This window comes from Cohnella xylanilytica, from assembly GCF_014212175.1.
In the GTDB taxonomy this organism is placed as follows: Bacteria; Bacillota; Bacilli; order Paenibacillales; family Paenibacillaceae; genus Cohnella; species Cohnella xylanilytica.
The window spans coordinates 1-56,842 of sequence record NZ_JACJVR010000029.1 but is presented as its reverse complement, the minus strand read 5'-3'; the positions used below and the strand labels follow the sequence as shown (position 1 = coordinate 56,842).

Sequence of the window (56,842 nt, the reverse complement as noted above, 5' to 3'; positions counted from 1 at the left end):
GTTGTTACCATACGGAGAGCTTCGTCCGGAAGTCGTTGTCGTCGGTGATCCATTGGACCCTGTCGTACCCCCGCTCTTGGGCGTTGCCGTACAGCCGTTCGAGCAGCTCTTGGTCCTTCGCGTAGATCGCCGTATACGCGCAGTCGACGACAAGAAGAACAAGCTGGCAGCCGCTGGCGAGGAACTCTTCGTAAGCGGCGACGTTCTTGGTCTCTCGGCCCTTCGGATAGGCCTTCAGATCGGCGAAGATCACGTAGGCCGCGGTGTCGGCCAACAGGTTCCGAAGCCGCCGGCCGTCGATCGCATTCGCCGTCCAACCTTCCGGCCAGAGGGGTTCGAGCTTGCCGTCCGCGAGGCGATATTCTTCCCCGTCTCCGATGAGCCAATCGTATGCGGCCATGTCCACGGGGCTTAGAACGTCGCCGAGCAGCGTTCCGTCCCGATTGGGAATTTCGAATTGGATGCCTCTTCGCAAGCTTTCTCGGCCTCCTGTCTATGCCGTCGTTATCGCCTTCCCCACAAGAAAATGACGCTCCGAACCGGCTCGCGGTTGGGCGTCATTTTTGCGTACTCTCATGCGGCTTAGAAGAACTTCAGGATCTCCGCCTTCACTTCGTCGTTGGAGCCGCCGACGAGCGTCTGATGCTGCGGCTTCTCGAACAGCGCTTCGATCTGAGGCGGGAACGTCTGCTCGATCTGGATCAGCTCGATCGCCTCGTTGAATTTGGCCGGGTGCGCGGTCGACAGCGCGACCGTTACTTCATCCGCGGCGGTATTCTTCTCCGAGGCGGCGACGCCGCAAGCGGTGTGCGGATCGAGCAGGTAGCTGTACTCGTCGTGGTACTGCCCGATCGTCGCGAGGCACTCGTCGTTCTGCACGCCGTACGCGACGAAGTCCGCCTGCACTTGCTTCAGCTTGTCGGCCGGGATGGCGATTTTGCCTTCCTTCTTGAAGCCGTCCATCAGCGTCGCCGTCGTCGCGGCATCTTCCCCGTACAAGTAGTACAGGTAACGCTCGAAGTTGCTCGCGACCTGGATGTCCATCGACGGACTGTACGTCATATGGAATTCGCCCGGCTGGTAGACGCCTTCGTTCACGAAGCGCTCCAGGATGTTGTTCTCGTTCGTCGCCAGGATGAGCTTGTTCACCGGCAAGCCCATTTTCTTAGCCAAATACCCCGCGAAGATGTCCCCGAAGTTCCCCGTCGGAACGCTGAAGTTCACCTTGCCGGCCTGCCCTTGCTTGGCGAGCTGGAAGTAAGCGTAGAAGTAATACACCGTCTGCGCCAGGACGCGGGCGATGTTGATGGAGTTGATCGCGCGCAGGTGGTACTGCTGCTTGAACGCCACGTCGGCGAACAGCTCCTTGATGATGCGCTGGCAGTCGTCGAAGTTGCCTTCGACCGACAGGTTGAGCACGTTGGCGTCGTCCACCGTCGTCATCTGCAGCTCCTGCACCTTGCTGACCTTGCCGTTCGGATGCAGGATGCAGATCTTGATGCCTTCCTTGCCGCGGACGCCTTCGATCGCCGATGCGCCCGTGTCGCCCGACGTCGCGCCGAGAATATGGATGATGGAGTTCGTCCGGCGGGAGATGTACGAGTACAGGTTCCCGAGGAATTGCAGCGCGATGTCCTTGAAGGCGAACGTCGGCCCGTGGAACAGCTCCAGGATGTGCAGGTTGTTGTTCACCCGGCGGACGGGCGTCACTTCCTCGTGGCGGAACGTCGCGTAGCTGTCGTCCACGAGCTTCTTCAGGTCTTCGCGCGGGATCTCCCCGTCCACGTAGAGCGAGAACAGCTCGAGCGCCAGCTCCGGATAGGAGAGCTTCTGCCACTGGGCGAGCGTGTCGGCCGATAGTTGCGGGATATGCTTCGGAACGAGGAGGCCTCCGTCGTCGGCCAGTCCCATCAGGACGGCATCGACGAAGCCGATGGCTCCTACTTTCCCCCGAGTGCTGATGTATTCCATAACGATCCCCTTGCGTGTGAGAGATTTTCAATCATTGTATCAAAAAAAACGGAACCGTGCTTAACTTTGCGCTGATTTTGTGCGGCGGAATCTTGGCCCAGGGGGGCGTCACAGCAGGGCCTTCGCAAGGACGTGAATCGCTTCCTCGACGTCCACCGTTCGCTCCGTCCGGTCGGCCATGTCCTTGAGGACGACCTGGCCGAGCTCCTTCTCCGTCTCGCCGATCAGAATCGCGAAGCGGGCTCCGCTCTCCGACGCGGCCGCCAGCGCCTTCTTCAGCTTCCGTCCGCCCGTCTCGACGGTCGCGCGAATGCCTTCCGCCCGCAGCAGGGCGGCCGTCCGGAGCGTCTCGGCGACGGCGTCCCCGATCGCGATGACCGGCACCGGCGGCGCGGCGGGCGGCATCGCGGCCGGACGATCGCGCAGGATCGCGAGGATGGACTCCATCCCGAACGAGAGGCCTGCGGCGGGGAACGGCAGATCGTCTCTCCCCAGCAGCTTGCCGATCATCGCGTCGTAGCGCCCGCCGCTGGCCAGGCTCGAGGCGAAGTCCCCGCTCGCGCCGAAAATCTCGTACACCGTCCCGGTGTAGAAGCTGAGCCCGCGCGAGAGGAACGGGTCGAAGACGCAATCTTCGCCCAGCCCGACCCGCTCGAGCAGGGCTTGAAGGGCGGCGACCTCTTGGGCTCCGGGGCTTGTGAGGAGATCGAGTCGGTCGGCGATCCGTTCGAACCGGCCGGGGCTCCGCTCCATCAGGCCGGGGCGATTCTCGGCGCGGAGAAGCTCGCGGATTCGGCCGATTGTCCGGGGCTCGATTCCTTTGTCGGCCAGCTCGGCCAGTACGCCTTCCGCGCCGATTTTCTCCAGCTTGTCGAGCGTTAGCATGACCGATGCCGTCTCGTCGGCGGGTACGCCGACCGCGGCGAGCGTCTCGCCGAGGAACCGCCGGTTGTTCCACCGGATCCGGACCGGGACGTCCAGCCGGCGGAACGCTTCGGCCGCCAGCAGCAGCAGCTCGGCCTCCGCCTCGGGGCCGGCGATGCCGACGACGTCCGCGTCGCATTGGACGAATTCGCGAAGCCGCCCTCGCTTGACCGGTCCGTCCCGGAACGCCTTGCCCATCTCGTAGCGCCGGAAGGGGAACTGGAGGCCGGGGTTCAGCGCGACGACCTTGGCGAACGGGATCGTCAGATCGTAGCGAAGGCCGAGCCGCCTCTCGCCTTGGTCGCTCAGCTTGTACATCTCCTTCAGGATCTCGTCCCCGCCCGCGTACTTCGAGGTCAGCAGCGTAAGCTCGTTTAAGATCGCCGTCTCCATCCCGGTGAAGGCGTAGAGCTCGAACACCTCCCGCAAGACGGCTTGAACCCGGCCTCGCAGCGCTTGCTCTTCGCCGAAGAAGTCGAACGTTCCTTTGACATTCTGCATGTTCCCCATTCCTCTCTCCTGAGAATAAATAAAAAAACGCGCAGGACCTCTTGGTCCTGCGCGTCGGATGCCGCAGGGAGGCCAACGCGAATGGCGTTAGCCCTCCCTGAATGTTCCTCAGGAGTGCTAACGCTGCCTGTAATGGTAATGAAGTTGTCCAAGTACGATCGGGTTCATGGAACCGATCCCCTTCCCTTCATCGTTGGAGCCATTATAGCGGATAGCGAAGCGATGTTCAAGAACTAGGCTAACGAAGGGAGGCCGGGAATAGGATAGCTACAGCGATAAATACGTATCGGAGGGGATGATTCCGAATGAAAATGAAAGCATTATTGCTGGCCGTCGTAACGGTCTGCCTGCTGTCGATCAGTTCAGGCGCCCTATCCGCAGCCGCACCCGAACCCGACAACCCGCCCGCAAGCAGCCGATATAACATCTACCTGAAGCTGGACGGCATCTGCGGCGAGTCAACGTCCGACAAGTATGCCGATTGGATCGAGCTCGCCGGGGTCGAGTTCGGGGTCTCGAATGCCGCGGCTGCCGCGGCTCCCGTCAAAGGCTCGGGAGCGGGGGCGGGGAAGCCTTCGCTGGATAGCTTCGAGGTCGCCAAGCAGGTCGACTGCTCGTCGGTTCCCCTGCTGGAGTATTCCCTCTCCGGCAAGCACGTGAAGAATGGTCAGATCGCGTTCGTCCCGAAGACGGGCGAAGGGGCGGACCCCATTCTGACGATCAACCTGAAGGACGTCGTCGTCGCCGGTTACCGATTCGACGACCTGAACGAGACGATCAAGCTGTCGTTCGCGGCCGTCGAATTCAGCTACGTCGGGCAGGACGCCGCGGGCGCGAAGAAGCCCCCGGTCAAGGGCGGCTGGAACTTCGCCAAGAACGCGAAGACGTAATCGGGCCGGAGCGGCCGAGCCGCCGTGCTGGAGATGGCGCATAAGGCGCCGGCTGACAAAAAACGGGCTGTCCCTAAGGGACAGCCCGTTCGGCATGCGTGGCACGGTAAGCAACTCGTGCGCGGTATGAGATCTGTAACCGCCAAAATGGAGGTTACAGCGTCGACAGCACGTGGTTTGGGGTCTGTAACATCCAAAATGGAGGTTACAGCGTCGACAGCACGTGGTTTGGGGTCTGTAACATCCAAAATGGAGGTTACAGCATCATCAACGCGCGGCATTGGCTCTGCAACCGCCAAAATGGAGATTGCAGCACCGGCAGCGAGCGGTTCGCGCCTGCTCTATCTTCTCGCGGGCGCCTTCCGGTTCGGTCTCGGCGGCGCGGACGGCGCCGGCGGCTTCTCCGGAGGAGACGTGATCACCATCGGGTACGGGTGGTCCTCGACGACGGGGATTTTTTTCTTAATCAGCTTCTCGATATCCTTCAGGTACGGCAGCTCCTCGTATTCGCAGAAGGAGATCGCGATGCCGCTGTGGCCCGCCCGGCCGGTGCGGCCGATCCGGTGCACATACGTCTCCGGAATGTTCGGGAGATTGTAGTTGATGACGTGCGACAGCTCCTCGATGTCGATGCCCCGGGCCGCGATGTCGGTCGCCACCAGCACGCGGGTCGTCCCGTTCTTGAAGTTGTTCAGCGCCGCCTGGCGGGCGTTCTGCGACTTGTCGCCGTGAATCGCCTGCGCCGTGATCTTCGCCTTCGTCAGGCCGCGGACGACGCGGTCGGCCCCGTGCTTCGTGCGGGTGAAGACGAGCGCCGACTCGATGGACTTGTCCTGCAGCAGCAGAGTCAGCAGGGCCAGCTTGTTCGGCTTGTCCACGAAGTAGACGGACTGCTCGATCCGCTCCGCCGTCGACGAGACCGGAGTGATCTCCACCTTGACCGGGCTGGTGAGCAGGGAGTCGACCAGCTTCGTGATCTCGGGCGGCAGGGTGGCCGAGAAGAAGAGCGTCTGCCGCTTGGCGGGCAGCTTGGCGATGATCCGCTTCATATCGTGGATGAAGCCCATGTCGAGCATGCGATCGGCCTCGTCGAGGACGAGAATCTGCACGTGCCGCAGGTCGACGAACCCCTGGTTCATCAGGTCGATGAGGCGGCCCGGCGTGGCGATCAGGATGTCCGTGCCTTGCTCGAGCTGCTGCTCCTGCGCCCTCTGAGACACGCCGCCGACGATGACGACGCTCCGAAGCCGCGTGAAGCGGCTGTACGCCCTGATGTTGTCGTAGATCTGAATGGCGAGCTCGCGCGTCGGCGTCAGGATCAGGGAGCGGATCGGGCGCGGCACGTTCGGCCGGGGCTGCTGCTCGCTCAGCAGCTGGATGATCGGCAGCGAGAAGGCCGCCGTCTTGCCGGTGCCCGTCTGCGCGCAGCCGAACAGGTCGCGGCCGGCCAGCACGGGCGGGATCGCCTGCTCCTGGATCGGAGTGGGCTTCGTGTAGTTTTCCTGCGCGAGCGCCTTGAGAATAGGCGGAATGAGGTTCAATTGTTCGAAATTCATAAGGTCTCCTTTATGTTCGGTTCGATCGGATAGTTGGGTCGGTTTAGAAGGCGTTCCCTCCACTTTACCACAATTGGCCGGGCTCTGCCGGAATTCGCTGCGGTCTGCCTCATATTGTGCGCGAAAAAGGCGGTTAAATCAACGGAGGAGGCCTTAAGGCTTGAAAAATGGGGGAGGAAGGGCGAAGCAACCCAAAAAGTCGCCCGAAACGGGCGACATTTTGCTTGCCTCATATTGCGGTTAGTCAGAAAGTGAAGGGAGGGGTAGCGCCATCTGCGATGACTCTTCGACAGGTACGCTTTATGAATCCGGGGAAAAGCGCCTTACTTTTTGTAGCACCCGTTTTCGATTTCTTCAAACAGCGCAGTCCCTCTCGGGTTCCAGCCAAGCATTTTCCGCGCTTTTGCCGAGCGAACGCGGCTATTGGAACCGAAAGCAAAGTGCGCGGCTTCAGGGCCCCATTTCTTAATCGCCTCATCCAGACTCATCCTCTTCGTTATCGGCCCCAATTCGAATGCCCGGTTGATCGATTCGCAAATCTCTCTCATCGAGGCTTCGCCGTTCTCGGCAAAATAGAAGGAACCCGCCGGCGCTTGCTCCACCGCTAATAGATAAAGCTCGACAAGGTCATCGATATGAACGTGAGACCAGATATTCTCGCCTTTTCCGATATGGCAAGCCGCACCGCGCTCCAATGCGAGATCGATCAACCAAGGAACTTGTATGCTGTCCTTGTGAATGCCGTAACCGGCGCCGTAGATCAATGTCGGGCAAATGACTATCGAGCGTATGCCGCGATGGGCGGCGGCGAGCACCGTCCGATCGATCGCGACGCGGGCTGCTTTTTCAGGGAGCGGGTCGATGATTTCTTCCTGATACACCTTGCTGCCGTAATCCCCCGCCGCCTTGTCCCCGACAATGCTGGAACCGCTCGTATGCACGAACGTCTTGCCGCTTCCTTCCAACGCCGTAAGCAACGTCGTCACCGCGAAGATGTGATCCGAATCCGCAGCGTTGACCACGATGTCGGCTTCCTTCGCCGCTTGTATGAGCGGCTCGTAATCGTTTAACGAACCGATAATTGGCGAGATGCCCGACTCTCTAAGTTTGGCGGCTCCCTCGGCTGTTCGAGTCAGGCCCGTTACTTGATAGCCCGCCTGAAGCAATCGGAGCGCGACCGACCCGCCGATATAGCCCGTCGCCCCCGTTACGAACGCTTGCTTGTTCATTTGAGAAGCCTCCCTTTATAATGGAAAAAAATAGAATGCACATTCATTACGATAAGGGGAACCCGCAAGCTTGTTAAGTAGGCACTTTTTATCGCGGTAGTTTCCAAAAAGTAAGTTTTTAGAGAGGAGGCGCAAGCCGTGAAAAACAGAGACCACGATTATGCCGCTTACGTAACGCTGAACATGATCGGCGGCAAATGGAGTCTGCTGATTTTGTGTCATCTGAGAAAAAGGACGATCCGTTTTTGCGAATTTCCGAAGCTTATCCCCGGACTTACACAAAAAATGCTGACCAAGCATTTGCGCGAATTGGAGAATCACGAACTCATCCAACGAACCGTATATCCGGAAATTCCGCCCAAGGTCGAGTACAAGCTTACAGAGCATGGCAAAAGTCTTGGTCCTGTTCTGGATTGTCTCGAACGATGGGGGAAAAACCATTTAAATCGAGTGCGATCTTGAACCGTCTGTGTCGATAACCATGCAACCGGATCCTGCTTGAAGGCATACCGCCCGGCGAGCTCCGCATACAAATAGGGGAAGAGATGGGCTCGCGATTCTATGGGAGGTAGGGTGATGAACGACAAGAACGCCCGCGACCGCGCGTGGAACGGCCATTCCCAGCCAGGCTCCGCTTCCGCTCCGCATCCGGGAGGCCGGCCGCCGGCTTCGCACTCGCAGACGGTCGGGCCGAGAGGCCCCGTCCTGGAACAAGACAGCCTTCTGCACGAGACGCTGGAGACGTTCGTCCACGAGAAGCTTCGGGAGAGGCCCGTACACGTGAAGGGCTTCGGGGCTTTCGGTTATTTTCAGACGGTGTACTCGATGGCGCCCTACACGAAGCTCAGCTTCCTCCAGACCCCCGGCCAGCAGGTTCCCGTCGCCGTTCGATTCTCTCTCGCCGTCAGCAACAAGGGGACGCCGGATACCTCCCGCAACGTGCGGGGATTCGCCGCCAAATTCTACACGGAGCAGGGCGTCTTCGACCTGGTGTTCAACCACATCCCCGTGTTCCTCGTGCGAGACCCGATCCGGTTCCCGGAAGCGATCCGCTCGCTGCTGCCTTCGCCGGTCAACAACCTGATCGATCCCGAGCGGTTCTGGAGCTTCGCGGCGCGGGCGCCGGAGGCCACGCACTTCGTCGTCCGGCTGTACTCCGACGCGGGCACGGTCAAGAGCTTTCGCCACCTTCCGGGGCATAGCGTGAACACCTATGTGTGGCGGAACGCGCAGGGCGTCCGGACGTACGTGAAGTACCGGTGGGTGCCGCTCGCCGGGGAGCAGGTCATCGACAGCCGGGAAGCGGCCCGATTGGCCGGCGAGAATCCGGATTACGCGGGGAAGGACTTGTACGATACGCTGGCGAGGGGCACGAACGTGGAGTACGGGCTGTACGTGCAGCTGATGAACCCGCAGGACGAAGCGGCGCTGCCCTTCGACCCGCTGGACGATACGAAGGTGTGGGACGAACGGCAATATCCTCCGCTGCCGGTCGGCCGACTGGTGCTGAACCGCAACCCGGACAACTACAAGGAACAGGTGGAAAAGCTGGCTTTCTCGCCGTCCAACCTGCTGGACGGGGTCGAATTGTCGGACGACAAGATGCTTCAAGGCCGCGCCAACATCTATTGGGATTCGCAGCGTCATCGGCTCGGGCCCGAGTTCCGCGGCATTCCGATCAACGGCGAGGCGGGTTGGACGCCCGCTTCGGTCGCCACCAGCGGCGAAGGCCGGCACGTGGAGGGCCGCCTCGTGCGGTCGGACCTGCCCAAGACCGACGACTTCACGCAGGCCGGCCAGTATTACCGCTCGCTGACGCCGGTGCATCAGGAGCGCCTGGTCGACAATCTTGCCGCCGATCTGGCGGGGATCTCCCCGGAGACGCAGAGAGTCGTCTTGGGCTATCTGTACCAGGCTTCGCCGGAGCTGGGGGAGCGGGTGACCCGGCAGATCGGCGTCTATGCCGAAGGGTCGTCTTGATTCGAACAGCGGCATGAGCGAGGCCGGCTCTCCGGATGGAGGGCCGGTTTTCGCTTGCTAGTCGATCAAACGCGCTAACGCGGACTCGCGGAATAGCAGCGGCGAAGCAGCCGGAACAGGACAAGATTCGCTGCGTACACCAACGCGTATGTCGGGATGGAGTAGAGGTGCCGCCAACCCGTGAATTTATAAACGTGGAAGAACATGGAGAACCACTCCAGGCCGGTCGTGAGCAGCGCCCATCCGACTATGTACAATGCGAGCTTGAAGCCCGTCGGCTTCCATCGGTCGTACGAATAGATAACCAGATAAGCCGTCGGAGAGTACAGCAGCACATAGATCAGCAGATCGAAGAGCTGATAATCCGGCCCGTCGTTGATATTGTACAGATTCAGCGGCTTGGTCGCGATCATGAAATCGACGAAATTGGCGACGTACAGGTTGAACAGCCAAATAACGATGCTCAGCGAGACGGGGAAGCGTAGGGGCAGAGAGAAGATCAACGAGTAGACGAGAACGCTCGCGACGAGGATGAACCACTCGTTGGCGTCGAATCGTGTCGGCAGATTCATCGTACATTCCCTTCCCGTCTCAGCAGGTAACGATACAAGTGAGCGAAGGCGAGCGTCGCGGCCAACCTCGAAGTTCGATCCGCCAGCATCATTCCCTGGTTCCACCGGACGTAAGTCGTCAGCCCCAGCGCATGGAGGGCATACTCCGTCCCTAATGCCAGCAGGAGCCACCAGGCCGCGGCCATCGCTTTCTGATAGAGGTTAAGGCGGCCGTGGAACCAGCCGAACAACATCCACACGGTCAGGCTGGGGAGCAGGACGACCTCCGTAAGAATAAGAGCGGACATGACGGTCAGGTTCTTGTCGAAGGAGATCCGCTTCCAGACCAGCGCAATCACATAGAACCAATGCTCGGATACGGCTCCGAACATCAGCCAGCCGGCGACAATCTCGACGGGATGCAGGACGGTCCTGGCGTACCGCAGCGAGAACAGCAGCAACGCGCAGATGAAGATGACGAGAATCAGGATGGCGATCGGCGCCAATGAGCTTCAGTCCATTCGGTCCTAAGTTAGGATGGGATTCATATTCTGCTCCATAATCCCCCAACTCATGTCCGATTGGCGCTTCAAGGCTTGGAAGAGCCGCCGCTCTTGACGAGGCCGGTGGAGGCGAGCGGGCCGTAATTGATAAGGCGGGTCATGATCAGCGCGACTTCCCGCGGCGTCTGCCGGCAGCCGGATGCGAACCAGTGCTGCAGGACGCCGACATTGGCCGAGGACACGAAGGCGATCAAGTATTCGCGCGGCACCTGCAGCTTGTCCTGCTGCTCCGGCGGAATCATGTCGGACAGCTTGTCGAACAGCTTGGCTTGCATCAATCCCTTGACGCGAAGCACGAACGAGGGGTCTCCGCGCGGTCCCAGCATCAAGCCGCAGAAGTCGGCGTTCCGCTGCCAGAGCTCCAGAATCCTGACGATCGCCTGATAAGGTTCGTCCCGTTCGGCGGCCCGCATCAGATCGCGAACGTCGATCTCGTCCCCGAGCTCGGACAGCTTCCCCAGCACCTCCTCCTGAATCTGCTGGAGCAGGTCGATGACGTCCTTATAGTGAAGGTAGAACGTTCCGCGGTTGACGTCGGCGCGCTCCGTCAGCTGGCTCACCGTAATCCTCTCCAAGCCGTGCTCCTCCATCAGCTCCACCAGCGCCTGGCGCAGCAGCTTCTTCGTTCGAAGCGTCCGGCGATCGACGGGCTTCTCCTTCATGCGAACCCTCCTTCTCTTCCCGCAAAAAGAATTTTTATGGATAATCGACAGACCCGATCCGGCGTGTTCAGTAATGAGCATTCCGGCCTTGTTCTGCTTATTGATCTTCCTCACCCCCTCATTATAATTAACAGTGCGATCGATAATCAACAACATGTTCAATAAAATGATGAGGCGGTGCGAACGATGTCCATCCTTAGACAGAAATTCGTGTGGATCGGTACGGCAGTCGTGTTAGCGGTGCTCATGATTTTCGGGCTGGCGATGATGGGGTCCGTGCTGGGCGCGAAGGCCAAGTCGCTTCCGGTCGCCTTGGTCGTGCTCGACCGGCCGGTCGACGTGCCGGGGGGCGGGCAGCTGGCGCTCGGAGAGACGGTGAAGGAGAAAATTACGGGGATCGCGCAGCTTCCGGTGAAGTGGCGGGCGATGCCGACGGAAGAAGACGCGAAGGCGGCGCTGGACCGGCAGGACGTGTACGGGGCTCTCGTCATTCCGGCCGACTTCAGCGCCGGGGTGGCGTCGATCCAATCGGCGGAGCCGAAGCCGGCCGTCGTGAAGCTGTACGTGAACGAAGGCATGAACTCGCAGGCGGCTGCGGCCGTGAAGACGATGCTGGGCCAAGTGGCCAAGAACATGGGAGGCGAGCTGTCCCGCATGGTCCTGGAGCAGCTGGGGCAGCGGACGCAGCAGGTGCCGATCGGCACGGCGCAGGCGCTGCTCGCTCCGTTCCAGACGGAGGAGATCGTCGTTCATCCGGTAGGCGCGAACAACGGCAACGGCGGCGCTCCGAACATGCTCACTCAAATTACGTGGATGGGGAGCCTGGTGGGCAGCATCTTCCTCTTCCTGGCGGCATCGGCCGCCCGCCGCGCCGGAAGGCCATGGAGCGTCGCCAGCGCGCAAGTGCTGCTCGGTCTCGCGCTGGGCGCGGTCGTCTCGGGCTTCACGGTATGGATGGCGAATTCGTGGTACGGCATGGAGCTGCGGGATAGCGGAGCGGTATGGCTCTTCCTGTGGCTGGCCGCCTCGGCGTTCTTCCTGATGCAGACGGCGCTCTTGAACTGGCTCGGCTTCCCGGCCATGGGCTTGCTCGTGCTGCTGCTGTTCTTCTCGATGCCGCTGCTCAACCTGCCGCCGGAATTCATGCCGCAGGCGACGCAGGATTGGCTGTACTCGTGGACGCCGTTCCGCTACGCGGCTTCGGGCCTGCGCAGCCTGATGTACTTCGGCGGCGAGGAAGGGATGTCGCTGCCGTACGGCGTTCTGTGGTGGATCGCCGGCATCGGCGCGGCGGTCGCCCTGGCTTCGGCCGCGCGCAAGCCGCGCGGCGGCGGCTCGAAGGCCGCGACGGATACGAAGGTCGCGGGCGCGGATGCGCATTGACAGCGACGAGAATACGTGTTATTTTCGCGATAGGATAATAAAGGCAATGTAACCTTAGGGTTCAACCTCGCTGAGAAGGGGGTTGGACCCTTTTTGCATGCCTGACCAAGGGAGGATTCGTCATGCGGAGAACGGAACTGCTGCTGCAGAGGCTCGACGAGATCGGCAAGTCGCTCGAACGCAAGGAAGGGGCTCTTTTATTGCTAGGCGTCGGTTCGGTCGGGATCGAGACAGAACGGCTGGACGACTATTCGGATCTGGACTTCTTCGTAATCGTGAAGCCCGGGTACAAAGACAGGTTCATCGATCGGTTGGATTGGCTCGAAGAAGTACGCCCTCTTGCCTATGCGTTCAAGAATTCGGAGCTCGGGTACAAGATTCTGTTCGAGGACGGAATCTTCGGGGAATACGCCGTATTCGAGGAAGAGGAGCTGGCGGACGCGTCCTATACGGAAGGCCGGGTCGTCTGGAAGGATCCCCTGTACGGCAATACGGGAATCGCCAAACCCTCCAACCCGATCCCCAGCTTAAAGAAGGACTCCTTGGAGCACCCTCTGAACGAAGCCTTAACGAATCTATATGTAGGGCTCGGCCGCTATGCAAGGGGCGAGCGACTGTCCGCGATGAGGTTCGTTCAAGGGTACGCTATCGACAGGATTCTGTCCGTGCTTCATCTGCTGGAGCCGGAGGCGGATTATGATCCCGACCCCTTCGGCAACGAGAGGCGGCTGGAAAAGAGATTCCCTCGTTTCGCGGATATAGTAGGAGACATGCTGCAGGGATACGATCGCGTTCCCGAATCGGCGCTTCGCATTTTGGAGTTCATCGAAGGGGTTTATCCCGTCAATCGAAGGTTAAGCGATGAAATCCGCCGATTGGCTGAACCAGCTTGTCGTTAGAACAGCGTGTAAGAAAGCGAACCGACCGGATCGTTCCGGGGGTTCGCTTTTTTATTTTTACATGCGAATGACATTCGCCTGACTTCGCCGAAATAAACGGTCTCTATAATCACAAACAAACGGAAATGAGCAAGAGTGAGCAATAGTGTGCAGAAAAGGGCAATCGAATGTTCAAGAGAAGGAATGGATGCGATGTTCGAAGGCTTCATTATCGATCTCGACGGCACGGTCTATCGCGGAAGGCGGGCGATCGAAGGGGCGGCCGAGGCGATCGCGCGATTGAAGAGAATGGGGAAGCGGGTCGTCTTCCTGAGCAATAGAGGGAATTATTCGCGCGAGATGTGCGCGGCGAAGCTTCGCGGGATGGGCGTGGAGGCTCGGGAGGAGGAGATTGTGCTCAGCTCGACGGTGGCCGCTCTATATTTGAAAAGGAATCATCCCCGCGACGCCGTGTGGACGCTGGGCGACGAGGGGCTGAGGGACGAGCTGCGGGTCCACGGCGTCTCTCTCGCGGCCAAGCCGGAGGAGGCCGAATGGCTGCTTATCACGCTGCACGAGACTCTGACCTACCGCGATCTGAACGAGGCGTTCCGGGCCGTGCGGCACGGCGCGCGGATCCTGGCGACCAACGCGGACCGCTCGTTCCCGGGCGACGACGGCGAAGCGATCGACGTCGCCGGCATGATCGGCGCGATCGAGGCGGCGACCGGGCGCAAGGCCGAGGTCGTCATCGGCAAGCCGTCCCGGCTTATGGCCGAGGCCGCCCTCGAAGCGCTGGGGCTGCCCGCCGAGCGGTGCCTCGTCGTCGGCGACAGCCTCGCTTCGGATATCGCGATGGGCCGCCAAGCCGGCATCGCGGCCGCGCTCATGCTGACGGGCTCCGTCTCGCGCGAGGAAGCCGAAGCGGCGGGCCCTGCCCTGCGGCCCGACTGGATCTGGAGCTCCCTGGCCGAGCTGCCGCTTTGGCTGGAGCAAGGCATAGAAGCCGCCGGCGGCCAATCCGCCAACGATTCCGTCAGCGATTCCGCCAACGGCAATCCCATCACCGGCAAGGACATCAACGGCGCAAGCCTGGAGGAAGGAATCGCGAAGATATGAACCAAGCGGAAATGAACCAAGCAGATAGCAACAATCTTGAACACGGCGCGGGAGATCCGAGCTATGGCGGGGCCGGCTTCTCGGAACGGGAGCCGGGGGCGGAGGATCGGGCGGTTCCCCGCATCCTCATTCAAGCGGGGGCGCTTCAAGCGGTCGCGCCCTATCTGGAGGAGCGCGGCATCCGCCAAGCCGTCATCGCCGCCGACGCCGCGACGTACGAGGCGGCCGGCGACAGGCTGGCCCGCCGGCTCGAAGCGGCGGGCGTAGGCGTCCAGGCGACGCGGATCAGCCCGAACGCGCAGGGAGACGTGATCGCGGACGAGGTCGCTCTCCTGCAGCTGCTCGTCGACCTGAAGCGCAGCGGCGCTCCGGCCGTCATCGCGGTAGGGGGCGGCACCCTGCATGACATCGCCCGATTCTGCGCTTATGCCGCAGGCGCCGCCTTCCTCTCCGTTCCGACGGCGCCCTCCGTCGACGGCTTCAACTCGCTCGGCGCCCCGGTCATTCTGCGCGGCGAGAAAATCACGATCCCGGCCGTCGGACCGGACGCGGTGTTCGCCGACCTCGACGTGCTGACGCGGGCCCCCGCGAGGCTGGCGGCCGCCGGCTTCGGCGACATGCTCGGCAAGATCACCTCGCTGTTCGATTGGAGGTTCGGCGCCGAGGTCGCGGACGAGCCGTACCTGGCAGAAGCGGCGGACCGGACCCGGCTCGCGCTCGAGACGTGCGTCGCGAACGTCGACCGGATCGCGGCCCGAACCGAAGAAGGCATCCATTCGCTGATCGGAGCGCTGATCGAATCCGGGCTCGCGATGCTGCTGTTCGGCCGGTCGCATCCCGCCTCCGGGTCGGAGCACCACTTGTCCCACTACTGGGAGATGGAATACATCCGGCTCGGCAAGCGCCAGCTGCTGCACGGAGCGAAGGTCGGCGTCGCGAGCGTCGAGATCAGCCGGCTGTATCGCCGGCTCGCGGACCTCGGTCCGGACAGGTGGCTCCCCGCGGCCCGGACGGACGGGGGCCCTATGAACCGCGACGCCTTGGCCGCGCGCATGGCCGACCGCATCGTTGGCCGCTGGAGCGCGCTCGAGCGTGAGCTGCGGCGAATCCCGCAGCCGGAGGCGCTCGCGGAGCTGCTGGCCCGGGCCGGCGGGCCGACGACGCCGGAGGAGCTGGCGATCGAGCCCGAGCTGCTGCGGCGCAGCCTGCGCGAAGCCCATCGCGTCCGGGCGGAACGCTTCACCCTGCTGCGCGCCTATAACGAGCTTGGGGCGTTCCCGTCCCAGCCCCGCTAACGCGAACCGCGAGAACCGCAAGCCCCAAAAAAGAATAACAAAGCGTTTAAACCCGGTTAACACGTCCTTGATCCTTCGTTCCTATAATCGAACCGAACGCAAATAAACACGAATGAGTGCAAATGCGAGCATATGAACAATTTCGAGCGAAGGGGCGGAAGCCGGTTTGTTGCCTGCGGAGAGAAAAATGAGGGTGCTGGAATACGTCAAGCTGCATAACACGGCGACGATCAGCAAGCTGTCCAAGGAGTTCAACGTCCACGACGCGACGATCCGGCGCGATCTGGCGGAGCTGGAGCAGGAAGGGCTGCTGAAGCGGACGCACGGCGGGGCGATCGCGGAGCAGTGGACGAACGACGAGCCTTCCTTCAACGAGAGATCGACGGTGAATCTCGATCAGAAGGCGCGAATCGGCAAGATGGCCGCGAGCCTCGTCAACGAAGGCGACCACATCATTATCGATTCGGGGACGACGACGCTGCACATCGCGAAGAACCTGGCGGGCCGCTCCAACATCACGGTGGTCACGAACGACATGAACGTGGCGGCGGAGCTGCGGGACTCGCCCAAGATCAAGGTCATTCTGACCGGCGGCGAGCTGTATCCCCACAGCTACATGCTCAACGGCATGTTCACCGACCACGTGCTCCGCTCGCTTCATGCGGTCAAGGCGTTCATCGGAACGCCCGCTTTTCACCCGCAGCACGGTCTGATGCATCCCGAGGCGCAGCTCGTGCCGGCCAAGCAGGAGATGATCCGGGCCGCCAGCGAGATCATCGTCGTGACGGACGCGAGCAAGATCGGCAAGGTGTCGCTGCATTCGGTCGCCCCGATCCGCTCGATCCATACGGTCATCACGGGCAAGGAAGCGGCGGAGGCGGACGTGAAGGCGCTGCAGGACCACGGCATTACGGTGTATACGGTGTGACAACGCCGACGGATAGGAGGGATGGAGTTTGGCTTCGATCGTGTTCGAGCAAGTGACCAAGTCGTTCGACCGCACCGCGATTATTCGAGACCTCGATCTGACGATAGAAGACGGCAAGTTCACGGTGCTCGTCGGACCGTCCGGCTGCGGCAAGACGACGCTGCTGCGGATGATCGCCGGCATCGGTCCCCAGACGTCGGGGCGCGTGCTGATCGACGGGAAGGACGTCAGCCGCGTTGCTCCCGGGCAGCGGGGCGTGGCGATGGTGTTCCAGAACTACGCGATCTATCCGACGATGTCGGTGCGGGAAAATATCGAGTTCGGCCTCAAAAACAACAAGGTGCCGAAGGAGGAGCGCAAGCGGCTCGTCGAGAGCATCGGCGAGACGGTCGGGCTGTCCGGGCTGCTGGATCGCAAGCCGTCGGCCCTGTCCGGAGGCCAGAGGCAGCGGGTCGCGCTCGCCCGGGCGATGGTGAAGAAGCCGTCCGTCTTCCTGATGGACGAGCCTCTCTCCAACCTGGACGCGAAGCTGCGCGTACAGATGCGGGTCGAGCTGATCGAGCTGCACAAGAAGCTGGGGACGACGTTCGTCTACGTCACCCACGACCAGACGGAAGCGATGTCGATGGCCGACACGATCGTGCTCATGAACGAAGGGGTCATCCAGCAGATGTCGTCGCCGGCGGAGATGTACCATCGGCCCGCCAATCGATTCGCCGCCGAGTTCATCGGCCTTCCGCCGATGAATATCGCCGAGCTCGGGCCGGACGGCGTCCAGCTCGGGTTCCGGCCGGAGAGCGCGGCGCTGTCCGAGGAGCCGCTGGATCATCACCTCTGCATACGCGGGGTCATCGCGACCCGGGAGATGCTCGGCTCCGAGACGATCTACCAGGTGCGGACGGACAAGCAGGCGTATATGGTCAGAAGCGCGGAGGACCGCTTCGAGGTCGACCGGCCCGTCTACGTCGGCGTTCCGGCCGAGAAGCTGCACTTCTTCGGCGCGGACGGGCGGAGGATCGACGAGCGAAGCTCCGACGTCCGCTGGTATCTGGAAGCGGCGAGAGGGCTCGTCTATGCGTAACCATGCCCTCTGGGAGAAGCTGCGTCCCTACGTCATGATCGCTCCCGCCATGGCCGGCATTGTGCTGTTCGTCGTGTATCCGGTTCTCTACCTGGTCCGGCTCAGCTTCTACAAGTACAACCTGATGAACAAGGCGAAGAGCAAGTTTATCGGCTGGGACAACTACAGGAAGCTCTTCGGCAACGACGACTTCTACAAGTCTCTCGTCAACACGGTCTGGTACACGGTCGGCGTCGTGGCGCTCACGATGATCCTGTCTCTGCTGATCGCGCTGTGGCTTCGGAGGAGCAGCCGCTGGAACGCCCTCGTTCAGGCCGGAATCTTCACGCCGCATATCGTGTCCATCGTCTCGATCGCGCTGCTCTGGCTCTGGATGATGGAGCCCTCACACGGCCTGCTGAATTACGTCCTGCAGTCGCTGGGATTGCCGACCTCGACGTGGCTGCAGAGCTCCAAGACGGCCTTGGTCTCGGTCATCATCGTCTCCGTGTGGCACGGCATCGGCTATTACGCGCTCATTCTCGTCGCGGCGCTGCAGAGCATCCCGCCGAGCATCTACGAAGCGGCGGCTCTCGATAACGCCGGGCGGTTCAAGCTGTTTTTCCGAATCACGCTGCCCCTGATCTCTCCCCAGCTGTTCTTCGTGCTCGTCATCATGACGATCGGGTCGTTCAAGGTGTTCGATACCGTGCAGGTCATGACCGACGGCGGTCCCAATCAAGCGACGTCCACGATCGTGTATTACATCTTCCGGTACCGGTCGACGAACATCGGCTATTCGTCCGCCACGGGCGTCGTGCTGATGCTGGTCGTCGGGGCGCTGACGTTCCTCTACTTCCGGCTGCTGTCCCGGAAGCTGCATTATCAATAAGCGGCGCCTCCGGTCCGGGCCAGGCAAAGGAGCAGGTTTATTCGTGAAAACCATGGATTTGCGGTACGCCAAGCTGACGCTCAGCGCGGTTCTCAAAGCCGTCGTGCTGATGATCTTCGTTTTCCCGTTCCTGTGGATGGTCTCGACCTCGCTGCAGACGCTGCAGGAGACGACGACGGTTCCGCCGACGTTCGTTCCCGCCGTGCCGCAGTGGAACAACTTCGTCCACGCGATGCAAGCGGGGCCGTTCCTGACGTATGCCCGCAACTCCGTCGTCGTGACGGCCGCCATCCTCGTCATTCAGTTCGTCGTGATGATCCCGGCCGCCTACGCGTTCGCCAAGTATCGGTTCGCGGGCCATCGGCTGCTGTTCGGGCTGGTGCTGCTGGCGTTCATGATCCCCGGCCAGGTGACGTTCATCCCCGTCTATCTGATGCTCGCCGATTGGGGATGGATCGATACGCTGCTGCCGCAGATCGTCCCGTTCCTGGCCAACGCGTTCGGCATCTTCCTGCTGCGTCAGTACTTCATGCAGATTCCCGAGGAGCTCGTCGAGTCGGCCCGGCTGGACAACGCGAGCGAGTTCAAGATCATCTGGAAGCTCATGACGCCCATGTCCCGGCCGGCGCTGGCGACGATCGCGCTGTTCAGCTTCGTCAGCCATTGGAACGAATACTTCTGGCCGCTCATTATGACGAATTCCAACTCGGTGCGGCCGCTCACCTTGGGCATCGCGATGCTGCGGGAGACCGAGGGGATCACGAATTGGCACATCGTCATGGCGGGCAACGTCGTGCTGGTCATTCCGATTCTGATCGCGTACGCGTTCTGCTCGAAGTGGATCGTGAAGGCCTTCGTCTATTCGGGGATTAAATAATCTTTAATTCCCTTGCAATAGAAGCGTGCGAGGCGGAAAGAGATGACCCCTATAGTCCCCCGGAAAATGCGGTGATTGGGGGGCGCCTGGGAGCGAATCGTTCTTCCAATCGCTGTTGCCGCCGGATTTCTATGAATGGTAACCCCCAGAAAAGGTAGAAATCCGGCGGCAAAGGCGACCACTTCGTTTTTCCAGAACGATTTCGCTTTTTGCGCTGCTATTCACCGAAAATTTCAGGGGGACAAGGCGGCCAACTCCTCACGCTCTTCACGCCGCGCGAAAAAAAGATTATTTAAAAAGACTCATGTGGAGGGAAAAACGGTGAAAAAGATGGCTATGGGTGGCAAGCTGGGCATGATGATGAGCGCGACGATGCTGCTCGGGGTACTGGCCGGCTGCGGAGGCGGCGGCAACGCCAATAATCAGGCGGGCGGGAGCGCGACTCCTTCGCAGAGTCCGTCGGCGACGGCGAGCGAGTCGGCTAGCCCGGAGGCGTCGGGTTCCGGTTCCGGGTCTGGCTCCAAGACGACCGTTCAATTCTGGCATTCGCTATCCGGCAAGAACGGCGAGTACATGGACCAGCTGATCAAGCGGTTCAACGATTCGCATCCGAACGTCGAGGTCGTCGGCACGTTCCAAGGCGGCTACGACGAGACGGTGACGAAGCTGCAGCAAGGGCTGGCGTCGAACACCGCTCCGGACGTGAGCATGCTCGAGCGCGCCTACGTGCAGATGTTCGCCGATTCCGACGTGCTCGAAGATCTGACTCCGTACCTCGCGTCCTCCGGGCTGAGCGCCGACGATTTTACGGCCGCTCTGATGGGTCACTCCATTTTCGACGATAAACTGGTTGCCCTTCCCTTGAACCGCTCCACGCCGATCCTGCACATCAACAAGACGCTGCTGGACGAGAAGGGGCTGTCCGTTCCGACGACCTGGGAAGAGCTCAAGAAGACGGCGAACGCGCTGGTCGTCAAGGAGAACGGCCAAGTGTCGCGCTACGGCCTGACGATGCCTTACGACACGTGGTATCCGCTCGCGATGATCACGCAGGCCGGCGGCAAGTTCTTCAACGACGAAGGCACGTCGGTCGGCTACGGCGACGAAGGCGTGAAGACGTTCCAGTACCTCAAGGATCTGCAGAACACGGGCGCCCTGTACTATCCGCCGGCCAAGGACTCGGGCAATATCGTCAACAATATGTTCATCGACGGCAAGGTCGCGATGATGTTCCAATCGACGGGCTCGATCGGCGGCCTCGCGGGCTCCGTGACGTTCGATTACGCGACGGCGTTCCTGCCGAAGGACGTCCGGAACGCGACGCCGACCGGCGGCGGCAACGTGGTGATGCTGTCGACCTCCAAGAACAAGGATGCCGCGTGGGAGTTCCTGAACTGGCTCGAGACCGACCCGCAAGGCGCGCAGGCGTTCATCGTCCAGTCGGGCTACCTTCCTTTCACCAAGGCCATGACCGAATCGAAGGAGATCCAGGATCTGTGGGCGAAGGAGCCGAACCGCAAGGTCGCCTACGATCAGCTGCAATACGCGGTCGATACGAACAAGAGCGTGCATTGGCCCGAGGTGATGAAGGAGTTCTTCTCCGCGATCGAAGCGATCATGTACGACAACAAGGACATCCCGTCCACGCTCGACGGCTTCAAGAAGTCGGCCGAACAGATTCTCGCGCAATAACGCCGCGGGCCAGAAGGGTGGAGGAACGATGACAGCGACGGTTGGAATGGAACGGCTGGAAGGCTTCGCGGGCATCACGGTAGCCGGGCATCGGGGGTACAAAAGCCGCTATCCGGAGAACACGCTGCTGGCATTTCGCGCGGCGCTGGATTACGGGGCGGACATGCTGGAATTCGATCTTCACCTGTCCAAGGACGGGGAAGTCGTGGTCATCCACGACGACTCCGTCGACCGGACGACGAACGGCTCGGGGCTCGTGCGGGACTTTACGCTGGAGGAGCTGAAGGCGCTGGACGCGGGAGGCTGGTTCAGCGACGCGTTCCGGGGGCTCGAGATTCCGACGCTGCGGGAGCTGTGCGGGCTGATCGGCGGCTATCCGGGCGTGCTGCTCAACGTGGAGATCAAGAAGGGCCCGGACGCGATGCGGACGGCCGACCTCGCGATCGGCCAGCTGAAGGAATTCGGCCTGCTGCCGCGCTGCGCCTTCACTTGCTTCGACGCCGAGGTTCTCGCCTACATCCATGACAAGTATGGGTTCCGGACGCAAGGATTTCCCGGGCAGCTGATGACGAACTTCGTTCCCGGCGAGCAGGGCACGTACTCCAAGATGTGGGCGGTCGGCATCCCGATGGAGCTGCTGAACGCGGACATCGTGAGGGAATTCGAGGGAATGGGCATTCAGGCGTGGTGCTACTGCCCGGATCGGATCGAGCAGGTCCGGTATGCGCTCGAGTGCGGCGCGAGGCTCCTGACCGTCAACGAGCTCGAGCCGGCGATGCGGCTGCGGAAGGAATCGGAAATGGCGGGCAGCATTCATAAGGACGCGTAGCGCTTGGCTGCCGCAGGTGAACGTTGTTCATCTGCGGTTTTTTCTTTTTTTCTACGAACGACCATTTCGCTGCAAACTTCTTAGAATGCGGAGGCATGGAAGCCTCGTTCATGGCTGCAATCGGAAACACAGGGTTCTCGGTCCATATGCACCTTTCTGTCTAACGAACCATTTAGCGTTAAAAGCCCATTTTGAAAATCTAACGAACTCCAGCGATCTTATTTAGGGCCAATCGAGGGAAAAACGGGCTTCCGGCACGAAATAGCGTTTATACGATTCGTTAGCCGCCTCCCCCAATCGCAACGGGAGCCAGGAAAGATGTGGAGGCTCGACTCGACACGATCTCCGCAAAGATAAGCGACTCTGAGCCCGGATAACAAACGGTATGCGAATTGGGCAGTTGCAGTTTTTTTTGCGTCGATGGCGGGGATGGGATAAGCTGTAAGGAACAGAGCAACCTGGAGCGGAGGCAGCGGTTCTATGCAGATTCAAGTGGTGTGCGTCGGCAAGCTGAAGGAGAAGTATTGGTCGGACGGAGTGGCGGAATATGCGAAAAGGTTGGGGGCTTACGCCCGGCTGGACATTCGCGAGCTGCCGGACGAGAAGACGCCGGACTCGATGAGCCCGGCGGAGGAGGAGCAGGTGCGCGTGCGCGAGGGCGAGCGCATCCTGGCGGCGCTGAAGCCGGACGCGCACGTCGTGGCGCTCGCCATCGACGGCGAGGCGTGGTCGAGCGAGCAGCTCGCCGCGCACTTGGAGCGCCAGGCCGTCTACGGCGGCGGCTCCGTCAGCTTCGTCATCGGCGGCTCGCTCGGCCTGTCGCCGGCCGTCCTGTCCCGCGCCGACAAGAAGCTGTCGTTCGGGCGCATGACCTACCCGCATCAGCTCATGCGGGTGCTGCTTCTGGAGCAGGTTTACCGGGCGTTTAAGATTAATCGGGGTGAACCGTACCATAAGTGACGGCAAATTTTTGGATTTAATTGTAATCTATCTACTATCCTCGCTGATACTTCTTATCCATTGGGGGATGTCGAACCCACAGCGGTTGCGCTCTGCTCGCGTCGTCGTCGGCTAGCCTGGAATGCGGCCGTGACGACGAGGACTCCTGCGATAAGAGTGACGACGCTTGCCACCTGCAGCGCGGATTCGGCTCCGGTGGTGAAGGAGTCGATGATAGCGATTTGCTGAGCGGGAGCCGCAGCGACGGCTTCGGCTACCGTACGCGGAATCGGGTCGTCGCGTTGAAGGCTTGCCGGAAGATGCCGGGTGAAGCTCTCGGTCAACACGGTGCCGACAATCGCGACGCCGAGGGCGCTGCCAAGTTCCCGGGTTGCGGATTGAAGTCCCCCTGCGACCCCGGCTTGTTCGGCGGGCAGCGCCGCCGTGAGTTCGGCTGTCAGGCATGGGAGAGCGAGAGCGAAGCCGATTCCGATGAGGACGAGCCAGGCTGCGTAGGCGAGATAAGGTTGGTGCAAGGCGGAGGTTAGGCCGAACAGTCCGACGCCGATGGCGAGGAAGGCAGCGGACAGCGTTGCGGGAATACCGACGCGCCTCACCAGGTCGGGAACGTATCGAGCGACGAGCAGCATAGGCACCGTCATAGGAACAATCGCGAGCCCGGCTTGCAGGACGGAGTACCCGCGGCCGTACTGCAGGAGCGAAGCGTTGAGGTAGAACAAGCCAAAGCTGCCGAAGAACATCACGAGCATACCCAGGCTGACGGTGCTGAGCAGGGGGATGCGGAACAGGCGAGGGTCGAGCAAGGGGTGACGAACGCGCAGTTCGACCACGACCCATGCGGAGCCGAGCACGACACTGGCCCCGAACGCGGCGATGACGACGGCGCTGCTCCAACCGCTCCCCGGCCCCTCGATGATGCCGATTAAGAGAGCAATGGTTGCTGCGACAAGCAAGGCGGTGCCGGCAGGGTCAAGACTGCGTGGGCTGCGGCTGCTGCGCCGTACGGCAAGAGCCGACCAGATCGCGCAGAGAAGCGCAACAGGCACGATGGCCATGAACAGGGTTCGCCATGATCCTGTAGTCAGCAAAGCCGCGCCGGCGATGTTGCCGACGAGCCCGCCTATGCCGGTGGTCGCGCCCCAGATGGCGAGGGCTCGGCCGCGCCGTTCGGGTGATGTCGCGTGAACCAGCACTCCCACGCAGTTCGGAAGCACCAGCGCCGCTCCGACGCCGGTGATCGCGCGGCCGAGGATTAGGATGGTCACGTTCGCCGAGACGGCCGAGATCGCCGCCCCGGCCGCGAACGTGACGAGCCCGGCGATCAGCACGCCCTTGCGTCCGAATCGGTCGCCGGCCGCGCCCCCCGGGATGACCAGGCAGGCGAACACGACGACATAAGCGTCAACGATCCACAGCAGCTCTGAGGAGCTCGGGTGCAGCCCGCTGGCCGCGAGCATCGGAACAGCCAGATTGATGGCGGCGACGAGGCCCACGACCAGGATGGTGCACGCGCACACGCATGCCAGAACCCGCCCCTGATGCCGAGAAGGTATCGCGGCACCAGGGGACCTTGTCTGTGGGGTACTCATTTGTGTCCTGCCTCTGTGTACGCGCCAGCCATGATGTCATTCACCAGTGTCGGCCCGGAAGGCTCCCAAGCGAGTAGTTGGCGGGTGCTCTCACTGGAGCCGGTCATGGAAAGCTTGAAGAAGCTGCCGACAAATCCAAAGTGAGCAGTGGCATTCTCGTGTGCGACCGATATTACTGGGATGCCGAGGATGCGACCGATGGCTTCGGCAATCGTCCGGGTGGAGACAGCCTCCTCCGCGACCGCATGCAGGCGCGATCCGGCGGGCGCCTTCTCGAGTCCGAGTCGGATGAGCTTGGCGGCATCGGAACGGTGTACCGCGGACCAAGCGTTGGAGCCGTCCCCGATGTACCCGGACACACCCTGCTTACGCGCGGCGTTCACCAGGAAGTTGATGAAGCCCCAGTCTCCGGCCCCGTGAACCGTCGGCGCGAACCGGGCGATGATGGTTCGCACTCCGCGACCGACATAGTCGAGAGCGAGATTCTCTGCGCCGCCCCGGGCAGAGTTCGGACCCACAGCTGGCGACGGGTCCGTCTCCAATACCGATCGCCCCTGAACCAGACCGGACATGCCATTGGCGACCACGAACGGCCGGTCGGTACCGACGAGGGCTTCGGCGAGAGTCTCGACTGCGGCCCTTTCGGCGCGATCCGACTCCGACGGATTCGCCCAGTCGTGCTTGTTCGCCAGGTGGACGACAGCCTCGGCCTCGGCCGCTCCGCGGCGAAGAGAGTCGAGGTCGTCGAGATCCCCGCGCAGAGCCGTCGCGCCCTTCGCCTCGAGAGACGCTGCAGAACCGTCCGACCGAGCCAGTCCGACGACCTTGTGACCCGCTCTCAGCAGCTCATCGACGGTGGCCGATCCGATCCACCCTGTTGCTCCAGTGACAAATACTTTCATCTGAATATCCTCCTTGCAGCCCTTCTGCAGGCTGCACCTATTATTTTTGCGGTTCCTCGTATCGTCAGGATGAAAGACGACGTCTGCCTCTTCACAATAACGAGACACCGTGTAAATCAATATACTAGAATCGATACATTGTGTCTAGTAATTATTTTTGAAGCAGGAAAAACGGTGCCAGGTTTGGATTAAGGGGCGATTCCGCCATAGTCCGTAATCTTGTCGCGCCACACGGCGTGCGGATGAGGATCGGAGAAGATGATGCCGCTGCGCATCGAGAACTCGATCCACACGGACGGGCCGTCGATGCGGATGTAGTCCCTCGGACGGCTCAAGGAGGTGGAGCCTGAATATCCGACGTACGTGGAATCGAGCTCTCTCTCATAGCCGGCGAGAATTCGAGCGGCGTTATTGTCGTCGATGCTACCGACGTACGTCCCGATCGCCGCAAGCAGCAGGGTCCGCTGGTCCTCGCGCAACGCGGAGCCCCGAACGCCGACGGGAGTGAGCGGGAATGATCCGTCTTTGCCCGGCCCCAGCAAGATATCGCGGTACTTGCCGCGAAGCCTGGCTGCGGCTAACTGGTCGTCGCCGAAGGAACCGAGCAGCGCCGCGAAGGCTCTGTGGGCCAACTGCTGAGGCTGATTGCTAACGCCGTTGTACTCGAAGGCCGTGAAGGGCTCTATGCCGCGGAACGAGGGCGTCGCGCCGGCGAGAACACCTCCCGCGTAGGTATTGGCGACGGCAAGATGATGTCCGCCGAATTGCAGCTCCCACGTCCCCGAATCCGATGGCGTACCAAGGAAGGCGACGTAAAAGTTCTCCCGCCCGTAGTCTTGTCCCCCGCCGTGATCGCGGAGATAGTCGTCGGCGTTAAGGATCTGCTGGATCTCATCATAGCCGTTGTTCTTGGAGGAACCGGTGGCTGCCGCGAGAAGAGCGTTAAGCGCCGCCCATTGCACTGTCGTGAGCGTGCCGAGCCGCAGGCCGCGACGCCCGCGACGACCTAGCGATGCCTGGGGGAAATTCGACCAGTTCACGGCGTTCCTCCGCGAGTATTTCTGGTTCAAATCACGGAGTTGGTCCTTAGAGAGCGTAGCCGCGAACGCTTTCGCGAGTTCGACGATCTTGCCGCACGGGGTTGAAGGGCAATTGGACGCGCTAGACACATAAGTCGTAAATAGGCTCATGTTGATTGTAATCTCCTTCCTGGCCCTCATAGGGCATCGATTGAAATAGCAGGCGACCAAACGGGCACGAAGACGACCGATGCGGCCTTGCCTGGATTTCGAGTCACCGTGTGCCGAAAGTGTAACACATACGAGACACAGTGTCCACATATCTGGCTAAAATAGACAAGGAGCACGATCTCCATGTATAGTAGAGGCATGAATATGGACAAAGCACACTATCATGGCGGTCGGCCCCGAAGCGAGCAAGCGAGGGCGGCTATTCTGAATGCGGCTGACGATCTCTTGGTCGAGGTCGGTTATGCGGCAATGACGATGAAGGGCATCTCCGAGAAGGCTGGAGTATCCCGGCAGACCGTGTATCGTTGGTGGTCCCATAAAGCGGAGATTCTGTTCGAGGCCAGCGCGGCCGATGCGGAGGAGGAACTAGCGACTAGCCTGACAGGGGATCCCTTGGACGACCTCGCGGCCTACCTGGAAGCTCTTGTGCGCTTTCTAGCGCACTCACCGGCAGGCGCTGCCTATCGGGCGCTCCTCGGCGAAGCGCAGCACGATTCCGCCGTGGCGGAGCTGCTCTCCGCGAAGGATCCGCTCGGTGACAGCGCACGGGTCGTGATCGAGCGTGCGCTCGGGAAGGACACGCTGCCAGTCCCTCTCGATCAGGCCACCGCCTTGCTGATCGGCCCGAGCTTCTTCTGGATTCTGAGCGGACGCGATCCCGTTCAGCTTGTCCCGCGGCAACTGGCCGAGGACTTCATACGCGATCTCCAGTCGCGACAGTCGCGGTGAGGGGCTTTTCTCGGAGCCCGCCAAAATTTCATTACAAAAGTTGAATTGCAAAAGACGTCTGATAGGGCGTCTTTCGTTTTTTTTGATGATACAGTGAACCTAACCCAAGTGATCTCACCTTGCGTATGATACGCCGTGCAAATATTACAAAAGGCGAAATGTAAAGCGCCGCGGCGCAGAATTTCGCCTAAGTGATGATATGCTGAACCGTATCACAAGTGATTGCGCAACTTAAACCACTCCAAGCATCTCGAGTCAATCGTAAACATATGCGCGGCGGCGATTTGTGAACAGGTATGCGGAGTGCTGAGAACCCTGGTCTTCATCGCCCGGTCGGAGCGAGCGGAACTTCATGAAGCGGAGCAAGCCGCGCAAGACGGTGATTAATCTGACAATTGCTGTCGAAAGGGAGCTTAAATGAAACGAAGCCCGGCGGCTAGCCTTTGCCGCTGGGCTTCGTTCAAATATATCCACTGCTAGGACAAGCGACGTTAACGCCTAAAAAATTCGGCCCGTCTCATAAATATTTCCTCTATCTTCTCTATGATCGGGCCGCTTTCCTCGGACTTGCGCTTCACCTCGACCCATTCCGGATCTTGCACAAACGTGCCCCACTTCAACTGCCGATCTTCCATATTCTTGTATTCAATCACGTAGTACAGCTTGGGATGCCCCGTCTGATCGATCCACAAATCGGCCACTTTTATACCCAGCCGTTCGAAAATACCGAGCGTGTGGCGCTCGAATCGCTGCTGAATCGCATCCATTCTCCCTTCAAGAATCGTATAAATGCGCAGCTCGTATAACATGTACATTCCCTCGCTTCCGTAATAATCGTATGGTTTGATCGTTGAAACCGGTAAGTTCAGGCCGTTACGCCCAGTCAGTGACTGCAACGACCTCAATCAGCTGCTCCATCGACTCCGCCCCGCCGCGGCTCAAACCTGCGGCGTATCCGTTCGCGGTTCGGCTCCAGCCGCTTGAATGCTCTCCTCCAACTGTCCCTCGTGCGTTAACCGAAAGACGATGTGGCATATCCAGCGGTCGTCGTCACGCTTCGGGTAATCGATCCGATAATGTGAGCCGCGGCTCTCTTCGCGTCGCAGAGCGGCTCTCGTAGTTAGCAACGCGCAAGTAAGCAAATTGGCAAATTCATATTCTTCCTGCTTCGTTAATGCCCCGTCAAAGAACGCGACTTGCCGCTTCAGCTCGTCCAATCCGCGTTGAAGCCCCTTCGCATCGCGCCTTATACCGGCTTCGCGCAGCATGATTTTTTGCAGCTTCAGCCGCTTTTCCGCAATCGACTGCCGCGGAGGCTCTTGCCGGTGCGTCGTCGCGCAGAGCTGCTGCATCCTCTGGTCCAGCGGCGGCAGCGCGGCGATCCGCTCGATAATGCGGCGGCCGAACACAATCGCCTCCGACAGCGAATTGCTGCCCAGCCGATTCCCCCCGTGCACGCCAGTCGACGACACTTCGCCGCAGGCGAACAACCGTTTCACCGCTGTCTCCCCATGCAGATCCGTCTTGACGCCGCCCATCATGTAGTGCGCCGCCGGTGCAACCGGGATCCAGTCCGTGGACAGATCGAGCCCATATGTCAGACAGAAGTCGTAGATGGTTGGAAAGCGGCGCTTGACGAATTCTTCCGATTCATGCGTAATGTCCATGTAGACAAACGTCGACTTCGTTGCTTCCATCTCGTCGAGAATAGCTCTCGCTACAACATCGCGCGGAGCCAGTTCAAGCTGCTCGTGATATCGGGCCATGAAGCGCTCGCCCTTCGTGTTGCGCAGGATCGCACCCTCGCCGCGCACCGCCTCGGATATCAGAAACCGCGGCGCGCCCGGATAGCACAAGGCGGTCGGGTGGAACTGGACAAATTCGACGTCGCGAATTTCCGCACCGGCCCGGAGCGCGATCGCAATGCCGTCGCCCGTAGCAATGTCCGGATTCGTCGTATAGCGGAACAGTTGTCCAGCCCCTCCGGAGCAGAGAATCGTGGCGTCCGCCTCCACCACGACTCGTGTCCCATCCGGCTTCTGCACAAGCGCGCCGCGGCATTCGCCGTTGTCGGTCAACAGATCGATCGCATAATGGTCATCCCACAGCTCGATGTTCGGGTCCTGCTTCGTTCGTTCCGACAGCGAGCGCACGATTTCCGCCCCCGTCGCATCCCCATGGGCATGCAGGATACGTCGATGGCTGTGTGCCCCTTCTTTCGCCAAGGCCAATTCGCCGTTCTCCTCGTCAAATACGGTCCCCATCCGAATCAGGTCGCGGACGCCGTCCGGCCCTTCGTGCACAAGCACGCTAACCGCTGCTTCGTCGCACAAACCCGCCCCGGCAACCAAAGTGTCCTGCCTATGAAACTCCGGCGAGTCTTCATCGGAGATGACCGCCGCGATGCCGCCTTGAGAGTATCGGGTATTGCTGTCGAGCAGCGATTTTTTCGTAATCATTACCACCGACTTCGTCTCGCTCGCTTTAATCGCCGTAAACAAGCCGGCAATCCCCGCCCCAATGACGATCACATCCGTCCGGACGCGAGGGAGCTTCTGCACATCGAAATCAACCAAATAGCGTGGGAACATCATTCTTTTGATACTCCTCCGATTTGCCCTTCATCCATGCGATGCGTACGAATGGCATGCCGCATTCCTCCTTCTCGGTTTCCTTTAGTCTTTTCCTCACGCTTCCTCGGCGTGTTCGGTATGATTGAATCTTAGCACGATGATGTCTATGCTATGAATACAGGCGAGTTCGTACGAAGAGTTCGTGTAAGTTCGTGTAGGTTCGTGTTACCGGGAGGAGAATAAATGGCAGGTAATCAAACGGAACGGATATGGCCGGAAGAGATGATTCGCAAACTGCGGCAGAGACCGGGCCCGGCCGGAAGGGCGAAGCTGCGGCAGATCGATCTGTCCAAGCGGATCGGGGTGGAGATAAGGACGATTCAGCAGTGGGAAAATGGCGAACGGCTGCCGAGCGCTCATAATCTGCAATTGCTGATTCAACTTTTTGTCGTTGAACAAAAGTTTCTTCGCGGATCCGAGCGCGAGGAGGCTCAATTGCTTTGGGAGACGGTCCGTCGATTCCATGACGACAGGTCAGGAAACAACCGGAGGTATCCCCTTTTTGACGAACAATGGTTCGAGGCGATTCTCGCAGCTGCTTCTGCCGGTAGAGAGGCGGACGTTCACTCCGGAATCCGATCGGCAGGTTCGCCGGCGCACAGGACCGATGAATCGCCGCGAAGTGCTGCCGCACCATATGGAGCAACGAATCTACCAAGCAGAATGTCCTCATTTATCGGCCGCCTCGAACAGGTCTCGGAGATTCGGCAACATCTTGCCGAATCCCCCCTCGTCACGCTCGCAGGTCCCGGGGGAAGCGGCAAGACGCGCCTGGCGTATAAGGTCGCATCGGACGCCTGCCTTTCTTATCCCGACGGCGTGTGGCTGTTCGAGCTCGCTTCGGCGATGGATACGCTCTCGGCGCTGAGAATCATCACGTCGGTATTGGGCGTCAAGGAACAGAAGGAAAGGCCGCTTATCGAGTCCTTGCTCAACCATATCCGGAACAAATGCATGCTTCTCGTGTTCGACAACTGCGAGCACTTGATCGAGTTCTGCTCTTCTCTCATCGAGCGGTTGTTGTCGGCCTCCCCTAGGGTCGTTATTTTGGCCACCAGCCAGGAGCCGTTGAACATCGGCATGGAGCGCGTATGGAGGATTCCGCCGCTCACGTTCCCCACGGAGAATGAGCTGCGGGATCATGCGTCAGATGACGCCATTCTGTCCCGCGAGTCCGTTCAGCTGTTTATCGAGCGCGCGGCCGCCGCATCTCCCTCCTTCCGCGTATCGGAAGCGGACGTGAAGATCGTCGGGCGAATCTGCAAACGTCTGGAGGGCATCCCGCTGTCCATCGAGCTGGCAGCCGCCCGGACGAACGTGCTCAGCATCGAGCAACTCGACGAACGGCTGTCCGATCTGTTCGCCGTCCTTACAGCCGGGAAGCGGACGGCCGCACCCCGTCATCAATCGCTTCGAGCCACCCTGGAATGGAGCTTCGCCCTGCTCACGGAGCAAGAGCGGCAGCTGCTGCGGAAGCTGAGTGCTTTTACCGGAGGATTCGAGCTGGAAGCGGTCGAACAGATCTGCGCGGATGAGGAATCGAACCCCTCGCTCGGACGGTTCGATCGTCAGGAGGCTTTAAGCTTGGTTGCTAGCCTATTCGATAAATCGTTCCTATCTGTTGATTTGGCGAGTAGCGGACCTAGGCGTAGATATGCGATGCTCGAGACGATTAAACAATTTGGAAGCGAACAATGGGAGAGGCACTGCACCGGCGAGGAACGCGAACGGATGATCCGCCGCTTCGTCGAGTACTACTGTCGATTCGTAGAAAGAGCGGAACCGGGGTTCCGCAGTCGAGACCGGGATGCCGCATTCGTGGCGATTCGGCGGGAATACGCCAACATTCGCTCCGCGCTGAAATTAGCCTGCGATCATCCGCGGGCGGAAGCTGCACTACGAATGGCGTCCTGCCTCTATTATTACTGGCTGCATGAAGGGACCTTGCAGGAAGGATCCGCGCAGCTGCGTGCGGCTCTGGCGACGCACAGTCAAACTTCCGTTCAAGAACACGCGGTAAAAGCGAAGCATGGTCTTAGCGTGCTGCTGCGGGTCATGGGAGAAGTCCAGGAAGCCGAAGACCTGGCTAGACAAAGCGCGGATGAAGCTCGCAAGCTCGGTCATCCGGCGCTCTTGGCATCTCAGCTTCGCATGCTTGCTCAGCTGGCATCGCATTCGGGCTTGACGGACGAAGCGATTCGGCTAGCAGAAGAGAGCGTGCTGCATGCCAGGAGTTCAGGCGACGATTGGAGCCTTGCGTCATCCTTAGGTTCTCTGAGTTACATCCTGGTGGCGCAGCAGCAGTGGGAACGGGCGGAACCCTTGCTCGTCGAAAGTGCCGCGCTATTCGAGAAAGCAAAAGACGACTTGGAGTTGTCGGGACCTCTTCGGGCCTTGGGATATATTGCGTTAAACCGGCAGAAACCCGGAGAAGCGTTGGCATTTTTCAAGAGAGGCATCGCCATCTGCCAAACGTATCCGGGAACGTGGTTCCTCGCGCGAGGAGTCGAGGGGCTTGCAAGCGCGTTGTGCGGGCTGGGAGAATACCGGGCGGCCGCTACGCTGATTGGAGTCTCCGAGAAATTACGAGCCAATCTCGGCTCCGCGGCTCAGCCCCAGTTTCAATGGATTTACGAGCAGGCGAAACGAACCTGCAGGCTAGAATGCGGCGATGCGCCGTTTAACGAGGCCATTGCGATTGGAAGAGGAATGACGAGAGAGCAGGCCGTTTCTTTTGCGTTAGAGGTGTAGGGGCATTCCTTGTTGCGCCGTTTGTCGGGCAACGCCTGGTATTTTCTTCTTCGGCGGCAGCGAGTTGCTGTCCGATTTTAATTAAATGGACCCAAAGCAGTTACTCCCGTTAATAGTATAGACATGCTGTGGCTAACCCCTCCTACCGATAGTACGATTAAGATAATTTACATCAGAGCAGTGCTATCGATAGGAGGCTTTGGATCTTGAACAAGTATGCATATAGAAACAAGCTGGCTGTAGTCACCGGTGCTTCATCCGGAATCGGGAAAGCGTATGCCAAAGAACTGGCGGCACGAGGCTGTCATGTCGTTCTGGCAGCGCGCTCCAAGGACAAACTGGATACAATGGCAAAGGAAATCAACCGCCAGTACGGCGTACAGGCTTATGCGCTCGCCTGCGATTTGTCCAAAGCGAATGCCCCGCGTCAACTGGCCGAGCAAATATCCGAACGGGGCTTGTCGGTCGATATTCTTATCAACAACGCAGGCGTTGGCACATATGGCCGTTTCGAGGAAATAGACCCGGAGCGCGAGCAAGAAGAGATTATGCTGAACACGGCTGCGTTAGTCGATCTTACGCATCGGTTGCTGCCCGATATGCTGAGGCGAGAGGACGGAGTCATCGTTAACGTGGCTTCGATGGCCGCGTTTATGCCTTGTGCTTATTCTACCGTTTACGGGGCTACCAAAGCATTTGTATTGTCCTTCTCTGAGGCGCTATGGGCGGAAACGCGCGGGCGAGGCGTTCGCGTGCTCGCACTGTGCCCGGGTGCAACCGAGACGGGGTTTTTCGATGCGGTCGGCAGCGAGGAAATGGGGGCGGGCCAAAAGCTCTCGACCCCGGAGAAGGTTGTACGAGCCGGATTTCGAGGGATTGACCAGGGACGCAGCTATATCATCGATGGCCGTAACAATTACCTTATGGCTCAAATGATCCGATTTTTGAGCAGGCGCAGGGTAGCCTTGATCATGGAACGCATGTCAAAGCCAAAAAGACACGGATAGCGGGAAGCGGGATCGGGTTCTTTTGAGGATCTGTAGCTTGTAATCAGCCAGAGTATGACATTGTCATAGTGCAGGGTGACAGAATGCTCAAAGAGTCGGTGGATTATAAGTAAGGTAAGACCTATCAGGATAAAGGAATAGCCCCTACGCCATTGGTTCAGCGGAAGGGGCTAAGCTTAAAAAATGCTTTTTGGGATACCCTTAAATTCACTTTAAGCCATTGGCCGGATGCCTGTTCAAATCATCTTGGGATTTATCTGCTCGTGTTGCGAGTATTAGAAAAATACCGATAACTGACATAACGATGACAATGATAAAGGAGATTGTAAAGTTAGTATTGAAGGATAAAAATCGACTTAAAATAGAAGGACCAAATGCACCTCCTAAAATACTTAAAAGAGTGAAGAGTCCCATCCCGATACCAATCTCCGTTTTTTTCAAGGTCGATGGCACAACATTGGCAGCGGATGATACTAATGCGGTATAGCCGAGGGCAAAGATGAACATGACTATCCCAATGCCGATGGGCATGTCTTGCAAAACCGCCATAAGCAGTGCTCCCAGAATCATAAAACCATGACCGGCTAGGATAATGATCCTGCCATTGTACTTGCGAGAAAGGGCTCCCATATAAGGGCCGAACAACGAACCAATCAGTGCGCCTGGGAACATGACGATGCCGATCAAGCTTGCTTGCAAGTTACCGCCCTGTTTTAGAACCAAGGGCAATAAAAATAAAGCGGCCGGATATGCAGATGTGCCTGCAAATACAGAGAGCAAGGAATTTCTGTAGCCTTTGTTAGCGAGTAAAGAGATGGTGATAAAAGGTGCGTTCTTCCCGCGTATGTGGAATGAAAACGCAATAAGCATCAGGACAGCAATGATTAAAAGATAAGGATTTAGGCTGATACCTAGTACCAGAATGCCTACTGACAAGGAGAATAAAATAGCTCCTAAGACATCGAATTTCTCCCCTTGTGCAACATGAGTAGGGAAGTGTTTCACAACAAATGGGATGATAAATACGATCAAGAGAGAAACAACAAAAAGACCGTGCCAACCAAACAGTTGAATAATAAATCCACTGAGGACTGGGGCTACTCCGCCCATCAGCGCGAAAGTAGTAGACACAAGGCTTAATGCTTTGCCTCTGTTCTCGGGTTTGAAATATTTAGGCGGAACTACATACGCTAGAGAGGGAATAGCCGCGGCACCAGCTGCTTGAATAATTCTTGCGGTTACGACGGCCGGAAAAGAGCTCGAAAAAAACCCCATTAGCGAACCAAGAGTGAATAGGGCAATCCCTACTAGTATTAATGACCGTGCAGAGAAACGATCGGTAAGCTTTCCATACGTACCCGAACCTGCTGCTAATACAACTGCATACAGCGTCGTTATCAGACTGCTTTCGGAAGTGGATAGATGCAAGTCTTTAATAATAAATGGAACAGCAATGTTGAACATATAGACATTCATCGTGGCCAATGATGAGGCAATTAGTAATAGGGCTAGTAATGCTTTTTCGTTTATAGGTTTTGCGATAGAATCCATCCTCAATCTCCTTCGGCCATAGTTCTGTTGAATTTGCACCAAATTTAGATTAACATTAAACGGAGAGCTCTCCTCTTTATATTAAGCGGAGAGGTCTCCGTATGTCAATATGAACCAGGTTTAGCATGAGGGGTGTTAATATGCCGGAGGAAATCAAGGCAATTCAGTCGCGAGTTGAACGACGTGATGCCGCTGAGAATCGTCAACGAATATTGGTCGCAGCCCATAAACTTTTTGAGCAGTACGGCGTGGATCAGGTAAGTATGAATCAGATAGCGGCGGAAGCCCAGATAGGTCCGGGCACCCTATATCGTCGTTATGCCAATAAAGGTGAATTGTGTTTGGATTTAATAAAAGACAGTGTCGTTCGGTTCTTCGAAGATATAGAGCAATATCTATTGCAGAATCAGCAAGAGCCGGCGGACCACCGGTTAAAGGGAATTCTCAAAATTTTCATGCCTTTCATTGAGAAGAAGGCACAACTACTAACAGGAGGCAAGGGGTCCGCGTCAGCTCAGCGACTTCCGTATCAATCACAGAATCCGCTCTATAACAAAATGCATCAAATCGCAGTCGAGTTATTCGATGAGATGACGGCAGCGGATCATCCAAGCCCAAATAGTATATTTAAAGCAGATATGCTGCTGATCGCCATAAGTATTGATTCATATTTTTATCAAAGAGATGTTCGCGGCTATTCACCCGATGAAATTTTGGAACACCTTTGCTCTACATTCATTTAAAGGGGATTGATGCAGTTTATAATCTGGATCTTCAGCGATGTGTTTTCTATTGCGGCAAACTCGCCAAATCCGTCTGCAATTTATTTCGCAATGCATAAAGCATGATAGCACCCACAACGAACGAGACGGCATCCGCAATGACGAGGGACCAGACAACCCCATGGAATCCGTTTATTTGATTGGCGATATAAAGCACAGGAATGAGAGTAATACCCTGAATAATCGACATAATAAACGCGGCGGTTCCTTGCGCTGTCGCTTGGAAGATTCCTGTAAACAACGTAGTCATTCCCGTAATGAACAAGGATAGGAACGTTACATGCAGAATGTAGCTGCCCATCTCGATTAATAACGGGTCATTGGTGAAAAAGCCAATCAAGTGATCCGAAATCAAGTAGACGACAACACCGAACACGACTGCTAACGTCAAAATGACTTTGATCGTGAATTGAATGGTATGCTTCATACGTCCTTTATTTGCTGTAAAAGTGAAAGCAATTAATGGCACAACTCCCTCGCATAAGCCCATTAGAATAACTTCAGGCATTTGCAATAAGCGGGATGAAATTCCGAATGCCGCTATGGCCTGTTCCCCAAATTCGACCAGATAACGGTTAAATAGGAGCGACATTGCACCCAAAAAGACACTCATGATAAAGACGGGAACACCGACTTTAAATACATTGCCGAAAATTTCTTTAGAAGCTTTAAACCACTTTATCGAAGAGGTTAAGAATGGGCTCCTTTTCCCTATGTGGAATGTGAAGAATAGGCTCGCAACCAAGGTGGAGATGACAGTAGCCGCCGCCACACCTTTCACATCCCAGTTGAAGACGAAGATAACCAGTGCATCGAGAATAATATTCACGACTACACTAAGAATCATACCGATCATCGATTTCGTCGCCGAACCCTCTGCACGCACAATATTCTCCAGCGTGTTGAATAAGATGATGATCGGTGAACCCATAATCATAAATGTGACATAATCCTTCGTATAACCAAAGGAATCAAGAGTTGCTCCCAGTTCTTTAACAATGAAATCAACCAGTGGGAGTCCGACGGCAATCACGATAACGCCGAGCGCTAAACTGCTGTAAAAGGCGAAGGCGGACGCGTGCCTAACATCGTCATATCTTTTTTCGCCTAATAAGCGGGAGATGAATGCGCTGCTTCCGACGCCAATTAAGTTTCCTAGCGCCATAATGATTGAAAACAATGGCAAAGTTAGTGCAAGTGCAGTTAACATAGGCGTACTGTTGAGCGTACCCAGGAAGTAGGCGTTCAAGAGCGAATAGATGACGCTCATCGACGTACCAAGCATCATCGGTATGGCGAAGTGCGCTACGGCTTTGGCAATGGGTGCTTTTTCAAAGTAGTGGAGATTGTTGGAGTTTTCCATGTTTCCTGTTTCCATGTATTTTTCCCCCTAACGGAATTTGCAAATGGAAAAGAAAGTTGTAATATAAGGGTGACTGCTTTTACTGTGGTCTGTAATAATGAGGTACCTCAGTAATTGCGATTATTAATGTATTACATCCTTCTTTCTTTGTCAAGGGAGCGACTTTATTTATGTCGAGTAAAGCAACTAGCCATACTCCAGCTGCTGATGTAGTGCAGCTGCTATTGCACGCAGCCCGCCAAGTACGTCAGGAATTCGAAGTAGAGCTTGCCTCGTCAAACCTGCCGGTTCAGCTTTCAGGACCGCGAGGTTTTCTTCTTCTCACGGTATGGGAAGCAGAGAAGATTCGAATGAACGAATTAGCCATTAAATTAGGATTAAAAGCAAGAACGATTACGGAACAAGTGGACTCCCTCGAACGTGACGGCTTTATCAAACGAACGGCCGATCCGAATGACCGTCGTGCCACGTTGTTGATGCTTACCGAGGAAGCGCTCCGCCATATGCATCATCTAAAAGTTGTTCAAGAGCAAATATCGGAGAAATTGCTTAGAGAGTTTGCTGCCAAACAACGAATCGAATTAGTTGAATTACTCTCTAAATTCATTAATGGAAAAGAAAATGAGGCTAATCGATAACTGCTTCATTTGGTAAAAAGGAGAGTCTTCTGAATGGAAGACTCTCCTATTATGCATTTTTCAACTCTAGTATTCGTTAGGATTGTTCTATCTCAAGTTCATCTGAGATGCTGCGTGATGAAGAGCGCAGCACGGTCCAGGGCTTGATCGGCTTCATCGAGAATACCTGTGAACGCCTGGAAAACATGCGGGACGTCGGCGGTAACGTCAAGGATGACATCCACGCCCGCTGCCCGTGCACGGTCGGCTAACTGCGTGGAGTCGTCAAGGAGCAGCTCGTTGGTTCCGACCTGCAGCAGGACTGGCGGGAATCCGGTAAGATCGGCGAACCTGGCGGGGCTCACGAGTTCATGATTCGGATCCTGCCCAGCGAGGTACATCTCGTCCGTCCATGCGAAGCCCTCCCGGGTGAAGAACGGATCGATCCCCATTTTGCTATCCATGCTAGCTCCGGAGTGCGTCTTATCGAGCCCCGGCGAGAACGCCACTACCGCTGCTGGCATCGGCAGACCTGCGTCCCGCGCCATCAGGCAAGTCGAGACGGCAATACCGCCGCCGGCCGAGTCGCCGGCGAACGCAATAGACGCCGCCTGGGCGCCATTGTCCAGAAGCTCTCGATAGGCTGCGAGAGCATCCTCAAGAGCCGCAGGGAACGGGTGTTCCGGGGCCAGGCGATAATCGAGCGAGACGGACAGGATATGGGTTCTGTCGACCAGGCTCGCGGTAAGGGACATGGCCGTGTAGGGGGAACCCATAATATACGAGCCGCCATGGAAATAAAGAATGATTCCTGGGCGGGTATCCTGCGCGGGGTCAACGCTCACACCGGGTCGATTGCCGAGGGTCGTCGGCGTGATTCGCACGCCCGCAGGTACTTTCATCGCTGCCATCATGGCAGCGAAGTTCGTGCGCATCTCCTCGACGGTTTGCGGCTTGCTGGGCGCGGGACGCCGCAGCATTTCATCCAGCATTTTACGTTGCTCTCTAGACATAGGATGTTTTCCTTCTCCTTTATAAATTCGATTGCTGCCGTAATCACTCCAAGCGCTCCGGCTTATTTGTAGTGTATAATATAAATGTGACAGAACATGTCACTATATTTTTTGGGGCGGTGAATATAATGGGAAAATCGAAGCGGCTGATTGAATTGATGATGACAGTCAATCGGAAGCGGAGGTTCACCGTCAAAGAGCTTGCTGAAGAATTTGGCGTGTCTACCCGGACGATGCTGCGCGATTTGCAGGAGCTGAGCGGAATGGGAGTGCCTTTATACGCTCAAGTCGGTGCTGGAGGCGGATACCAGGTTCTTGCGGAACGAAGCCTTCCACCGATTTCATTTACGGAAAATGAAGCCTTCTCCATCTTCTTCGCCTCCCATGCTCTTCGACACTTCAGTTCGCTGCCCTTCGAGGCAGCTGCAAAATCCGCCCTTCGAAAATTCTACAGGCATCTGCCGGACGATGTGAAAAGTCAGATAGACGAGATGCGACACCGAATGGACTTCTTTACGCATACTCGGTCAGAACGAGCCGGCTACCTTGAGATATTGCTCCAAGCATCCATTAGGAAGCTGCCTGTAACCATCCATTATGGAACTCGGAAGGATGAGACCGAGGAAAGGACGATTCAGCCCATTGGGATATATGCCCATGAGGGATATTGGTTTTGCCCCGCTTACTGCTATCTGCGAGGAGCCTTTCGATTATTCCGGGTGGATCGGATAGAGTCGGCCGTTTTGGCGGATGCCGAAGCGGTATCGCCTGCAGTGGATGTTTCAGAGGTGGATTTAACGAACTGGGGCCTTCATTTCTACAGCAAACTAGAAAGCGTGGATGTCAAAGTGAAGCTAACGGCAAGAGGGATGGAGTTCCTTCATGAGAAAAGCTGGATTTTCCCTTGGGGAGAAGTACATCTCTCCAATAACGGCACAGGTATACTAGAGATGGCTGTCTTCCCTTCGGAAATACGATTCTTTGCAGAATATTTCTATTCGTTCGGCGCTGAAGCGGTCGTGCTCCAACCGGAAGAACTAAGGGAAGCTGTCAGAAGGAAGTTGGTCCGTGCTCTTGAAGAGTATGATGCCCCAAACTCCTAATTTCCTGATTTGGATGCCTTTGCGTTCCTGAACGACGTGCTTTTGAAGGGGGATAGAGTTCATGAATCCGAGCGTCAGCTCTTCCACGCTGACTTACCATAAAAGTATCTTGGATGGCGTGGAAATCAAACGGTGCCGGCAAACCTATCAAAGCTACAAGCCGCACGTGCACAATGAATTGTCCATCGGCTATATTGAGGAAGGCTCCACGCAGGTGGATTTGGAGAGAGAGACCATTCCTTTTAGGACAGGCGACGGGATTGTCATTCCGCCGCTTACGAGTCATTGCTGCTCCCCGACAGACATTCGGCAGTGGCAGTTTGTGATGCTCTATATTGAACCCCGCTATTACGAGAGCAGCGTGAGATTCGATCAAGTCATGAAGCTATGCGGCGATCCCCTTCGGCAAGTAACAGACTTCATTCGGCTGCTGGAGACGGAAGAGGATCAAGATATTTTGGAAAGTCGATTGATTGAACTGCTGGTGGAGTTTGGGGAGCCCTTAACGGGGGACACCTATCCAAGCGATGAAGGCCGTCAAGCGGAGCGGATCATGGAAATACGGGATTGGCTGGTTCATCGGTATCAAGAGAATTGGACGCTGGAGATGCTGGAGGATACCTTCGGTCTCAACCGGTTTACCATCATCCGCCAGTTCAAACGGAGATTTCATACCACGCCAAGGGCGTTCCAACTGCAGTTAAAAGTCGCTGCCTCCAAAAAGCTGCTTGCTGAAGGAGTTGAACCATTCGAGATCATGGAGCGGGTCGGATTTTATGACCAGGCCCATTTCATAAGGGAATTCAAGAAGATGAATGGCGTCACGCCCAAGGGTTATCTGCAAAGCCGATAGAAAGGGTATGCTTCGTCAATTTCATACAATACGGCCTCTTAGGGTTCGGATACGATGAGAGTATTCTGCCAATAAGGGGTTCTTGCATGGATCGGTTGAGACTGACGCTTGTCATGGTCGTATGGGGAAGCATTGGGGTTTTTACGCGGTATATTGAGCTATCCCCTTTTGTGCTCGCTTTCTTAAGGGCAGTGATCGCCCTGCCGGTATTGTTGGTTTTTATAAGAAGGAGGCCGACAGGCCAACGGATCTCGTTCCGCCAAACCAAGCCCTATCTGGTATCCGGCGCACTGATCGGATTAGCTTGGGCCGCCCTCTTCTACGGGTTTCAAAATACGAATATCTCTACAGCGGTCATTATCTACAACATGTGCCCGGTGTATGTCATGCTGGCGGCCCCCCTCGTCCTCAAGGAACGACTGACCCGACTGCGGGCGGGCATCGTTGGAATCTCGTTTATCGGATTATGCCTGGTTGTAGGGACGGGGGGATTCGGCCCTGCCGGGTTCTCGTCTCAGGGGATGCGGGGCATGATTCTCAGCGGGGTGTCCGGCATGTTGTACGCGGCCATCGTGATCATCAATCGCAAAGCAGCCAATCAAGCGGATCATGCTCTCGCTACATTCCTCCAAATGGGTGCGGCTGGTATGGTGCTATTACCGTTTGTGCTGGCTGAAGGGGAATGGAGGCAGGTTCTGGCCGCGGATGGAACGGAAATCTTGTTGATCTGCATTCTTGGAGTGGTCCATACCGGCCTGGCCTATAACCTGTATTTCTCAACCTACCACCGGGCGTCATCCATCGAGATTGCCTCTTACGGCTACTTGGAGCCGGTGTTCGGTATCGTGTTCAGCGTCCTCTTGCTGGGAGAGACCTTAGCCATGACGCAGCTGATCGGCGGTTTGATGATCCTGGGATCTACCTATTTGGGGGAATGGAGGCATTCGGTCCATGCTAACGCAAGCAAGAGCAAGTCACCGTTTTAGCGCGACGTTTGAGGGGGATGAAAATAAACGATGGAAGAATCCGTAGTTATGCAAGCAGAACGAATAGCAAGCGATTTTCTTCTGGAACCAGTCTGCTGTTAAGGGCTTTCGATAACCTCAGGTGGGCTATTGATCGAAGTCCGGACCTGATCGAAGAATCCTATGCTGCATTCGCGAAACAAGTTGTTGACATATCAATCTAACCAAGGGTTAAGAAAATGATTGAAATAGCGAAGACGATAGCAAAATAGGTTTAGCAACCAAAAAAGGAGCTGCCGCGACAGCTCCTTTCGCATTCTCCGTTAGCGATAGAAGTCAACCATATCTCCAAACAGCCGTTTGATAAATTCAAGCTCGCGTTCGTTGAATCTATCCAAAAATTCGTACATCCTTTGCTTTTCCTTCCTATGGAGATCATCATGAGCAGCAAACAGCTTTTTGCCGACAGGCGTTAGCCGAAAATACACTTCCTTTTTGTTATCGTTGAGTTGGGCCTTTCGCACCCAACCTGCCTTTAGCAATTTATTTGCGATCTTGGAGGTATTCCCTTTGCTTAAATTCATCCTTTCCGCGATGGAAGTGACATTGATCGGCTCCCGCTCTCCGATACACGCAATGGTGTGCAGCTCCGTCATGTTCAATCGGTATTCCGGTTCGATATGCTTCCGGATATCCTCAAGGTAGGTTGCCGTTATCCGGGTTTCATATTGCTCTTTTTGCTGAAGGAACTGAACGAAAAATTCATGAATTGCGTCTTTGTTTTTATTGGCAGTATCCATGATTAGGCTGGCCCCTCGACTCATTTTTTTCATTATATCATAGGTTGTTTCCTGAGAAACAAAACGGGCATTCTCATATCGGGGTTGACAGAATATGGAGCTGCGCCGTACAATCAAATTGTTTCATATGAAACGATAATATAGATTGATTTCTGTTTTTTCTTTGTCATTAAGCATTAATAAAAGTTCATGCGAAACAATAATTGAAGAAGGAGGTTTCTGCCCTATGGAATTCGTGAATCCAAAGACATTGACGGATAAGGTTACATCGGTCATTTCTCATGTCGTGGTAACTTCCGCCTCTAAACTGGCCTTCATCTCAGGTCAGGTGTCTGTAGATGACGCAGGAGCATTGGTCGGTTCGGGGGACTATTACGCGCAAGCGATTCAAGTGTTTACCAATCTTAAGCATGCATTGGAAGCCGTGCGAGCGGATCCATTGTACATTGCAAAAATGAATATTTTTGTGGTAAACCACACCCCGGACTTGATTCCGATTATTTTTGACGCCGGAATTCATGTGTTTGGCCCTAACTGGCCGAAGACTGCCAGTACGTATATAGGCGTTCAAGCGCTAGCCGATCCTGAATGGCTTATCGAGGTAGACGCTATCGTTACCATCCCATAATTTTTATGAAAAGAGGTTATGGATATGAATTATGAAGTCATTCTTATCGGCGGCGGACCCGTCGGCATGATGCTGGCCGGAGAATTGGCATTAGCCGGCGTGAAGGTCTGCGTCATTGAGCGATTAACAGAGACGACTCCATATTCGCGCGCGCTTACCGTACATCCGCGAACCCTTGAAATATTAGATATGCGCGGAGTGAAGTCAAAATTAATCCGCAAAGGCCGCTTACTCTCAAGAGGGCATTTTGCCGGATTAGAGACTCCTTTGGATTTCTCGGCGTTGGATTCTTCCTCCAATCACACTCTCTTTTTACCGCAGAGCGAGACGGAGAAGGTGCTGGAGGAATGGGCTCTTAGCCTTGGCGCAGAGGTCCGGAGAGAGGTTGAGGCTCTATCCGTGCATCAGGATGAGGATGGGGTCGACGTTAAGATCGCCGGACCCAATGGAGCAACGACGTTAAGATCCGCTTATGTAGTAGGAACCGACGGAGCCAGAAGTTTGGTTCGCAAACATGCCAATATATCATTCGAAGGTACGGACGCGACCTTCACGGCTATTCTGGGGGATGCCGTTCTATCGGATTTGGCTCCTATGAGCGTCCTATCCCGAATTACAGCAAAAGGTCTGGTCAGCATCATGCCGATCAATGAGCAGATCTATCGGGTCTTAATTATCGATATGGAGAGACGTAACATCTCTAAGGACGAGCCCGTTACCTTGGAAGAATTCCGTTCATCGATCGTCCGTACGACCGGAAGCGACCTGGGGTTGAAGGAAGTGAAATGGCTGTCCCGTTTCGGAAATGCGACGCGGCAAGCGGGACGCTATCGGAATGGCCGATTGTTTTTGGCGGGAGATTCGGCCCACATTCATTTTCCGGCCGGCGGACAGGGAATGAACGTCGGCTTGCAAGAAGCGATGAACTTAGGCTGGAAGCTGGCAGGGGCAATCAAAGGCTGGGCTCCGGACTGGCTATTGGACAGCTATCATACCGAACGTTTCCCATGGAATACGGCCTTGCTCCGGAATACCGAGGTCCAAACCCTGCTACTGGACGCGACTCCTCCCATCATGGAATTGCGAAGCCTGCTGGCTAATCTGATTCAAATACCGGAGGCTAATTATCAAGTCGCCGCACAAGTTTCCGCAATGGATGTACATTATGCTCCGGACCCCGAGGCGCCTCCCCATCCTTTGAACGGGAAACGTCTCAAGGATCTGCCCTTAAAGCTGAAAGACGGGCAATTGATGAACTCCTATTCGTTCCTGAACAAAGGTCATTTCCTTCTGTTGAACTTCCATGTTAAGGAACAGAATAGCGGTCAATGGGCAACGTATAGCCACCTTCAAGTAGTGCACGCATCTTTGGTTGAGGCAGAGGCGGACTGGAACGACGTCCACTCGGTACTCATTCGGCCGGATGGACATATTGCCTGGGCGATTTCTCGATCCGATCCGAATCCCATGCAAACCATATATGAAGGAATCGCTCGCTGGTGCGGAAACATTACGGATCAGGAGAAATAACGTTGAGCACGCGAAAACAGAAAAGGGCCATCCGTCAAAAGGATGGCCTTAAAACGGAGGAATCCCCCGTATTGCCCTGCTATTTTTTAACCACAGGAACCCAGAATTCGCCGTAGAAAGCGCCGTCGCCGTTTTCTTCGCGATAAGTCGCGTTTGGACCGCCGATGTAAGCATAGTCCGTGATTTGTGCCAAGACTTCGGCGAAAGCGCGGTAAGTCAACTGATCGAACAAAGTTTCCTTGTCGCCGGTTCCTGCCACCACAATATACTCGCTCTCCGGGAACTCGATGATGCGTGTCGCGTCAGCCACCGACTTGCTGGCTTCTACCGCGAAATAATTCCACGGTTTGCCTTGATAAACTTCGTTGACCGACCATTCGCGATCATCTTTGGCGGCCGCTTTGAGCTTATCGAAACGTCCGTCAGCCTTGAGCCTTTCCCAAAACGCCGCTTTTTCCTTTTGCAATGCCGGCGCGTCTTGGAAATTGGATTGAATCGAAAAACCGTATGCGGTCAACGTAAATGTATTCTTATATTCAACTGTGTAATTTGCCATGCGAGCGCTCCTCAGACTGAGATTAGCCGGCTGCCTTTTTTACGCGAAGCCACATTTCGCCGTAGAACTTACCGTCTTCAGCGGCTTTGACGAATGTCGAGTTGCCGGGCCCGACGTATTTGTAGTCCGCGATTTCTTGCAGCAGGCCGCCGAAAACTTTGCCCGTTATTTCGTCGGCAAGGCGGTCTTTGTCGGCGCCTGTGCCAGGCACCACGAGGTAGTCCCCGGCGAGGAAGTCGAGGACGACCGCGCCTTCCACGTCGTATGCGCCCATCACGCCGAAGCCGCGCCATGCCTTGCCGTCAATAACGTAGTTGATTTGATATTCTTGCCCGTCCGCGAGCGCGAGAAGTTCAGCAAGCTTGCCGTTTTCAGTGATTTCCGTTTTTTTCGCCGCCGTTTTTGCCGCATTGCCTGCCCAGTCGTTGTAGTCTTCAAGCAATACGCCGAAAGCAGTCATTTTGTAGTTTTCCGAGATGGTTTGGATGGAGTAGTTAGACATTGTAATCTCTCCTTAGCGGATTTTATTTTACAAGATTGATCCTATTCGCTAAATGTATCAAAAAACGATACCTTTTATCATCCGGATGATCCATTTTCTGATACAATAAAATCATGAAGAGAACAGAACGAGTGAACCTGATCATGCGCTTCATCAATAACCGCGCGCATTTTACGATTGCAGAGATTCAGCGGGAGTTCAAGATTTCTCGCGCGACGGCGATCCGCGACATTAACGAGATTCAGGCGATGGGGTTTCCGCTGACGTCCGAGCTGGGGCGCGGGGGCGGCTACAATGTCCTGCAAAATCAGTATCTGTCCGCCGTCCGGTTCACGCCGGAAGAGCTGAAAGCGATATTCATCAGCTTTATCGCCTCGAAAAATTCGCAGCTGCCTTATTTGCAAAATCGCCGCTCCATCACCGAGAAACTCATCGGCATCGCGTCGCAAACCCAGCACGACGAGCTGATCGAGCTGAATCAAATCTTGCTTTTTGAAAATACGAATCCTGCGAATCCGAACCTTCTGGAACTCGACGATGCGGCGCCCGCGGAGTTGAACAAGTTGATCTCGCTTGCTGCGCGGGATAAGCACTTGCGCTTGACTTATGAGCCGAGTCCCGGATGGCCGCAGTTGATGGACGTTTTTTTGCTTCATATTTTTAACTCTAATGCTCATTGGCTGGTCGAGGTTTATGATCTTGATGCCGATGAGTTTCGTTATTTGCCGGTCGAGATGCTGCGGGATTCGGCCATTTCCGAGCAGGAGATGAAGCGGTCTGAGCAGGAGATATTAAGCAAAAAACGGCTTGGCGCACGCGAATCCAATCTGGTCGTAAAGCTTGATGCGACGGGGATTCAGCGCTTTAAGCGTTTACACCCGCCGGGAATTATTTTGTCCTTTACAGGGATGTTCCAGTCGAGCGGAATTTTCAATGTTCAACTGGATGTGACCGATGTCGAGACGCTGGAGTATTATGCGGATTGGCTGTTGTTTTTGGGGAAAGGGGTCGAGTTTGAACGGATTCCTGACGAGCTGCGCTTGATTTTGGAAGAGCGGTTAAGGAGAAGCGCCGACACTTTAACCAAGTGCAGGCTAGGCCAATAAAGTAGAGGGATATGACAGGTTGGCTAGGGCCATCCCGCCACGGATGGCCCTAACAACAATTCTCACGTACCCGCGAGCTTTGCCTCTATACAAAACTATTTGCCCTTCCCCCGTTTATATATTTCCCTGTCACGGATGCGCTGCATCCGACGATATTCTTCGGCACTCCTTCGTATAGCAACCGCCCCCCTTCTTCCCCCGCGCCGGGGCCGAGATCGACGATCCAGTCCGCCTGATGGATGACGTCCAGATTATGTTCGATGACAATCAACGTGCCGCCTTGGTCCACAAGGCGATTCATGATGCGGATCAGCCGCTCGACATCCGACATGTGGAGTCCCGTCGTCGGCTCATCCAACACATACAGCTTTCCTTCGCCGCCGCTTGCGAGCTCCATCGCCAGCTTGAAGCGCTGCAATTCGCCGCCCGACAGCGTACTGAGCGGCTGCCCCAGCGTCAAATACCCGATTCCCGTCTCCTGTATTCTCCGCAGCGCAGACGCAATCTCCTCTTCCGCGAAGAAGGACAATGCCTCGTCCACCGTCATGGCCAACACTTCGCTTATATTTTTCCCGCGAAGCGTATAAGCGAGAACTTCGTCCGTGAACCGCCGCCCCCGGCACCGCTCGCACTCGCTCGATACCGTGTCCATGAACGCGAAGTCGATGTAGACCTCTCCCAATCCTTTGCACTCGGGACAAGCTCCCTGGGAATTAAAACTGAACAACGAAGCGCTCGTCCGATTGGCCGCCGCAAACAGACGACGAACTTCGTCGAACATGCCGCTGTACGTGGCAATATTGGAACGGACCGACGCTCCGATCGCGCCTTGATCGATATAGACGGCATCGGGCCGGCAGCTTGAGAGCACGTCACGAACCAAAGTGCTCTTCCCCGATCCCGCGACGCCGGTGACGACCGTCATGATACCGAGGGGAAAACGAACGTCGATCCCCTTCAGGTTGTTCCGACGCACGCCCTTCACCTCGATCCATCCGTTGGGCATGCGCGGCTCAGGCTTGAATTCGGGCTTCCGCTTCACATATTCGGAAGTCAACGTATGCGCCGACAACAACCCGGACAACGTTCCTTCGTATACGATCCGTCCGCCGCCTGCCCCGGCCTCGGGTCCCATCTCCACAAGATGATCCGCAATCCGAATGACGTCGGGGTCGTGCTCCACGATCAACACCGTGTTTCCTTTATCCCGCAGCTCCCGCATGAGCCGATTGATATTGCCGACATCGTGCGGGTGAAGCCCGATGCTCGGCTCATCGAAAATATAGATCATGTCCGTCAGACTGTTGCCGAGCTGGCGAACCAGCTTGATCCGCTGCGACTCGCCGCCCGACAGGCTGGCGGTGTCCCGGTTCAACGTCAAGTAGCCGAGTCCGACGGAGACGATATGGCGCAGCCGCTTCGCCATCTCCTCCGTGACCGTCTGCGCCGCCGGTTCTTGCACGTCTTGAACGAACCGGAGCAGCTCGCCGATCGGCATGCCTGCGCAGTCCGCGATGCTTTTACCGTTGATTCGGCACGCCAATACCGCTTGCTGCAGCCTGCCGCCGCCGCAGAGGGGACACGTCTCCTCGGTCGCCACTCGATCGATGGCGTCCTTGTAACGCGCAACGTCCCGGGAGTCCCGGTTCAGGAAAGTTCGCTTGATTCTCGGAACGACCCCTTCGTAGTACGAGGTCGGCGGCCATTCCTTCGTCGGGTTCGGCGGCTTGAACCCTGTCTTGTACAGCAGAGTGTCCAGTTCGTCCTCCGTGTAATCCTTGATCTTCTTGTCGTTGTCGAACAAGCCGGTGCATACGTACCTCTTCCACCTGAAATCGCCGGGCCGGAAGGTAGGGAATTCGATGGCGCCTTCGTTAAGCGACTTCTCCTTGTCGAGCAGCCGCTCCGGATGAACGGTCTTCACCTTGCCGAGCCCTTCGCATTCCGGGCACATCCCCTGCGGATTGTTGAACGAAAAGATGTCCGAGTATCCGGCGAACGGGCGGCCGAACCGCGAAAACAACAGGCGCAGCAGGGCATAAATATCGGTTGCCGTTCCGACCGTCGACCGGCCGTTGCCGCCGATTCTTCTCTGATTGATGACGATCGCCGCCGCCAAATGGTCGATCGAGTCCACTTCGGGCTGCCCGTAGTGCGGCAGCCGGTTCCGAACGAAGCTGGAATAGGATTCGTTCAGCTGCCGCTGCGCCTCCGCCGCGATCGTATCGAACACGAGCGCCGACTTCCCGGAGCCGGATACTCCTGCGAATACCGTAATTTTCTTTTTCGGAATCGCGACGCTGACATTTTTCAAGTTCTTCTCCCTTGCGCCGGTCACGCGAATGAAATCGCTCGTTCTCATGGTCCTCCTCCTCCTGCGATTGTAAATCCTCGAATCCTACTATATATTTAAACCATGCCAATAGTTGTCATGTTTAAACGGAGGAGGTTGTTCTCTTGTCCAAAGCAAAGCTGCTGTTCGACCTCATCATGTACGTCAATACGAAGCGCAGCTTTACCGCGCAGGACGTGGCCGACGAATTCGGCGTCTCCATCCGGACGGCGCACCGTTACTTGGCGGATATCGACGAGATGGGCGTGCCGTTGTACACGGAGCCCGGCCGCGGAGGCGGCTATCGGGTTCTGAACAATAGAACGCTGCCGCCGATCGTGTTCGACGAACACGAAGCGTTCGCTATTTTTTTCGCGTTCCAATCGCTCAGGAATTACCCGTCGCTGCCCTTCAACATTAACATCAACTCCGTCTCCAGGAAGCTGTACGCCAGTCTGCCCGCCGACTCGCGGCACAAAGCGGACCGTCTCGGTTCCGTGTTAGCCTTCTGGCATCCCGCCAAAACCGTCCCGTCTCCCTACTTGTCCCTTATTATCGAGGCGGCCGCGGAACAGCGAGTCTTGCAGATCGAATATGTCTCAAAGAATGAAAATACGAGGAGGGAGGTCGAACCCGCCGGCGTGTATGCGTACGGGGGCTTCTGGTATATGCCTGCTCTCGACCGGGCTTCCGGCGAGACCCGGCTGTTCCGGACCGACCGGATCGCGGCATTGGAGGGGACGTCAGAGACGTTCGTGCGCCAGCTCCGGCTGGACGACTGGCTGCAGCGCCTGGCGGCATCCGAGCCGAAGGATCCCGTGAGGCTATACGCGGAGTTAAATCGCGAAGGCGTGCGGCAATGCCGTAGCCAGCCTTGGTTGGAGCCTTACCTTGTGATGACGGGCCCGGAGCACGGCCACGTCGATGTCGAAATCGACAGGAGCGAGTTGCCGTTCGCCTCCGACTTCTTTTTCCGCTTGGGGACATCGGCCAAAGTGATCGAGCCGCGCGAGGCGATCGAATATATCCGCCGCGAAGCCCGGGAGCGGCTACGCCATTACTCATAAGCAAAGAGGAGGCTTCGAGCATTGAAGGTCCATCGTCTTCTATCCATCGTTATGCATCTGCTCAATCGCAAAAGAATGAGCGGACAGGAGCTAGCCGATTTATTCGAGGTATCCTTGCGGACTATCTATCGCGACCTGGAGACGATCAACAGCGCCGGTATCCCTATTATCTCCTATTCGGGCGCAAACGGCGGATATGAGATCATGGACCCGTATCATATCGATAGACAAATCGTCACGTTTGAGGATCTCCATTCCATTCTGAATGCATTAAAGGGCATTCAATCTTCTCTCGACGATCCTGACTTGGCCGAATTGATAACCAAAGTCGGGGCGCTGATGACCAAATCCGAGCAGAGCCGGCTTGAGGATTCCGGTGAGACGATCCTATTCGATACGAACCTCTGGCGAGGCGGACATGTCGATAGAACTATGATTGCAGAGCTTCGGCAAGCGGCCAGAAATCGATTCGTCGTTCTTTTCAAGTATACGAATTCCGAAGGGATGGGCGAGCTGCGGACAGTGGAACCCATCGGCTTGGCGTGGAAAGGATATGCATGGTACCTATACGCTTATTGCCGGCTTCGCAACGATTATCGAACCTTCAGACTCTCCCGAATGAAAGAACTTCTTGTATCGGATGAAAGGTTCATACGCAGAGATATGAGTTTGGAGGACCTTGATGCCAGATGGGGCAAACAAGATATAGACAATCAGATTAAAATGGTGCTTCGCTTTCATCCCCGGGCGAAGGTCAAGGTCGAAGAATATTTTCCCCCTGAGGAAATCACGATCGCTGAGGACGGCTATTTCATCGTGAGAACGGAGCACTCGCTATGCTCGGGCGGCGATTCGAAGGTGAGGCCGGTCGGTGTCAGAATTCCGCCTTTGGGCACTAAGTGCCACGCCAAAGTTCCAAGCGTACGGAAGCCAGGGGCAATCTCTTGCTTCAATGACGCGTCCGTCAAGGAACGGAGGATTTTTCGCGTAAATTCGGATTCATTCTGGTACTCGGTGATAAAGCTTTGAATGGATAGATACATCGGGGAAAACCTCCTCATTAGGTGATTACCGAGTTGTTTGAACTCCGTTACAGTACCGAGTATAAGGAGCCCCGACTGACAACTGTATGTCAGCAAAATTTTATTCAAACCATATCAAATATCCCGCAGGAGAACCCCCCTTGCCGCTTCTATGAAAGATAACATAATTGGCGATAGCCACTTGTCTTTATGCCATAACATCTGCGTAAACACGCGCAAGTCCGGAATTCGCCATGGAAGGGCGACAAGCTCGCCCCGTTCGGCTTCGGCTATCGCCGTTATTTCAGGAAGAAAGGCGATGCCGATTCCCGAAATGGCGCATTGTTTAATGGCTTCGGCGCTTTGAAACTCCAAATACGTAATCCCATCAATGCCCTCTTTCTCAAATGACCGGTCAAACATGGTTCGATAGGGACAGCCCTTTTCATTCGTGAGGAACACTTCTCCGTGGAAATCCTCCGGCTGCAGCGCCGTTCGTTGCGCGAGCGGGTGGTCTGGAGCGGCGAAGAGGCGGAAGGTCTCTTCCAGCAACGGTTCCACCGCAAGGCCGCTTGAGCGAATGGGTTCGTCCAGCATAAAGACGACATCCGCGGTCCCCTCAAAGAGCGTTTGCTTGAGCTGCTGATTCGGAACGGAGCGGAAGATCAGACGAACTCCCGGATGCTGCGAACGGAATCGTTGAAAGACAGCCGGAAGCCGGTAGGCGCAAATAACCTCGTTGGCGCTTATCGTTAGGGTGCCGGTTAGATTCTCATTGTCATGAACGACGCTGCGAGCTTCCTCCAATTTGTTGAGGACGCTTTGGATATGAGTTAAAAAGCGCTTGCCCTCCGTTGTGAGAACGAGCTGCTTGCCCAGACGGTCAAAGAGACGAACGCCAAGCTCATCCTCCAAGGCTTTTATTTGCATCGTGACGTTGGAGGGGACGTAGTTCAGCACTTCCGCGGCCCGACTGAAATTTAAGGTTGATGCGACTATGCAGAACGTATTCAGTTGGCGCAATTCCATCGCCCGATCCCCCTATATCTTCAATATTTTTGAATACGGCGTTGAATTTCATTCACTTTTATTGAGAGTATCACGGGTCTTATACTAAGTTCAAGAACTACACGCTAACTGATGGGGTTCATTTTGAAGGGAGCGACTGTGCGATGGATTACGATATTTTTGATTTGGGCGACGTAACCTTGCAATCGGGAGCGACGTTGCCGGGCGCTTTTCTGGCGTATAAGACTTATGGAAGATTGAATGCAAAGAAAGATAATGTCATCGTCTATCCGACTGCCTTTGGCGACCAGCATGTTCAGAATGAATGGCTGATTGGAGAAGGCATGGCCCTGGATCCGCAGAAATATTTCATCATCGTTCCAAACCTGCTGGGCAACGGACTCTCTTCCTCTCCCAGTAACACGCCTCCTCCGTTCGACCGGGCTCATTTTCCTCAGGTAACCATCTATGACAACGTAAAGTTTCAGCATCGGCTGGTGACCGAGAAATTCGGCATTCAGAAGATCGCTCTCGTCGTCGGATGGTCCATGGGAGGCATTCAATCCTTCCAATGGGGGGCAAGCTATCCGGACATGGTGGAACGCATCGCGCCTTTCGCCGGAGTCGCCAAGACTTGGCCCCAAACGTATGTGGTCCTGGAGGGAATGAGAGCTGCGCTCATGGCTGCGGTCCGCTTCGATTCAAGCCGACGAAACCAGTTGACTTCCGCGGACATGCGCGCGGTCGGACTCGTCTATGCGGGATGGGGCGTATCGCAGGCGTTTTACAGAGAGGAGCTTTATCGCGAGCTGGGATTTGACTCCTTGACGGATTTTATAACCGGCGTCTGGGAAGACAGCTTTATGAAGATGGATCCGCACAATGTTCTAGCCATGTTATGGACGGGACAAAATGCGGATATTAGCGCAAACCCCTTATATAACGGGGATTTCGATAAGGCGCTCAAAAGCATTAAGGCGCTCGCTTGCATTATGCCGGGGAGCACGGACCTCTTCTGCCTGGCGGAAGATAATCAATACGAGGCTGAGCTCATACCTAATGCTGCTTTTCATCCTATAGAGTCGATCTGGGGCCATTTTGCCGGTCGCGGAATCAACAGTGCCGACAATCGATTTATCGACGACCATCTAAAACGCTTGTTGTCGATTAGTAACCGTGAGTTATAAGTTTGGATAGCGAATCTTAAGACGAAAAGGAGCGTGCCGCGGCAGGCTCCTTTCGCATCTGTTGCCTGCAATTGACAAAACAGAAAACTACCCCTATAGTGTAGACATCTACACGAATCGAAGGAGATCTTTATGCCAAGCGTGTTCGACATGTACCCCTATAGTCTATACATCAAGCTTATCGCGCAACGGGTCCGGGAAATTATCGACCAGCTTCTGAAGGATCATGGCTTGAACAGCTCGCAAGCGATTCTCCTGTCCCATATTCATCAATCCATAGAGGAGCATAAAGAGATCAACCGCAAGTTTCTTGAGAAAACGATGTCCCTAAGCGGCCCGTCCGTGACAAACTTATTGAACGGTTTGGAGAAATCCGGATTTATCACGCGCAGCAGCAACCCGGACGACGGACGCAACCTTCGTATCGATATAACGCCCAAAGCCAAACAATTCCTTAGCGAGAGGAGTGATGCCTTCTCGAAATCTGAAGATTTGATTACGCAAGGGATGTCCGATGCCGAGAAAGCCATGTTTGCTTCTTTGCTGACCCGTGCTTTTGAAAACGTCGAAAAACAGCTGCCGAAGTGAGGAATGAACCATGCGCGTATCTGTTTTTTTAGACAAATGGGTAGACGGCTACACAAATCGCATCTTAAAGTTCAGGAGGTTTCCATGATGAATGATCGACGAAACGGACCGGAGCTACCCAGAATCGGACTCGGCTGCGGCCATATGTCAAACGTCAATGACGCTGTCAGAAGGGCCGGCATTGCCACCATTCATGCCGCCCTTGAGAGTGGAATCCGTCATCTGAACACAGGGGATTTTTACGGTGCGGGCGGAAGCGAGATGGTCATCGCCGAAGCTCTGAAGGGGCGCAACAGGGACGACTATTGGATATCGCTGAAGTTCGGGGCCTTGAATACGCTGGACGGCTCCTTGTACGGACTGGATGTCTCCCCCCATCACGTGAAGAACTATCTCGCCTATTCGCTCAAACGTCTCAATCTTGACTATGTCGATCTTTATCAGCCCGCAAGAATCGATCTGGGTATCCCCGTTGAGGAGACGATCGGCGCCATCGCCGATCTGGTGAAGGCCGGCTATGTCAGGCAGATCGGAGTCAGCCAGGTCGACGCCGAGACGCTGAGAAGAGCGCATGCTACGCATCCGATCAGCTGGGTGGAAGTCGAATACTCGCTTTTCAACCGAAGCATCGAGAAAGACCTTCTGCCGACCGCGAGGGCATTGGGTATCGGCGTTGTTGCTTTTGGGGCGTTGGCTCATGGCCTTCTTGCCGGCCATTGGACAGACGAGCGAATCCAAAAGAGCAAGGGCGGCTACATCCCGTTGTTTTTTGAAGAAAATATGGAAAAGAACGTTGCCTTGTCTCAAAAGCTGGGCGAGATCGCCGCCAATAAACAAATAACGTTATCTCAATTGGCGTTTGCATGGATGTTATCCAAAGGCGAAGACATTCTACCGCTAATCGGTACTCTATCGCCGGCTCATCTTCAAGAAGCTTTACGGTCGCTTGATATTCAACTGACGGAAGAGGAGGTCAGAGCAATCGAAGAGGCGATACCCGAACGGGAGATCGCCGGCGCTTCCTTTCCCAATATGCAATTTAGAGGCGGGAAGACTGTTCGCGTATAAACCCTATCCTACGAATGAAAGGATGTTGGTCGCCATGATTATCGTTACCGGAGCCAATGGAAAATTAGGGCGCGCCGTAGTAGAACGGTTGCTTAAACGTCTGCCTGCCGAACGAATCGGCGTCAGCGTCCGCGATCCGAATCAAGCCCATGAGCTTCGGGAACGCGGAGTTCGCGTCCGTCGGGGCGACTTCGACGATGCCGAGAGCTTGCGCCATGCCTTCGAGGGGGCATCGCAGGTTCTCATCGTCTCATCCGGCATCATGGGCGAGGCCGATATCCCCCATGGGATTCGGCAGCATCAAACCGCGATTGACTCGGCTAAGAGAGCAGGGGTCCGTCGGGTGCTCTACACAAGTCATATGGGCTCTTCCCCGGCATCTCCCTTCGCCCCCATGATTCACCATGCGGCTACCGAACAACGACTGGAAGCTTCAGGCATAGCCTTCACGTCGCTTCGGAATGGCTACTACGCTGCATCGGCGCTAATGCTGATCGACGGAGCCATAAAAACAGGGGAATTGATCGCTCCTGAGGACGGTCCGGTCGCCTGGACGGCCCACTTCGATCTGGCCGAGGCTGCGGCGGCGATCCTAAGCGAGCAAAAGCTGGACGGCATAACCCCCAATCTGACGGGACCCGAGGCCATTGACATGGAAGGGATAGCGACAATCGCTTCCGAGGTCTTGGGGCGGACCATCCGCCGAATCGTCGTGTCGGACGAAGAGTTTCGGGACCTTATGAGGTCTCGAGGCGTGCCGGAGGCGAGCATAAATATGCGGATGGGGATGTTTCTGGCGAGCCGTCGGGGAGACTTCGCGCAAGTCGATCCTGCTCTAGCCCATTTGATCGGCCGGCCTCCCAAAGGTTTTAGAGAAGTCCTGAAGGAATCGATTTCCTAGTTCCTCGGTGTTTTGTTAAGGCCATCCCGCCAAGGATGGCCTTATAACTTGCCGCTACAGACGTATGAGTGATAGAGGAAGGGACAATCGAGACCCTTGGAAGGGATTGGCAACCCTTGATCGAATAAAGAAGAAGATGATAAGGCACTAAACTTGTACCCATGAGGAGATAAAACTATGACAACAAACAAATTATTAAGAATGGACAACGTTGGCATCGTCGTAGAATCCCTTGACGACGCAATCGCCTTCTTCGAGGAGATCGGCTTGAGGCTCGAAGGGCGGGCTACTATCGAAGGCGAATGGGCTGGCCGCGTAACCGGGCTGGGTTCGCAGCGTGTAGAGATGGCCATGATGATTACCCCGGATGGCCACAGCCGCATTGAACTGTCGCGATTCCTCACTCCGTCTCCTATATCCGATCACCGAACGGCTCCCGTAAATGCCCTCGGTTATCTGCGCGTCATGTTCGCCGTCGAAGACATTGACGAGATGGTATCCAGACTCGCTAAGCATGGCGCGCAGCTCGTTGGCGAAGTGGTTCAGTACGAGGACTCGTATCGGCTCTGCTACATTCGCGGTAAAGAAGGAATTCTCATCGGGTTGGCGGAACAACTCGGGAATAAATAGCGAACGGCTACCCTGCTCTAGGACAAAGGCTGCTTAAGGTTTTTTTAACATTATAGAATT

53 protein-coding genes are annotated in these 56,842 nt (G+C 56.5%); 32 read left to right on the top strand and 21 right to left on the bottom strand.

What is annotated here, in order from left to right:
- Positions 1–4 precede the first annotated feature (4 nt).
- From H7B90_RS08545 to hisS, 3 genes are all read right to left on the bottom strand, one after another.
- Positions 5–475 carry a DUF2691 family protein gene (locus H7B90_RS08545; protein WP_185135434.1) on the bottom strand — a complete coding sequence of 157 codons (471 nt, stop codon included), beginning with the start codon at positions 473–475 and terminating at the stop codon, positions 5–7.
- A gap of 107 nt (positions 476–582) precedes the next feature.
- Positions 583–1,971 (bottom strand): threonine synthase, encoded by a 1,389-nt coding sequence (gene thrC / locus H7B90_RS08540; RefSeq protein WP_185135433.1) that lies wholly within the window; start codon positions 1,969–1,971, stop codon positions 583–585.
- Positions 1,972–2,079: 108 nt separating this feature from the next.
- On the bottom strand, positions 2,080–3,396 hold the full coding sequence (gene hisS, locus H7B90_RS08535; protein ID WP_185135432.1) for a histidine--tRNA ligase: 1,317 nt from the start codon (positions 3,394–3,396) through the stop codon (positions 2,080–2,082).
- Positions 3,397–3,710: 314 nt separating this feature from the next.
- On the opposite strand from hisS, the gene H7B90_RS08530 reads away from it, so the two are divergent.
- Positions 3,711–4,295 (top strand): Hcp family type VI secretion system effector, encoded by a 585-nt coding sequence (locus tag H7B90_RS08530; RefSeq protein WP_185135431.1) that lies wholly within the window; start codon positions 3,711–3,713, stop codon positions 4,293–4,295.
- A gap of 341 nt (positions 4,296–4,636) precedes the next feature.
- Here the strand turns inward: H7B90_RS08530 and H7B90_RS08525 are convergent, their stop codons facing one another.
- Positions 4,637–5,851 carry a DEAD/DEAH box helicase gene (locus tag H7B90_RS08525; RefSeq protein ID WP_185135430.1) on the bottom strand — a complete coding sequence of 405 codons (1,215 nt, stop codon included), beginning with the start codon at positions 5,849–5,851 and terminating at the stop codon, positions 4,637–4,639.
- A gap of 323 nt (positions 5,852–6,174) precedes the next feature.
- Entirely contained in the window at positions 6,175–7,080 is a 906-nt protein-coding gene (locus H7B90_RS08520; protein WP_185135429.1) for an NAD-dependent epimerase/dehydratase family protein, read from the bottom strand.
- Between the two features lie 183 nt (positions 7,081–7,263).
- On the opposite strand from H7B90_RS08520, the gene H7B90_RS08515 reads away from it, so the two are divergent.
- Together H7B90_RS08515 and H7B90_RS08510 are read left to right on the top strand one after the other, a co-directional pair.
- Positions 7,264–7,542, top strand: a complete 279-nt coding sequence (locus tag H7B90_RS08515) for a winged helix-turn-helix transcriptional regulator (protein ID WP_185135452.1) — start codon at positions 7,264–7,266, stop codon at positions 7,540–7,542.
- A 114-nt stretch (positions 7,543–7,656) separates the two neighbouring features.
- Positions 7,657–9,060, top strand: a complete 1,404-nt coding sequence (locus tag H7B90_RS08510) for a catalase (RefSeq protein WP_376701723.1) — start codon at positions 7,657–7,659, stop codon at positions 9,058–9,060.
- Positions 9,061–9,134: 74 nt separating this feature from the next.
- On the opposite strand, the gene H7B90_RS08505 is transcribed toward H7B90_RS08510, so the two are convergent.
- The 3 genes from H7B90_RS08505 to H7B90_RS08495 all read right to left on the bottom strand — a co-directional run bounded on the left by H7B90_RS08505 (position 9,135) and on the right by H7B90_RS08495 (position 10,836).
- A complete protein-coding gene (locus H7B90_RS08505) occupies positions 9,135–9,632 on the bottom strand; it encodes a hypothetical protein (RefSeq protein WP_185135427.1) in 498 nt (165 codons plus the stop codon).
- A complete protein-coding gene (locus H7B90_RS08500) occupies positions 9,629–10,117 on the bottom strand; it encodes a hypothetical protein (RefSeq protein WP_185135426.1) in 489 nt (162 codons plus the stop codon). Before H7B90_RS08500 ends, H7B90_RS08505 begins: the two co-directional genes overlap by 4 nt.
- A gap of 83 nt (positions 10,118–10,200) precedes the next feature.
- Entirely contained in the window at positions 10,201–10,836 is a 636-nt protein-coding gene (locus H7B90_RS08495) for a TetR/AcrR family transcriptional regulator (RefSeq protein WP_185135425.1), read from the bottom strand.
- A gap of 186 nt (positions 10,837–11,022) precedes the next feature.
- On the opposite strand from H7B90_RS08495, the gene H7B90_RS08490 reads away from it, so the two are divergent.
- The 11 genes from H7B90_RS08490 (at position 11,023) to rlmH (ending at position 22,749) form a co-directional block, all read left to right on the top strand.
- Entirely contained in the window at positions 11,023–12,219 is a 1,197-nt protein-coding gene (locus H7B90_RS08490; protein WP_185135424.1) for a YhgE/Pip domain-containing protein, read from the top strand.
- A 122-nt stretch (positions 12,220–12,341) separates the two neighbouring features.
- Positions 12,342–13,118 carry a hypothetical protein gene (locus H7B90_RS08485; protein WP_185135423.1) on the top strand — a complete coding sequence of 259 codons (777 nt, stop codon included), beginning with the start codon at positions 12,342–12,344 and terminating at the stop codon, positions 13,116–13,118.
- 183 nt (positions 13,119–13,301) lie between these two features.
- On the top strand, positions 13,302–14,216 hold the full coding sequence (locus tag H7B90_RS08480) for an HAD-IIA family hydrolase (protein ID WP_185135422.1): 915 nt from the start codon (positions 13,302–13,304) through the stop codon (positions 14,214–14,216).
- Positions 14,213–15,511 carry a sn-glycerol-1-phosphate dehydrogenase gene (locus H7B90_RS08475; RefSeq protein WP_311772700.1) on the top strand — a complete coding sequence of 433 codons (1,299 nt, stop codon included), beginning with the start codon at positions 14,213–14,215 and terminating at the stop codon, positions 15,509–15,511. Before H7B90_RS08480 ends, H7B90_RS08475 begins: the two co-directional genes overlap by 4 nt.
- Before the next feature lie 166 nt (positions 15,512–15,677).
- A complete protein-coding gene (locus tag H7B90_RS08470) occupies positions 15,678–16,439 on the top strand; it encodes a DeoR/GlpR family DNA-binding transcription regulator (RefSeq protein WP_185135421.1) in 762 nt (253 codons plus the stop codon).
- Positions 16,440–16,467: 28 nt separating this feature from the next.
- Positions 16,468–17,520: an ABC transporter ATP-binding protein gene (locus H7B90_RS08465; RefSeq protein ID WP_185135420.1), complete on the top strand. Its 1,053-nt coding sequence runs from the start codon at positions 16,468–16,470 to the stop codon at positions 17,518–17,520.
- Entirely contained in the window at positions 17,513–18,391 is an 879-nt protein-coding gene (locus H7B90_RS08460) for a carbohydrate ABC transporter permease (RefSeq protein ID WP_185135419.1), read from the top strand. The genes H7B90_RS08465 and H7B90_RS08460 overlap by 8 nt, the downstream gene beginning before the upstream one ends.
- 52 nt (positions 18,392–18,443) lie before the next feature.
- Positions 18,444–19,268, top strand: a complete 825-nt coding sequence (locus H7B90_RS08455; protein ID WP_185135450.1) for a carbohydrate ABC transporter permease — start codon at positions 18,444–18,446, stop codon at positions 19,266–19,268.
- 330 nt (positions 19,269–19,598) lie between these two features.
- Positions 19,599–20,960, top strand: a complete 1,362-nt coding sequence (locus H7B90_RS08450; protein WP_260410868.1) for an ABC transporter substrate-binding protein — start codon at positions 19,599–19,601, stop codon at positions 20,958–20,960.
- Positions 20,961–20,988: 28 nt separating this feature from the next.
- Entirely contained in the window at positions 20,989–21,789 is an 801-nt protein-coding gene (locus tag H7B90_RS08445) for a glycerophosphodiester phosphodiesterase family protein (RefSeq protein WP_260410867.1), read from the top strand.
- 480 nt (positions 21,790–22,269) lie between these two features.
- Positions 22,270–22,749, top strand: a complete 480-nt coding sequence (gene rlmH, locus H7B90_RS08440) for a 23S rRNA (pseudouridine(1915)-N(3))-methyltransferase RlmH (protein ID WP_185135418.1) — start codon at positions 22,270–22,272, stop codon at positions 22,747–22,749.
- A gap of 53 nt (positions 22,750–22,802) precedes the next feature.
- Here the strand turns inward: rlmH and H7B90_RS08435 are convergent, their stop codons facing one another.
- The 3 genes from H7B90_RS08435 to H7B90_RS08425 form a co-directional block, all read right to left on the bottom strand.
- Positions 22,803–24,266 carry an MFS transporter gene (locus H7B90_RS08435; protein ID WP_221481970.1) on the bottom strand — a complete coding sequence of 488 codons (1,464 nt, stop codon included), beginning with the start codon at positions 24,264–24,266 and terminating at the stop codon, positions 22,803–22,805.
- A gap of 68 nt (positions 24,267–24,334) precedes the next feature.
- Positions 24,335–25,240: an SDR family oxidoreductase gene (locus tag H7B90_RS08430; RefSeq protein ID WP_185135416.1), complete on the bottom strand. Its 906-nt coding sequence runs from the start codon at positions 25,238–25,240 to the stop codon at positions 24,335–24,337.
- A gap of 188 nt (positions 25,241–25,428) precedes the next feature.
- Positions 25,429–26,430, bottom strand: a complete 1,002-nt coding sequence (locus tag H7B90_RS08425) for a DUF3500 domain-containing protein (protein WP_185135415.1) — start codon at positions 26,428–26,430, stop codon at positions 25,429–25,431.
- A 204-nt stretch (positions 26,431–26,634) separates the two neighbouring features.
- On the opposite strand from H7B90_RS08425, the gene H7B90_RS08420 reads away from it, so the two are divergent.
- Positions 26,635–27,219 (top strand): TetR/AcrR family transcriptional regulator, encoded by a 585-nt coding sequence (locus H7B90_RS08420; protein ID WP_185135414.1) that lies wholly within the window; start codon positions 26,635–26,637, stop codon positions 27,217–27,219.
- 491 nt (positions 27,220–27,710) lie between these two features.
- Here H7B90_RS08420 and H7B90_RS08415 read toward each other — a convergent pair whose 3' ends face one another.
- Positions 27,711–28,028: an NIPSNAP family protein gene (locus H7B90_RS08415; protein ID WP_260410866.1), complete on the bottom strand. Its 318-nt coding sequence runs from the start codon at positions 28,026–28,028 to the stop codon at positions 27,711–27,713.
- A gap of 129 nt (positions 28,029–28,157) precedes the next feature.
- A complete protein-coding gene (nadB, locus tag H7B90_RS08410; RefSeq protein ID WP_185135446.1) occupies positions 28,158–29,810 on the bottom strand; it encodes an L-aspartate oxidase in 1,653 nt (550 codons plus the stop codon).
- A gap of 225 nt (positions 29,811–30,035) precedes the next feature.
- Between nadB and H7B90_RS08405 the strand changes: the two genes are divergently transcribed.
- Both H7B90_RS08405 and H7B90_RS08400 read left to right on the top strand, forming a co-directional pair.
- Positions 30,036–32,603, top strand: coding sequence for a helix-turn-helix domain-containing protein (locus H7B90_RS08405; protein WP_185135413.1), 2,568 nt, complete (start codon positions 30,036–30,038; stop codon positions 32,601–32,603).
- 206 nt (positions 32,604–32,809) lie between these two features.
- Positions 32,810–33,610 carry an SDR family NAD(P)-dependent oxidoreductase gene (locus H7B90_RS08400; RefSeq protein WP_185135412.1) on the top strand — a complete coding sequence of 267 codons (801 nt, stop codon included), beginning with the start codon at positions 32,810–32,812 and terminating at the stop codon, positions 33,608–33,610.
- A 207-nt stretch (positions 33,611–33,817) separates the two neighbouring features.
- Here H7B90_RS08400 and H7B90_RS08395 read toward each other — a convergent pair whose 3' ends face one another.
- A complete protein-coding gene (locus H7B90_RS08395; RefSeq protein WP_185135411.1) occupies positions 33,818–35,161 on the bottom strand; it encodes an MFS transporter in 1,344 nt (447 codons plus the stop codon).
- Between the two features lie 140 nt (positions 35,162–35,301).
- Between H7B90_RS08395 and H7B90_RS08390 the strand changes: the two genes are divergently transcribed.
- Positions 35,302–35,904, top strand: a complete 603-nt coding sequence (locus H7B90_RS08390; RefSeq protein WP_185135410.1) for a TetR/AcrR family transcriptional regulator — start codon at positions 35,302–35,304, stop codon at positions 35,902–35,904.
- A 46-nt stretch (positions 35,905–35,950) separates the two neighbouring features.
- On the opposite strand, the gene H7B90_RS08385 is transcribed toward H7B90_RS08390, so the two are convergent.
- Positions 35,951–37,321 (bottom strand): MATE family efflux transporter, encoded by a 1,371-nt coding sequence (locus tag H7B90_RS08385; protein ID WP_260410865.1) that lies wholly within the window; start codon positions 37,319–37,321, stop codon positions 35,951–35,953.
- A gap of 155 nt (positions 37,322–37,476) precedes the next feature.
- On the opposite strand from H7B90_RS08385, the gene H7B90_RS08380 reads away from it, so the two are divergent.
- Entirely contained in the window at positions 37,477–37,944 is a 468-nt protein-coding gene (locus H7B90_RS08380; protein ID WP_185135409.1) for a MarR family winged helix-turn-helix transcriptional regulator, read from the top strand.
- Positions 37,945–38,042: 98 nt separating this feature from the next.
- On the opposite strand, the gene H7B90_RS08375 is transcribed toward H7B90_RS08380, so the two are convergent.
- Complete coding sequence (locus H7B90_RS08375) at positions 38,043–38,936, bottom strand: alpha/beta hydrolase (RefSeq protein ID WP_185135408.1); 894 nt, start codon at positions 38,934–38,936, stop codon at positions 38,043–38,045.
- Positions 38,937–39,064: 128 nt separating this feature from the next.
- Here H7B90_RS08375 and H7B90_RS08370 point away from each other — a divergent pair, with 128 nt between their 5' ends.
- The 3 genes from H7B90_RS08370 (at position 39,065) to H7B90_RS08360 (ending at position 41,878) form a co-directional block, all read left to right on the top strand.
- Positions 39,065–40,039: a helix-turn-helix transcriptional regulator gene (locus tag H7B90_RS08370; protein ID WP_185135407.1), complete on the top strand. Its 975-nt coding sequence runs from the start codon at positions 39,065–39,067 to the stop codon at positions 40,037–40,039.
- A 61-nt stretch (positions 40,040–40,100) separates the two neighbouring features.
- Positions 40,101–40,892, top strand: coding sequence for an AraC family transcriptional regulator (locus H7B90_RS08365; RefSeq protein ID WP_185135406.1), 792 nt, complete (start codon positions 40,101–40,103; stop codon positions 40,890–40,892).
- An 86-nt stretch (positions 40,893–40,978) separates the two neighbouring features.
- Positions 40,979–41,878 (top strand): DMT family transporter, encoded by a 900-nt coding sequence (locus tag H7B90_RS08360; RefSeq protein WP_185135405.1) that lies wholly within the window; start codon positions 40,979–40,981, stop codon positions 41,876–41,878.
- A 302-nt stretch (positions 41,879–42,180) separates the two neighbouring features.
- Here the strand turns inward: H7B90_RS08360 and H7B90_RS08355 are convergent, their stop codons facing one another.
- Positions 42,181–42,657, bottom strand: a complete 477-nt coding sequence (locus H7B90_RS08355; RefSeq protein ID WP_185135404.1) for a MarR family transcriptional regulator — start codon at positions 42,655–42,657, stop codon at positions 42,181–42,183.
- 226 nt (positions 42,658–42,883) lie between these two features.
- On the opposite strand from H7B90_RS08355, the gene H7B90_RS08350 reads away from it, so the two are divergent.
- Both H7B90_RS08350 and H7B90_RS08345 read left to right on the top strand, forming a co-directional pair.
- Entirely contained in the window at positions 42,884–43,285 is a 402-nt protein-coding gene (locus H7B90_RS08350) for a RidA family protein (RefSeq protein WP_185135403.1), read from the top strand.
- A gap of 24 nt (positions 43,286–43,309) precedes the next feature.
- Complete coding sequence (locus H7B90_RS08345) at positions 43,310–44,815, top strand: monooxygenase (protein ID WP_185135402.1); 1,506 nt, start codon at positions 43,310–43,312, stop codon at positions 44,813–44,815.
- Positions 44,816–44,894: 79 nt separating this feature from the next.
- Here H7B90_RS08345 and H7B90_RS08340 read toward each other — a convergent pair whose 3' ends face one another.
- A complete protein-coding gene (locus tag H7B90_RS08340) occupies positions 44,895–45,371 on the bottom strand; it encodes a GyrI-like domain-containing protein (protein ID WP_185135401.1) in 477 nt (158 codons plus the stop codon).
- Between the two features lie 22 nt (positions 45,372–45,393).
- Positions 45,394–45,873 (bottom strand): hypothetical protein, encoded by a 480-nt coding sequence (locus H7B90_RS08335; protein ID WP_185135400.1) that lies wholly within the window; start codon positions 45,871–45,873, stop codon positions 45,394–45,396.
- A 131-nt stretch (positions 45,874–46,004) separates the two neighbouring features.
- On the opposite strand from H7B90_RS08335, the gene H7B90_RS08330 reads away from it, so the two are divergent.
- Positions 46,005–46,979: a helix-turn-helix transcriptional regulator gene (locus H7B90_RS08330; RefSeq protein WP_246578495.1), complete on the top strand. Its 975-nt coding sequence runs from the start codon at positions 46,005–46,007 to the stop codon at positions 46,977–46,979.
- Between the two features lie 85 nt (positions 46,980–47,064).
- Here H7B90_RS08330 and H7B90_RS08325 read toward each other — a convergent pair whose 3' ends face one another.
- The gene (locus H7B90_RS08325) at positions 47,065–49,341 is read right to left on the bottom strand and encodes an ATP-binding cassette domain-containing protein (protein ID WP_185135399.1); all 2,277 of its coding nucleotides are present in this window, start codon (positions 49,339–49,341) and stop codon (positions 47,065–47,067) included.
- A gap of 95 nt (positions 49,342–49,436) precedes the next feature.
- Between H7B90_RS08325 and H7B90_RS08320 the strand changes: the two genes are divergently transcribed.
- Positions 49,437–50,378, top strand: coding sequence for a helix-turn-helix transcriptional regulator (locus tag H7B90_RS08320; protein WP_185135398.1), 942 nt, complete (start codon positions 49,437–49,439; stop codon positions 50,376–50,378).
- A 21-nt stretch (positions 50,379–50,399) separates the two neighbouring features.
- Positions 50,400–51,407: a helix-turn-helix transcriptional regulator gene (locus H7B90_RS08315; protein WP_185135397.1), complete on the top strand. Its 1,008-nt coding sequence runs from the start codon at positions 50,400–50,402 to the stop codon at positions 51,405–51,407.
- Between the two features lie 128 nt (positions 51,408–51,535).
- Here H7B90_RS08315 and H7B90_RS08310 read toward each other — a convergent pair whose 3' ends face one another.
- Positions 51,536–52,429: a LysR family transcriptional regulator gene (locus H7B90_RS08310; RefSeq protein WP_185135396.1), complete on the bottom strand. Its 894-nt coding sequence runs from the start codon at positions 52,427–52,429 to the stop codon at positions 51,536–51,538.
- 143 nt (positions 52,430–52,572) lie between these two features.
- On the opposite strand from H7B90_RS08310, the gene H7B90_RS08305 reads away from it, so the two are divergent.
- The 5 genes from H7B90_RS08305 (at position 52,573) to H7B90_RS08285 (ending at position 56,782) form a co-directional block, all read left to right on the top strand.
- On the top strand, positions 52,573–53,595 hold the full coding sequence (locus H7B90_RS08305; RefSeq protein ID WP_185135395.1) for an alpha/beta fold hydrolase: 1,023 nt from the start codon (positions 52,573–52,575) through the stop codon (positions 53,593–53,595).
- 132 nt (positions 53,596–53,727) lie between these two features.
- Entirely contained in the window at positions 53,728–54,183 is a 456-nt protein-coding gene (locus H7B90_RS08300) for a MarR family winged helix-turn-helix transcriptional regulator (RefSeq protein ID WP_185135394.1), read from the top strand.
- Between the two features lie 87 nt (positions 54,184–54,270).
- The gene (locus tag H7B90_RS08295) at positions 54,271–55,251 is read left to right on the top strand and encodes an aldo/keto reductase (RefSeq protein WP_185135393.1); all 981 of its coding nucleotides are present in this window, start codon (positions 54,271–54,273) and stop codon (positions 55,249–55,251) included.
- Between the two features lie 34 nt (positions 55,252–55,285).
- Positions 55,286–56,152, top strand: coding sequence for an SDR family oxidoreductase (locus tag H7B90_RS08290; protein WP_185135392.1), 867 nt, complete (start codon positions 55,286–55,288; stop codon positions 56,150–56,152).
- 177 nt (positions 56,153–56,329) lie between these two features.
- Positions 56,330–56,782: a VOC family protein gene (locus H7B90_RS08285; protein ID WP_185135391.1), complete on the top strand. Its 453-nt coding sequence runs from the start codon at positions 56,330–56,332 to the stop codon at positions 56,780–56,782.
- Positions 56,783–56,842 lie beyond the last annotated feature (60 nt).

Bases quoted from the DNA above. Each gene is read 5' to 3' on its own strand.
- thrC (WP_185135433.1), bottom strand. From the start codon at position 1,971: ATGGAATACATCAGCACTCGGGGGAAAGTAGGAGCCATCGGCTTCGTC.
- hisS (WP_185135432.1), bottom strand. From the start codon at position 3,396: ATGCAGAATGTCAAAGGAACGTTCGACTTCTTCGGCGAAGAGCAAGCG.
- H7B90_RS08530 (WP_185135431.1), top strand. From the start codon at position 3,711: ATGAAAATGAAAGCATTATTGCTGGCCGTCGTAACGGTCTGCCTGCTG.
- H7B90_RS08525 (WP_185135430.1), bottom strand. From the start codon at position 5,851: ATGAATTTCGAACAATTGAACCTCATTCCGCCTATTCTCAAGGCGCTC.
- H7B90_RS08520 (WP_185135429.1), bottom strand. From the start codon at position 7,080: ATGAACAAGCAAGCGTTCGTAACGGGGGCGACGGGCTATATCGGCGGG.
- H7B90_RS08515 (WP_185135452.1), top strand. From the start codon at position 7,264: ATGATCGGCGGCAAATGGAGTCTGCTGATTTTGTGTCATCTGAGAAAA.
- H7B90_RS08510 (WP_376701723.1), top strand. From the start codon at position 7,657: ATGAACGACAAGAACGCCCGCGACCGCGCGTGGAACGGCCATTCCCAG.
- H7B90_RS08505 (WP_185135427.1), bottom strand. From the start codon at position 9,632: ATGAATCTGCCGACACGATTCGACGCCAACGAGTGGTTCATCCTCGTC.
- H7B90_RS08495 (WP_185135425.1), bottom strand. From the start codon at position 10,836: ATGAAGGAGAAGCCCGTCGATCGCCGGACGCTTCGAACGAAGAAGCTG.
- H7B90_RS08490 (WP_185135424.1), top strand. From the start codon at position 11,023: ATGTCCATCCTTAGACAGAAATTCGTGTGGATCGGTACGGCAGTCGTG.
- H7B90_RS08485 (WP_185135423.1), top strand. From the start codon at position 12,342: ATGCGGAGAACGGAACTGCTGCTGCAGAGGCTCGACGAGATCGGCAAG.
- H7B90_RS08480 (WP_185135422.1), top strand. From the start codon at position 13,302: ATGGATGCGATGTTCGAAGGCTTCATTATCGATCTCGACGGCACGGTC.
- H7B90_RS08475 (WP_311772700.1), top strand. From the start codon at position 14,213: ATGAACCAAGCGGAAATGAACCAAGCAGATAGCAACAATCTTGAACAC.
- H7B90_RS08460 (WP_185135419.1), top strand. From the start codon at position 17,513: ATGCGTAACCATGCCCTCTGGGAGAAGCTGCGTCCCTACGTCATGATC.
- H7B90_RS08455 (WP_185135450.1), top strand. From the start codon at position 18,444: ATGGATTTGCGGTACGCCAAGCTGACGCTCAGCGCGGTTCTCAAAGCC.
- H7B90_RS08450 (WP_260410868.1), top strand. From the start codon at position 19,599: ATGGCTATGGGTGGCAAGCTGGGCATGATGATGAGCGCGACGATGCTG.
- H7B90_RS08445 (WP_260410867.1), top strand. From the start codon at position 20,989: ATGACAGCGACGGTTGGAATGGAACGGCTGGAAGGCTTCGCGGGCATC.
- rlmH (WP_185135418.1), top strand. From the start codon at position 22,270: ATGCAGATTCAAGTGGTGTGCGTCGGCAAGCTGAAGGAGAAGTATTGG.
- H7B90_RS08430 (WP_185135416.1), bottom strand. From the start codon at position 25,240: ATGAAAGTATTTGTCACTGGAGCAACAGGGTGGATCGGATCGGCCACC.
- H7B90_RS08425 (WP_185135415.1), bottom strand. From the start codon at position 26,430: ATGAGCCTATTTACGACTTATGTGTCTAGCGCGTCCAATTGCCCTTCA.
- H7B90_RS08420 (WP_185135414.1), top strand. From the start codon at position 26,635: ATGGACAAAGCACACTATCATGGCGGTCGGCCCCGAAGCGAGCAAGCG.
- H7B90_RS08415 (WP_260410866.1), bottom strand. From the start codon at position 28,028: ATGTTATACGAGCTGCGCATTTATACGATTCTTGAAGGGAGAATGGAT.
- nadB (WP_185135446.1), bottom strand. From the start codon at position 29,810: ATGTTCCCACGCTATTTGGTTGATTTCGATGTGCAGAAGCTCCCTCGC.
- H7B90_RS08405 (WP_185135413.1), top strand. From the start codon at position 30,036: ATGGCAGGTAATCAAACGGAACGGATATGGCCGGAAGAGATGATTCGC.
- H7B90_RS08395 (WP_185135411.1), bottom strand. From the start codon at position 35,161: ATGGATTCTATCGCAAAACCTATAAACGAAAAAGCATTACTAGCCCTA.
- H7B90_RS08390 (WP_185135410.1), top strand. From the start codon at position 35,302: ATGCCGGAGGAAATCAAGGCAATTCAGTCGCGAGTTGAACGACGTGAT.
- H7B90_RS08385 (WP_260410865.1), bottom strand. From the start codon at position 37,321: ATGGAAACAGGAAACATGGAAAACTCCAACAATCTCCACTACTTTGAA.
- H7B90_RS08380 (WP_185135409.1), top strand. From the start codon at position 37,477: ATGTCGAGTAAAGCAACTAGCCATACTCCAGCTGCTGATGTAGTGCAG.
- H7B90_RS08375 (WP_185135408.1), bottom strand. From the start codon at position 38,936: ATGTCTAGAGAGCAACGTAAAATGCTGGATGAAATGCTGCGGCGTCCC.
- H7B90_RS08370 (WP_185135407.1), top strand. From the start codon at position 39,065: ATGGGAAAATCGAAGCGGCTGATTGAATTGATGATGACAGTCAATCGG.
- H7B90_RS08365 (WP_185135406.1), top strand. From the start codon at position 40,101: ATGAATCCGAGCGTCAGCTCTTCCACGCTGACTTACCATAAAAGTATC.
- H7B90_RS08360 (WP_185135405.1), top strand. From the start codon at position 40,979: ATGGATCGGTTGAGACTGACGCTTGTCATGGTCGTATGGGGAAGCATT.
- H7B90_RS08355 (WP_185135404.1), bottom strand. From the start codon at position 42,657: ATGGATACTGCCAATAAAAACAAAGACGCAATTCATGAATTTTTCGTT.
- H7B90_RS08350 (WP_185135403.1), top strand. From the start codon at position 42,884: ATGGAATTCGTGAATCCAAAGACATTGACGGATAAGGTTACATCGGTC.
- H7B90_RS08345 (WP_185135402.1), top strand. From the start codon at position 43,310: ATGAATTATGAAGTCATTCTTATCGGCGGCGGACCCGTCGGCATGATG.
- H7B90_RS08340 (WP_185135401.1), bottom strand. From the start codon at position 45,371: ATGGCAAATTACACAGTTGAATATAAGAATACATTTACGTTGACCGCA.
- H7B90_RS08335 (WP_185135400.1), bottom strand. From the start codon at position 45,873: ATGTCTAACTACTCCATCCAAACCATCTCGGAAAACTACAAAATGACT.
- H7B90_RS08325 (WP_185135399.1), bottom strand. From the start codon at position 49,341: ATGAGAACGAGCGATTTCATTCGCGTGACCGGCGCAAGGGAGAAGAAC.
- H7B90_RS08310 (WP_185135396.1), bottom strand. From the start codon at position 52,429: ATGGAATTGCGCCAACTGAATACGTTCTGCATAGTCGCATCAACCTTA.
- H7B90_RS08305 (WP_185135395.1), top strand. From the start codon at position 52,573: ATGGATTACGATATTTTTGATTTGGGCGACGTAACCTTGCAATCGGGA.
- H7B90_RS08300 (WP_185135394.1), top strand. From the start codon at position 53,728: ATGCCAAGCGTGTTCGACATGTACCCCTATAGTCTATACATCAAGCTT.
- H7B90_RS08295 (WP_185135393.1), top strand. From the start codon at position 54,271: ATGAATGATCGACGAAACGGACCGGAGCTACCCAGAATCGGACTCGGC.
- H7B90_RS08290 (WP_185135392.1), top strand. From the start codon at position 55,286: ATGATTATCGTTACCGGAGCCAATGGAAAATTAGGGCGCGCCGTAGTA.
- H7B90_RS08285 (WP_185135391.1), top strand. From the start codon at position 56,330: ATGACAACAAACAAATTATTAAGAATGGACAACGTTGGCATCGTCGTA.